The sequence below is a fragment of the Parabacteroides sp. D25 genome (assembly GCF_000307475.1).
Lineage (GTDB): Bacteria > Bacteroidota > Bacteroidia > Bacteroidales > Tannerellaceae > Parabacteroides > Parabacteroides distasonis.
Map to the genome: position 1 here is coordinate 1 of NZ_JH976508.1, position 57,671 is coordinate 57,671.

The 57,671-nt window shown below is 47.2% G+C and carries 48 protein-coding genes and 1 rRNA gene (1 of these 49 running past the window's edge); 27 read left to right on the plus strand and 22 right to left on the minus strand.

Annotation, left to right across the window (positions count from 1 at the left end):
* Positions 1 to 41 precede the first annotated feature (41 nt).
* A 5S ribosomal RNA gene (gene rrf / locus HMPREF0999_RS18710) occupies positions 42 to 152 on the plus strand.
* A 107-nt stretch (positions 153 to 259) separates the two neighbouring features.
* On the opposite strand, the gene HMPREF0999_RS18715 is transcribed toward rrf, so the two are convergent.
* A complete protein-coding gene (locus tag HMPREF0999_RS18715) occupies positions 260 to 799 on the minus strand; it encodes an RNA polymerase sigma-70 factor (protein ID WP_005860644.1) in 540 nt (179 codons plus the stop codon).
* Between the two features lie 257 nt (positions 800 to 1,056).
* Between HMPREF0999_RS18715 and HMPREF0999_RS18720 the strand changes: the two genes are divergently transcribed.
* Positions 1,057 to 3,312 (plus strand): inorganic phosphate transporter, encoded by a 2,256-nt coding sequence (locus HMPREF0999_RS18720; RefSeq protein WP_005860646.1) that lies wholly within the window; start codon positions 1,057 to 1,059, stop codon positions 3,310 to 3,312.
* Positions 3,313 to 3,368: 56 nt separating this feature from the next.
* On the opposite strand, the gene HMPREF0999_RS18725 is transcribed toward HMPREF0999_RS18720, so the two are convergent.
* On the minus strand, positions 3,369 to 4,241 hold the full coding sequence (locus tag HMPREF0999_RS18725) for a hypothetical protein (protein ID WP_009276618.1): 873 nt from the start codon (positions 4,239 to 4,241) through the stop codon (positions 3,369 to 3,371).
* A 196-nt stretch (positions 4,242 to 4,437) separates the two neighbouring features.
* Between HMPREF0999_RS18725 and HMPREF0999_RS18730 the strand changes: the two genes are divergently transcribed.
* The 3 genes from HMPREF0999_RS18730 to phnW are packed head-to-tail and all read left to right on the plus strand — an operon-like array spanning position 4,438 to position 7,721.
* Entirely contained in the window at positions 4,438 to 5,781 is a 1,344-nt protein-coding gene (locus HMPREF0999_RS18730) for a DUF5690 family protein (RefSeq protein WP_008774290.1), read from the plus strand.
* A 34-nt stretch (positions 5,782 to 5,815) separates the two neighbouring features.
* Positions 5,816 to 6,604, plus strand: coding sequence for a phosphonoacetaldehyde hydrolase (phnX, locus tag HMPREF0999_RS18735; RefSeq protein ID WP_009276619.1), 789 nt, complete (start codon positions 5,816 to 5,818; stop codon positions 6,602 to 6,604).
* Positions 6,605 to 6,635: 31 nt separating this feature from the next.
* Positions 6,636 to 7,721 carry a 2-aminoethylphosphonate--pyruvate transaminase gene (gene phnW, locus HMPREF0999_RS18740; RefSeq protein WP_009276620.1) on the plus strand — a complete coding sequence of 362 codons (1,086 nt, stop codon included), beginning with the start codon at positions 6,636 to 6,638 and terminating at the stop codon, positions 7,719 to 7,721.
* Here the strand turns inward: phnW and HMPREF0999_RS18745 are convergent.
* Genes HMPREF0999_RS18745 through dapB form a run of 4 tightly spaced genes read right to left on the minus strand, consistent with a single transcriptional unit; the run spans position 7,705 to position 11,347 of the window.
* On the minus strand, positions 7,705 to 8,334 hold the full coding sequence (locus HMPREF0999_RS18745) for a WbqC family protein (protein WP_009276621.1): 630 nt from the start codon (positions 8,332 to 8,334) through the stop codon (positions 7,705 to 7,707). The genes phnW and HMPREF0999_RS18745 overlap by 17 nt on opposite strands.
* 2 nt (positions 8,335 to 8,336) lie before the next feature.
* The gene (lepB, locus tag HMPREF0999_RS18750) at positions 8,337 to 9,197 is read right to left on the minus strand and encodes a signal peptidase I (RefSeq protein ID WP_009276622.1); all 861 of its coding nucleotides are present in this window, start codon (positions 9,195 to 9,197) and stop codon (positions 8,337 to 8,339) included.
* Between the two features lie 19 nt (positions 9,198 to 9,216).
* Positions 9,217 to 10,614 (minus strand): S26 family signal peptidase, encoded by a 1,398-nt coding sequence (locus HMPREF0999_RS18755; protein WP_009276623.1) that lies wholly within the window; start codon positions 10,612 to 10,614, stop codon positions 9,217 to 9,219.
* A gap of 16 nt (positions 10,615 to 10,630) precedes the next feature.
* On the minus strand, positions 10,631 to 11,347 hold the full coding sequence (gene dapB, locus HMPREF0999_RS18760) for a 4-hydroxy-tetrahydrodipicolinate reductase (RefSeq protein WP_005860661.1): 717 nt from the start codon (positions 11,345 to 11,347) through the stop codon (positions 10,631 to 10,633).
* Between the two features lie 76 nt (positions 11,348 to 11,423).
* On the opposite strand from dapB, the gene HMPREF0999_RS18765 reads away from it, so the two are divergent.
* On the plus strand, positions 11,424 to 12,704 hold the full coding sequence (locus HMPREF0999_RS18765) for a DUF2851 family protein (protein WP_009018749.1): 1,281 nt from the start codon (positions 11,424 to 11,426) through the stop codon (positions 12,702 to 12,704).
* Here the strand turns inward: HMPREF0999_RS18765 and HMPREF0999_RS18770 are convergent.
* Entirely contained in the window at positions 12,688 to 13,002 is a 315-nt protein-coding gene (locus tag HMPREF0999_RS18770) for a hypothetical protein (protein ID WP_226769934.1), read from the minus strand. The genes HMPREF0999_RS18765 and HMPREF0999_RS18770 overlap by 17 nt on opposite strands.
* Before the next feature lie 40 nt (positions 13,003 to 13,042).
* Complete coding sequence (locus tag HMPREF0999_RS18775) at positions 13,043 to 13,294, minus strand: hypothetical protein (protein ID WP_009018747.1); 252 nt, start codon at positions 13,292 to 13,294, stop codon at positions 13,043 to 13,045.
* 696 nt (positions 13,295 to 13,990) lie between these two features.
* Between HMPREF0999_RS18775 and HMPREF0999_RS18780 the strand changes: the two genes are divergently transcribed.
* From HMPREF0999_RS18780 to HMPREF0999_RS18800, 6 genes are all read left to right on the plus strand, one after another.
* Positions 13,991 to 14,647 carry a hypothetical protein gene (locus HMPREF0999_RS18780; protein WP_226766818.1) on the plus strand — a complete coding sequence of 219 codons (657 nt, stop codon included), beginning with the start codon at positions 13,991 to 13,993 and terminating at the stop codon, positions 14,645 to 14,647.
* Positions 14,648 to 14,727: 80 nt separating this feature from the next.
* On the plus strand, positions 14,728 to 15,195 hold the full coding sequence (locus HMPREF0999_RS18785; protein WP_009276626.1) for a hypothetical protein: 468 nt from the start codon (positions 14,728 to 14,730) through the stop codon (positions 15,193 to 15,195).
* Between the two features lie 255 nt (positions 15,196 to 15,450).
* Entirely contained in the window at positions 15,451 to 15,525 is a 75-nt protein-coding gene (locus HMPREF0999_RS23010; RefSeq protein WP_232306322.1) for a hypothetical protein, read from the plus strand.
* Positions 15,526 to 15,549: 24 nt separating this feature from the next.
* Positions 15,550 to 16,680: a hypothetical protein gene (locus HMPREF0999_RS18790; protein ID WP_009276627.1), complete on the plus strand. Its 1,131-nt coding sequence runs from the start codon at positions 15,550 to 15,552 to the stop codon at positions 16,678 to 16,680.
* Between the two features lie 146 nt (positions 16,681 to 16,826).
* Entirely contained in the window at positions 16,827 to 18,740 is a 1,914-nt protein-coding gene (locus HMPREF0999_RS18795) for an Ig-like domain-containing protein (protein WP_005860672.1), read from the plus strand.
* Positions 18,682 to 19,548: a DUF3108 domain-containing protein gene (locus HMPREF0999_RS18800; RefSeq protein ID WP_005860674.1), complete on the plus strand. Its 867-nt coding sequence runs from the start codon at positions 18,682 to 18,684 to the stop codon at positions 19,546 to 19,548. The genes HMPREF0999_RS18795 and HMPREF0999_RS18800 overlap by 59 nt, the downstream gene beginning before the upstream one ends.
* 80 nt (positions 19,549 to 19,628) lie before the next feature.
* Here HMPREF0999_RS18800 and HMPREF0999_RS18805 read toward each other — a convergent pair whose 3' ends face one another.
* From HMPREF0999_RS18805 to HMPREF0999_RS18815, 3 genes are all read right to left on the minus strand, one after another.
* Complete coding sequence (locus HMPREF0999_RS18805) at positions 19,629 to 20,036, minus strand: PaaI family thioesterase (RefSeq protein ID WP_005860676.1); 408 nt, start codon at positions 20,034 to 20,036, stop codon at positions 19,629 to 19,631.
* Positions 20,037 to 20,061: 25 nt separating this feature from the next.
* A complete protein-coding gene (gene cysS, locus HMPREF0999_RS18810; protein WP_009276628.1) occupies positions 20,062 to 21,537 on the minus strand; it encodes a cysteine--tRNA ligase in 1,476 nt (491 codons plus the stop codon).
* 90 nt (positions 21,538 to 21,627) lie between these two features.
* Positions 21,628 to 23,994, minus strand: a complete 2,367-nt coding sequence (locus tag HMPREF0999_RS18815) for an ABC transporter permease (RefSeq protein ID WP_009276629.1) — start codon at positions 23,992 to 23,994, stop codon at positions 21,628 to 21,630.
* A 196-nt stretch (positions 23,995 to 24,190) separates the two neighbouring features.
* Between HMPREF0999_RS18815 and HMPREF0999_RS18820 the strand changes: the two genes are divergently transcribed.
* The 4 genes from HMPREF0999_RS18820 to HMPREF0999_RS18835 all read left to right on the plus strand — a co-directional run bounded on the left by HMPREF0999_RS18820 (position 24,191) and on the right by HMPREF0999_RS18835 (position 29,688).
* On the plus strand, positions 24,191 to 25,558 hold the full coding sequence (locus HMPREF0999_RS18820) for a sigma-54-dependent transcriptional regulator (protein ID WP_029257266.1): 1,368 nt from the start codon (positions 24,191 to 24,193) through the stop codon (positions 25,556 to 25,558).
* Entirely contained in the window at positions 25,555 to 26,823 is a 1,269-nt protein-coding gene (locus HMPREF0999_RS18825) for a sensor histidine kinase (RefSeq protein WP_009276631.1), read from the plus strand. Before HMPREF0999_RS18820 ends, HMPREF0999_RS18825 begins: the two co-directional genes overlap by 4 nt.
* 251 nt (positions 26,824 to 27,074) lie before the next feature.
* The gene (locus HMPREF0999_RS18830; protein WP_009276632.1) at positions 27,075 to 28,913 is read left to right on the plus strand and encodes a right-handed parallel beta-helix repeat-containing protein; all 1,839 of its coding nucleotides are present in this window, start codon (positions 27,075 to 27,077) and stop codon (positions 28,911 to 28,913) included.
* Positions 28,903 to 29,688, plus strand: coding sequence for a phosphatase PAP2 family protein (locus tag HMPREF0999_RS18835; protein WP_005864018.1), 786 nt, complete (start codon positions 28,903 to 28,905; stop codon positions 29,686 to 29,688). The genes HMPREF0999_RS18830 and HMPREF0999_RS18835 overlap by 11 nt, the downstream gene beginning before the upstream one ends.
* A 29-nt stretch (positions 29,689 to 29,717) precedes the next feature.
* Here the strand turns inward: HMPREF0999_RS18835 and HMPREF0999_RS18840 are convergent, their stop codons facing one another.
* Positions 29,718 to 31,235 carry a GH3 auxin-responsive promoter family protein gene (locus tag HMPREF0999_RS18840; protein WP_009276633.1) on the minus strand — a complete coding sequence of 506 codons (1,518 nt, stop codon included), beginning with the start codon at positions 31,233 to 31,235 and terminating at the stop codon, positions 29,718 to 29,720.
* Between the two features lie 80 nt (positions 31,236 to 31,315).
* On the opposite strand from HMPREF0999_RS18840, the gene HMPREF0999_RS18845 reads away from it, so the two are divergent.
* Positions 31,316 to 32,329, plus strand: coding sequence for an ATP-dependent 6-phosphofructokinase (locus HMPREF0999_RS18845; protein ID WP_005864022.1), 1,014 nt, complete (start codon positions 31,316 to 31,318; stop codon positions 32,327 to 32,329).
* Between the two features lie 64 nt (positions 32,330 to 32,393).
* On the opposite strand, the gene HMPREF0999_RS18850 is transcribed toward HMPREF0999_RS18845, so the two are convergent.
* The 4 genes from HMPREF0999_RS18850 to HMPREF0999_RS18865 all read right to left on the minus strand — a co-directional run bounded on the left by HMPREF0999_RS18850 (position 32,394) and on the right by HMPREF0999_RS18865 (position 37,437).
* On the minus strand, positions 32,394 to 34,988 hold the full coding sequence (locus HMPREF0999_RS18850) for a T9SS type A sorting domain-containing protein (protein ID WP_036745567.1): 2,595 nt from the start codon (positions 34,986 to 34,988) through the stop codon (positions 32,394 to 32,396).
* A gap of 81 nt (positions 34,989 to 35,069) precedes the next feature.
* Positions 35,070 to 35,912, minus strand: coding sequence for a ribonuclease III (gene rnc / locus HMPREF0999_RS18855; RefSeq protein ID WP_008774315.1), 843 nt, complete (start codon positions 35,910 to 35,912; stop codon positions 35,070 to 35,072).
* Position 35,913: 1 nt separating this feature from the next.
* On the minus strand, positions 35,914 to 37,179 hold the full coding sequence (fabF, locus tag HMPREF0999_RS18860) for a beta-ketoacyl-ACP synthase II (RefSeq protein WP_008774316.1): 1,266 nt from the start codon (positions 37,177 to 37,179) through the stop codon (positions 35,914 to 35,916).
* A gap of 21 nt (positions 37,180 to 37,200) precedes the next feature.
* Positions 37,201 to 37,437: an acyl carrier protein gene (locus tag HMPREF0999_RS18865; RefSeq protein ID WP_005639879.1), complete on the minus strand. Its 237-nt coding sequence runs from the start codon at positions 37,435 to 37,437 to the stop codon at positions 37,201 to 37,203.
* A 154-nt stretch (positions 37,438 to 37,591) separates the two neighbouring features.
* Here HMPREF0999_RS18865 and HMPREF0999_RS18870 point away from each other — a divergent pair, with 154 nt between their 5' ends.
* Positions 37,592 to 38,152, plus strand: a complete 561-nt coding sequence (locus tag HMPREF0999_RS18870) for a phosphoribosylglycinamide formyltransferase (RefSeq protein WP_005860699.1) — start codon at positions 37,592 to 37,594, stop codon at positions 38,150 to 38,152.
* A gap of 13 nt (positions 38,153 to 38,165) precedes the next feature.
* Here HMPREF0999_RS18870 and pdxB read toward each other — a convergent pair whose 3' ends face one another.
* The gene (pdxB, locus tag HMPREF0999_RS18875) at positions 38,166 to 39,275 is read right to left on the minus strand and encodes a 4-phosphoerythronate dehydrogenase PdxB (protein WP_009276635.1); all 1,110 of its coding nucleotides are present in this window, start codon (positions 39,273 to 39,275) and stop codon (positions 38,166 to 38,168) included.
* Positions 39,276 to 39,740: 465 nt separating this feature from the next.
* On the opposite strand from pdxB, the gene HMPREF0999_RS18880 reads away from it, so the two are divergent.
* Both HMPREF0999_RS18880 and HMPREF0999_RS18885 read left to right on the plus strand, forming a co-directional pair.
* Complete coding sequence (locus HMPREF0999_RS18880) at positions 39,741 to 41,858, plus strand: thiol protease/hemagglutinin PrtT (RefSeq protein ID WP_009276636.1); 2,118 nt, start codon at positions 39,741 to 39,743, stop codon at positions 41,856 to 41,858.
* A gap of 62 nt (positions 41,859 to 41,920) precedes the next feature.
* Complete coding sequence (locus HMPREF0999_RS18885; RefSeq protein WP_010185641.1) at positions 41,921 to 42,472, plus strand: hypothetical protein; 552 nt, start codon at positions 41,921 to 41,923, stop codon at positions 42,470 to 42,472.
* Between the two features lie 8 nt (positions 42,473 to 42,480).
* On the opposite strand, the gene HMPREF0999_RS18890 is transcribed toward HMPREF0999_RS18885, so the two are convergent.
* On the minus strand, positions 42,481 to 43,680 hold the full coding sequence (locus HMPREF0999_RS18890) for an MFS transporter (RefSeq protein ID WP_005860702.1): 1,200 nt from the start codon (positions 43,678 to 43,680) through the stop codon (positions 42,481 to 42,483).
* A 109-nt stretch (positions 43,681 to 43,789) separates the two neighbouring features.
* Positions 43,790 to 45,511, minus strand: a complete 1,722-nt coding sequence (locus HMPREF0999_RS18895; RefSeq protein ID WP_009276638.1) for a helix-turn-helix domain-containing protein — start codon at positions 45,509 to 45,511, stop codon at positions 43,790 to 43,792.
* A gap of 290 nt (positions 45,512 to 45,801) precedes the next feature.
* Between HMPREF0999_RS18895 and HMPREF0999_RS18900 the strand changes: the two genes are divergently transcribed.
* Entirely contained in the window at positions 45,802 to 47,976 is a 2,175-nt protein-coding gene (locus HMPREF0999_RS18900; RefSeq protein ID WP_009276639.1) for a S8 family peptidase, read from the plus strand.
* Between the two features lie 20 nt (positions 47,977 to 47,996).
* Here the strand turns inward: HMPREF0999_RS18900 and HMPREF0999_RS18905 are convergent, their stop codons facing one another.
* Entirely contained in the window at positions 47,997 to 50,522 is a 2,526-nt protein-coding gene (locus HMPREF0999_RS18905; RefSeq protein ID WP_009276640.1) for a carboxypeptidase-like regulatory domain-containing protein, read from the minus strand.
* The gene (locus HMPREF0999_RS18910; RefSeq protein ID WP_009276641.1) at positions 50,519 to 51,397 is read right to left on the minus strand and encodes a GLPGLI family protein; all 879 of its coding nucleotides are present in this window, start codon (positions 51,395 to 51,397) and stop codon (positions 50,519 to 50,521) included. The genes HMPREF0999_RS18905 and HMPREF0999_RS18910 overlap by 4 nt, the downstream gene beginning before the upstream one ends.
* Positions 51,398 to 51,557: 160 nt before the next feature.
* Between HMPREF0999_RS18910 and HMPREF0999_RS18915 the strand changes: the two genes are divergently transcribed.
* From HMPREF0999_RS18915 to HMPREF0999_RS18940, 6 genes are all read left to right on the plus strand, one after another.
* Positions 51,558 to 52,973 (plus strand): sensor histidine kinase, encoded by a 1,416-nt coding sequence (locus HMPREF0999_RS18915; protein ID WP_009276642.1) that lies wholly within the window; start codon positions 51,558 to 51,560, stop codon positions 52,971 to 52,973.
* On the plus strand, positions 52,970 to 53,653 hold the full coding sequence (locus HMPREF0999_RS18920; RefSeq protein WP_009276643.1) for a response regulator transcription factor: 684 nt from the start codon (positions 52,970 to 52,972) through the stop codon (positions 53,651 to 53,653). Before HMPREF0999_RS18915 ends, HMPREF0999_RS18920 begins: the two co-directional genes overlap by 4 nt.
* A gap of 84 nt (positions 53,654 to 53,737) precedes the next feature.
* Positions 53,738 to 54,343, plus strand: a complete 606-nt coding sequence (locus HMPREF0999_RS18925) for a DUF4254 domain-containing protein (protein ID WP_005860709.1) — start codon at positions 53,738 to 53,740, stop codon at positions 54,341 to 54,343.
* A complete protein-coding gene (locus tag HMPREF0999_RS18930) occupies positions 54,343 to 55,398 on the plus strand; it encodes a glycosyltransferase family 9 protein (RefSeq protein WP_009276644.1) in 1,056 nt (351 codons plus the stop codon). Before HMPREF0999_RS18925 ends, HMPREF0999_RS18930 begins: the two co-directional genes overlap by 1 nt.
* Positions 55,382 to 56,116: a lipopolysaccharide kinase InaA family protein gene (locus tag HMPREF0999_RS18935; protein WP_008774328.1), complete on the plus strand. Its 735-nt coding sequence runs from the start codon at positions 55,382 to 55,384 to the stop codon at positions 56,114 to 56,116. Before HMPREF0999_RS18930 ends, HMPREF0999_RS18935 begins: the two co-directional genes overlap by 17 nt.
* A 6-nt stretch (positions 56,117 to 56,122) precedes the next feature.
* Positions 56,123 to 56,986 carry a hypothetical protein gene (locus tag HMPREF0999_RS18940; RefSeq protein WP_009276645.1) on the plus strand — a complete coding sequence of 288 codons (864 nt, stop codon included), beginning with the start codon at positions 56,123 to 56,125 and terminating at the stop codon, positions 56,984 to 56,986.
* Positions 56,987 to 56,999: 13 nt separating this feature from the next.
* Here HMPREF0999_RS18940 and HMPREF0999_RS18945 read toward each other — a convergent pair whose 3' ends face one another.
* A protein-coding gene (locus tag HMPREF0999_RS18945) for a glycosyltransferase (protein WP_009276646.1) crosses the window boundary here: on the minus strand, positions 57,000 to 57,671 show its 3' portion. 393 nt of this gene lie beyond the right edge of the window; 672 of the gene's 1,065 nt are visible here — the last part of the coding sequence; the start codon falls outside the window, past its right edge; its stop codon occupies positions 57,000 to 57,002.

Genomic DNA, 57,671 nt, shown 5'->3' on the forward strand with positions numbered 1-57,671 from the left:
CTCTTCGGATTGATGTCCGGTCAAAATCTTGATAATGATATTAAGGTGGCTATAGCACGAGGGATCCACCTCTTCCCATTCCGAACAGAGAAGTTAAGCCTCGTCACGCCGATGGTACTGCGTAACAGTGGAAGAGTAGGTAGCCGCCGTCTTAGGTGAAAGGAGTCAGTCGAAAGATTGGCTCCTTTTTTTGGTATATACACCAGCCGTTGTAGAGATGTGGCACGCTACGTCTTTACAAAGAGGGAACGTGGATAGATTAGTCGTTTATTTCTTTAGCTAGAGATTCCCGTAGTTTCCGTACTGCCGTGGCGATGTGGGCTTCTAATGTCTTTACTGATATTTCTAGGATATTTGCCGCATCCTTATATTTCATCTTATCTTCACGGATCAGTTTAAAAGCCATCTTGCATTTATCCGGGAGCGTATTGATCGCCTCATTTAAATGATCGATGCATTCTTTAGAAATAAGTTCTTCCTCGGGCGTAGTATCGGTATGTGCGAATAAATCGATCGTATTCTCATCGATCTGGACTTTCTCCATATGTTGTGTCCGGTATAGGCTGATGGCTTTGTGGCGGGCTATGCCATAGATATAAGAATCGAAGTTAGAGATCTCCGGTAATGACTTTCTATTATTCCAAAGACTTAGAAATGTATCAGAGACAATTTCCTCAGCTTCTACAGAGGAAGGCACATAAAGGGATGTAAACCGCATTAGCCTCTGAAAATAGGCTAAATAAAGCGATTTAAAAGCAGTTTGAGAATCGGATAGTGCGATTTCACAGACCCATTGCATTATTTCTTTGGAGTGTTTTTCCAAGTAACTAGAATCTTGTTAACTTATTTCCCTTCTAAATATATAGTCGCAAATGTATATAAAAACCCTTAGTGGATCTCTCTCTTAAAAGAGAAATACTTGATGTTAATTTCAACCTAATTTCATATCTGGTTGTTTTTGAATCTAATCCGCAGGTTGTAACATCATTGTAATATGTATGTAACGGATGCGAAATAATTGTTTCAGAACTTTGCGCAAGAATTATAACAATCAGTATGGAAACATTTTATTTGTTCTTGGTCATATTTTTGTTTGTATTGGCCATCGTAGATTTATCGGTCGGTGTTAGTAATGACGCCGTGAATTTCTTGAATTCAGCTATCGGCGCAAGAGCCGCATCCTTTAAAGTTATTATCGCTATCGCTGCCGTGGGAGTCTTTGTTGGTGCGGCGTTATCCAATGGTATGATGGATATTGCCCGGCATGGTATTTATCAACCCCAGCATTTTTATTTCTCGGAGATCATGTGTATCCTTGCGGCCGTTATGCTTACGGATGTGGTGTTACTGGATATTTTTAACTCGTTAGGTATGCCGACCTCGACAACGGTTTCCATGGTGTTTGAGTTGGTGGGTGGAACGGTAGCGATTGCCTTGGTAAAGATCGCTAGTTCTTCAGGCGCTTTGCAATTGGGGGATCTGCTGAATACAGAGAAGGCTTTTACCGTGATTCTGGGTATCTTTCTTTCTGTGGCGATCGCTTTTTTCTTTGGTGTGATCGTGCAGTATCTGTCCCGGATCTTGTTCTCATTTAATTATAAGAAAAGTTCTAAATATTTTATTGGTCTGTTCGGAGGTTTAGCGGCCACTTCCATCATTTACTTTATGCTGATAAAGGGACTGAAGACAAGTTCTTTTATGACGGGTGAGTTCAAGGATATGGTGTATGCCAATACGGGGATGATCGTTTTGGGATGTATGGTATTTTTTACGATCTTGATGCAGGTATTGCATTGGTTGAAGGTGAATGTATTCAAGGTGGTCATTTTGATGGGTACGTTTGCCTTGGCGTTGGCTTTTGCCGGGAATGACTTGGTGAACTTTATCGGAGTCCCCTTGGCTGGCTATTCCTCTTATATGGACTTGATGGCGCAGGGAGGGACCACTACCACGGATACATTTTTGATGACCTCCTTGTTGGGACCGGCCCAGACACCTTGGTATTTCTTGGTGGGGTCCGGGATCGTGATGGTAATCGCCTTGGCTACCTCCAAAAAGGCTCAGAACGTGGTGAAGACTTCCTTGGATCTGTCTCGTCAATCGGATGGAGAGGAGTCTTTCGGTACATCGCCTGTCGCACGGGTATTGGTACGGAATTGCAGTAATATATCCGCTACGATATTAAGTATCGTGCCCACTCCGGTTAAGAACTGGATTGATAGCCGTTTCGACCAAAGCGAGATGATCATGGATGACAAGGCTAGTTTCGACTTGGTACGTGCCTCGGTGAACGTGGTTTTGTCCGGATTGCTAATCGCTTTGGGAACCTCCTTGAAATTGCCTTTATCTACGACGTATGTGGCTTTCATGGTCGCTATGGGTACTTCGTTGGCAGACCGTGCTTGGGGGCGTGAGAGCGCCGTATATCGCATCACAGGCGTATTGTCCGTGATAGGTGGTTGGTTCATTACGGCAGGGGCTGCTTTTACGATCTGTTTCATCGTCGCTCTTTTGATTTATTGGGGAGGTATTCCAGCTTTGGTCGCTATGATTGGTTTGGCGATCTATTCGTTGGTTCGTAGCCACTTCGCTTATAAGGCTAAATTGCGGAAAGAGGCATTGAAGGAGGAGGTGAATTCTACGGTGTCTAAACTTCGTAAGGCTACGGATACCCGTGAGGCTTTGGCCCTGTTCCGCGAGCATAGCCGTGAGGAATTACAATCCGATCTGGATTTTACGGCGGAAGTATTCGGTAAGGCGGTAAATGGATTCATGAATGAGAACCTCCGTGAGTTGCGCAAGGTCTTGACTGCCGTGGAAGAGAAGAAGATTCACTTGAAGCAAGTGAAACGTGTCGGTACGCTTGGCGTTACCCAATTGGATCACGATATCGCTGTGGAGAAGGGGCTTTATTATTATCAAGGAAATGACTTCGCCAGCGAGATCATATTCAGTATCCGTCGCTTGGCAGAACCGATGAAAGATCATATCGATAATAATTTCAGCCCGTTGAGTCCGGTACAGAAAGATGATTTTGGTAAGGTATCTGAACAAATCATCTCCTTCTTGAGAAATTGCGCTACTATGATCCGTAAAAACGATTATATTGGTTTTGAGGAGCTGATCGCTGAGTCGATTACCTTGATGAACCAACTTACCGCCTTGAAGAAAGGGGAGTTGAAGCGTATCCAAGGGCAGTCCGGCAGCACGAAGGTGAGCATGGTTTATTTGAACATGGTACAAGAGGCCCAGAACGTGGTTTCTTTTACGGCGAACCTCTTGAAGGTGAGTAGGAAGTTCCAGAAGGAATAATCAGTCTCTATTATATTGGGATGGTGGGAGACGGGGCATGCCCCGTCTCTACTGGTTTATAGGGTTAGCATCTTCTTTTCTTTGACTAAATCACTCTCGTCCATCCGCAGGGATGGGACTGTACACATCTTGATAAAATCTCCTGTTTGGCAAGTATAATCATAGTAGGCCTGTTGTTCCGGGGTAAAATCTTCTTTATCGATCAGTCCGCTTTTCCGGCTCATGAATTCATCGATCTCCGTGCTTTCTGATTCCTTGATAAGAAGGATTCGGCGGGCGATCGGGTTACGATTATAATCCTGCCCGATGTATAATCCTCGTAATTGGCGGGGATTCTTGAAAAATGGTATTTGCAGGTATATCGTTACCATCGTGAATTGGGGCGCTTGGTTCTCGTTCAGCATGCAATGGAAATTCTGAGGATCGGGCATGATCCCGAATCCCCATTGAGCCTCTCCATAAGCGCTGATCCGCCCTACACGGACTTGATTATCCGAGGGGGAGAGTAGGAAGGGTTCCATCTTGAGGCAGTCCGAGGAGGAAGAAAGGCTGTAACTGGTATAGATTCCTTTGAAAGCCTCTATTTTAGAGGCGGAGAGCCGTGTCTCCTCCATCAATTGCTTGGCGAAAGGATTATCTTTTAGGCTATCCGGTTCGGCGAGCTCCATCTGGTCTAGGCGAAGGATCATCTCCTCTATATGGGAAAGCAAACGTTTTTTCGACACGTTATTCACTAGGGCGAGCGCCGAGTCCAGCGCTTCTTCCGGCGGGTAACTCTTGATGCCCTCGAAATAATTCGGCAATACGGTCGTATATAGGGAGGACAATATGCTGGGAGCCATATCGATCCAGTCGGCTATCTCTTTCATCTTAACCCCATTGCTTCGTAGATATTCGATCTTTCGGTAGAATTCTTGAAGATTGTTCATGTGTTTATATTCTTGATTTACCTTACAAAATAAGAGGACATATGTTGCGTTTCCGTTTCATGAATGTTACATAAATATTTCTTTATAATTTATTGATTCCTAGTTGGGTATTAATAATATACATTCATGGGTTCAGTAATATGTCTGTAACATGGCGGCTGTACTTTTGCCTTCGAAAATAAAACGACAGAAGATTATGGACACTGCGATACAGACAAATAAAACATCCCGGAGGCGGGTTTCCGATCTCTTCTTCATCCTATGGGCCGGAGGGGCCGCTTTGCTTTCTTATTCCTTGGTATATATGTTGCGTAAGCCTTATACGGCTGCCGCTTTCGAGGATCTGGAGGTATTCAATATGGACTATAAGGTGGCGGTTACGATCGTGCAGATCTTGGGGTACGTGGTGTCGAAGTTCATGGGAATTAAGTTGATATCGGAGTTGCGGCGGGAAGAGCGCTTGCGGTTCATCTTGATGTCCGTGGTGATGGCGGAACTTTCGTTGGTATTCTTCGGGTTGCTCTCGGCTCCTTATAATATAGCGGCGATGTTCTTGAACGGGCTTTCGCTGGGATGTATGTGGGGGATTATTTTCAGCTTTATAGAAGGACGTAGGATGACGGATGTCCTCGCTAGTCTGCTGGGCGTAAGTATGGTGATCAGTTCCGGTACGGCAAAGTCTGTCGGCTTGTACGTAATGGATACGTGGCAGGTCAGCGAGTTCTGGATGCCCGCCTTGATCGGGGCGGTGGCATTGCCTTTGCTAGCCTTGTTGGGATATGCGCTGAACCGGCTTCCACAGCCTACGGAGGAGGATATCGCCTTGAAGTCGGAGCGGGAGACCTTGAACGGGCGGCAGCGTTGGGAGCTTTTTAAGCATTTCATGCCTTTCTTGACGATGCTTTTCGTGGCGAATATAGCGATCGTGGTATTGCGGGATATCAAGGAGGACTTCTTGGTGAATATCATCGATATGTCCGGTTACTCGCCTTGGTTGTTCACGCAAATAGATAGCGTGGTGACCTTGACTATCTTGGCGATCTTTGGTTTGATGGTGCTCGTGAAAGATAATTTTAAGGCGCTTTCAGTCCTGTACGGTTTGATTATTACGGGCATGATGGTCATGGCGTTCGTGTCGTTCGGGCAGGAGCGGATGGGATTGAGCCCGGTGACATGGCTTTTCTTGCAGAGCCTTTGCCTGTATATGGCTTACTTAACCTTCCAGACGATTTTCTTCGATCGCTTCATCGCTTGTTTCAAGATACGGGGAAACGTCGGTTTCTTTATTGTCTTAACAGATTTTCTGGGGTACACGGGTACGATACTGGTATTGGTGCTAAAGGAATTCGTGGGTACGAGATTGGACTGGGCGGTATTTTATAACCAACTTGCCGGATATGTAGGGATCTTTTGCTGCGCCACTTTTGTCGCTTCCTTCGTATATTTGCGGCAACGCTATCGCAAGGAGACCGCTTTATGTGGCTGCGAGGAAATAGCAACTCTTGAGCCTACCGAAAACAATGTCCTTACGATCGCTTAAACAAGAAAATTATTAAATACGATACATACAGAATATGAAGAAGATTTCAGGTGTCATTATGGATTGGGCCGGTACGGCCGTGGATTATGGATGCTTCGCTCCGTTGAACGCTTTCCTCAAGGTATTCTCGGAAGAGAAAGGGATTGATATCACTTACCGGCAGGCCCGTGAGCCGATGGGTCTCTTGAAGATCGATCATATCAAGGCGATCTTGAGCATGCCGGAGGTGAACGAGAAGTTCCGTGCCTTGTATAAGAGGGACTGGAACAAGAGGGACGTGGATGAGATGTACACTAGTTTCGAGAAACATTTGTTCGCTTCCTTGAAGGATTTCACCACTCCGATACCGGGAGTCTTGGAGACGATGGCGATGCTTCGCGAGCAAGGTATAAAGATCGGCTCTACGACCGGGTACACGGCGAAGATGATGGAGATTGTCCGTCCCGGAGCCGAGGCCAAAGGATATAGGGTAGATAATCTGGTGACACCGAACGAGGTCCCGGCCGGTCGCCCCGCCCCGTATATGATCTATAAGAATATGATAGATTTAGCGATTCCTTCCGTAGATCAAGTGGTGAAGGTAGGAGATACGATCGCTGATATTAAGGAGGGCGTGAACGCCAAGGTATGGAGCGTCGGTATCGTGACCGGTAGCAACGAGATGGGCGTGAGCGAGGAGGAATATAACAGCCGTCCGGCGGAAGAATGGGAATCTCTGAAGAAAGAGGTGCGTGAGCGTATGTTGGCGGCGGGGGCTCATTTCGTCTTGGATACGATCGCCGAGCTGCCCGCTTGCATCGAGAAGATTAACAACAGGAATTAAGCTTGATAACCGAATAGAATAAAACAATCATATGAGAAACTATTTATTATTGACACCGGGCCCGTTGAGTACGTCGCAGACGGTGCGTGAGGCCATGCTTCAAGATTGGTGTACGTGGGATAAGGATTATAACGAGGGTATCGTTACCCCGATCCGTAAAGGCTTGCTGGCGATAGCGGGATTGGACGGGGATGAGTACACCAGTGTCCTGCTGCAAGGTAGCGGAACGTATTGTGTGGAGGCTACGATCGGGGCCGCCGTGCGTCCGGAGGATAAATTATTGATCCTCGCTAACGGTGCTTATGGCAAACGTATGGCGCAGATCGCCGATTATTATCATATCAATTACGTACTGGTCTCTTTGCATGAGACGGAACTGGTAACCGGCGAGGTAGCCCGACGTGCCTTGGAGGAACATCCCGGTATCACGCATCTCTCAATGGTACATAGCGAGACCACGACCGGTTTGTTGAATCCGATTGAGGAGGTAGCCGAGGTGATCAAGGGCCGGGGGATTACCTTTATCGTGGATGCGATGAGCAGCTTTGGCGGTGTCCCTATCGACGTGAAAGGTTTAGGTATCGACTTCTTGGTCAGTAGTGCGAACAAATGTATTCAAGGAGTTCCCGGCTTCGGCTTTATCCTCGCCCAAAAAGATAAATTGATGGCGACGAAGGGGAATGCCCGCTCGCTTTCCTTAGATATCTATGCCCAGTGGGAAGCGATGGAGAAAGGGGGAGGCAAATGGCGTTTCACGTCTCCGACGCACGTGGTTCACGCTTTCTACCAAGCCATGAAGGAATTGAACGAGGAAGGCGGTATCACGGCTCGTTATAAGAGATATCAAGAGAATCACCAGATATTGGTGGAAGGTATGCGTAGATTGGGTTTCAAGACCTTGCTGCCCGATGATGCCCAAGGGCCTATTATCACTTCGTTCTTATATCCTTCCGCGGATTTCGATTTCACCTCGTTCTACGCACGGCTGAAGGAGAAAGGCTTCGTGATCTATCCGGGTAAGATCTCGGATGCGGATACGTTCCGTATCGGTAATATCGGAGATATCTTCCCGAAAGATATGGAAGCCTTGATACAATCGATTAAAGAGATCCGGTAATTGATGCCCGTAACGTAACGAGTCCTTCGGGGCCCATATTGAACAGCAAATCCGCTATACTCAGATTGGGGAGGAATCCGAATTTCTCCCGGAATACTTGATAATAAGGTTCCGGGCGGAAGGCGGGATCTTCCCCTTCGTGTTTCGGGCGGATCGTTTCCCGGAAATCGTTGGCTACCTCCGATTCATAATGCTCGGTGTAGACGACTGCGGGTTGCATATCCAACAGGTCACAGACTAGACGGCGCAGTTCCTCGTTGAAGTCGAGGAGGAACTCGTATTTCTTTTCGTAGAAAGGAGCGAAGTCATCGGCATAATACTCGAAAAACGGACTCATATTGTAGGCCGATACCAAAGCGTTCCAGTGTAGGTGCCGCCAGTTTCCGTGGTCGGAGATACGGATGTCCTTGGTCTGGCATTTCAAGGTATCTGGCTTGACGATGGGGATGGATAGGGAGAGTGGGCCGTTCGCGGCGGCGATGGAACAACGGTTACGATAGGTTTGCTTCACGTAATTCTCGGCGGTCTCGATACGGACCTCCGGGTATTGGAGCATCTTACAATATTGTTGTATGGGGCCTAGATAGGCGGTCGCTATATATACAGGTCGCATGATTAATGAACGGGTTTAAAGATTCGTTGTTTGTCGGGGCTGTACCAGCAGAGCCAAGCGTTGCCGACGATATGGTCGGCCGGTATGAAACCGAGATGGCGGGAATCTACCGCCTCGTTGGTATTATCGGACAGTACCCAATAGTAGTCTTGTTGGAAAAAGAAGAAATTAGTCTCCCGCCCGTCCAGATATAACTTTCCGTCACGGAAGGAAGCTTTACCATCCGTCTCCCGCATGATGATCTCCTTGCAGGCGGTGAGCGAGGCGGCGTCCAGCGGGTAAGCCCGGTCTTTCCGTGGGACGATCAACATGTATTCTTGCATTTGTTCCCCGATAAAATGACGGTTTATGGCGTCGGGCAATTCCTCCCTCAATTGATATTCCTCGAAAGCCGTGAGGCTGAGCATACAGCCGAAACTTTCCTGCCTGAAATCCCTAAGTGGGATGTCCAACTTCTCTAACGTCTCCAAGAACGTCTCCTTGGCGCTCAGTGTTATGAAATAGGAACAGAGGGAGCGAGGAGAGCGGGGGATTTTATGCCCGTTTATCGTATATCCGTCCATGCTGACCCGGATCGTATCGCCCGGCATACCGATGCAGCGGCTGATGAATAAGGGAGCATCCGCGGAATCTCGAGAGAGCGGGCTGGTAAAAAGCACGACCTTGCCCCGGACGGGCTTATTCTTCCCCGGTATTTTATTGACTAGGATATAATCCCCTTTATGCAAAGCCTCTTCCATAGAGTCCGTGGAGATGCGATAGGACTCTATGCAGAAAAGGCGTATGAGCATGACGATCCCCGAGGCTAGCGCGAAAGCTGCCAGCCATTTCATGAGAACTATCAGGAATCGTTGGATTGTCATAATACGAAGTTTTCACCTCTTAATCCGGATGAACCCAGCGGAACAGGCGGTTCCAACGGATACCACCGTCGAACAGGCTGCGATCCTTGTCCAAGGATAGCCAAACCAAGATCGGCTTGCCGACAATGTGATCCTCGGGTACGAAACCCCATGAGCGGCTATCTGCGCTATTATGGCGGTTATCGCCCATCATCCAGTAATAATCGTATTTAAACGTATAGGAAGTCTCGGGCTTGCCGTTGATGTAGACCTTGCTGTCCTTCACTTCCAAGGTGTTGTTCTCGTAATTCTTGATACAACGGCTGTACAACGCCAGATTACGTTCGTCCAACGGGATGGTAGCCCCTTTCTTCGGGATCCAAAGCGGCCCGAAGTTATCACGGGTCCAGCCAGTATTGTATCCGACCGGATAGGTAGGGCCGCCCAACGTCTCCGGCTCGATGATAACCTTCTTCACGGTAGGTAACTTCTCCGCTATCGCCAAGGCCTTTTTCGTGAGTGGCAGGCGATATACCGGGTTGTACTGTCCCTTCGCGTTAGGCGTAAAGCCTAGGTATGACAATAGGTTTTGGTAATAACCGCCGCTGGAGGCCAGCATACGGTCATCCTTGCTTACGTCCATCAAACGGAATTGCTCCTCTGTGATCGGGGAACCGTCTGTTTCGATAAAGTAGTTGAATTGCATATCTTTCGGGTTCTCGGCGGGTTTACCGTCTATGTACACTTGGTTGTCTATGAGTTGGAGCGTATCACCCGGCATACCGATACAACGCTTCACGTAATTCTCCCGTTTGTCGACCGGGCGGTACATTACCTCGCCGAACGTGGCCTTATCCAATAAGATACGTTCCCGTCCGTACTCCTCGACCAAGGAGTAGTAATCCGGGTTTTGCACTTTCACGGCGATCGTGTCGCCTGCGGGGAAGTTGAACACTACGATATCATTACGTTTCACGTGGCCCAAACCTTTCACCCGTTTGTAGCCCCATTCCGGCCAATCCAGATACGATTTACAGTTTAAGATAGGCAACGTATTTTGTACCAACGGAAAGGAGATCGGCGTGTTCGGTACGCGAGGGCCGTAACTTAATTTGCTGACGAACAGGTAATCTCCTACCAGCAAGGATTTCTCTAGGGAAGAACTCGGTATCTGATAGTTCTGGAAGACGAACAAATTGATGAAATAAACGGCTACCAGCGCGAATACGATATCGTCCACCCATTCCAATACGTTGCGTACCGTCGGGTTCTTAGACCGTTTCCAAGCTCCCCAAGGGATGTAGTGCGTCAAGAATATATCGACTAGGACGATTAATCCCAGCAGTAACCATACGTTTTGCATCCAGATAGCGAACAACGTGTATAATACGGCCGCTATACTAAACTTGATCCATTGTTTTTTCGTGAACTTCTTCATCTTTTAGCTAATACGTTTAGAATTTGAATAAGTCATTCATGCCTAGGAAACCTTTCTTTCCGGCGGTAAACTCTGCCGCTATTACGGCGCCTAGCGCAAATCCGGCACGGCTCTTGGCATCATGCTTGATACTGATCGTATCTACGTCCGACTCATACGTGATCTCGTGGATACCCGGAACCTCACCCTCACGGATAGCGTGGATCGGCAGGTCGGTCGCGCTCTCGGCGTTCTCTAAGGTCCAGCGGTCTTTACGATCGATATTTTCCAAGATTCCTTCGGCCAACGTGATAGCCGTTCCACTGGGTGCGTCCAGCTTGTGGATATGGTGGACTTCTGTCATTTTAACGTCGTAGGAGGGGAAGTTGTTCATGATTTTCGCCAGATACTTATTCATGGCGAAGAAGATATTTACGCCGATGCTGAAGTTGGAGGCGTAGAAGAAGGTTTTGCCCTCTTTCTCGCATTTCTCCTTGATCTCGCCGATACGGTCCAGCCATCCGGTAGTACCCGATACGACCGGCACGCCTACCTCGAAACATTTCATATAGTTATTGAAAGCGGTAGCCGGGGTAGTAAACTCAATCGCCGCGTCGGCGCTCTTGAACGCTTCTGAATATATATCCTCAGCGTTATTGATATCTATGATGGAAACAATTTGATGTCCTCTTTGGATGGCGATCTGCTCGATCGTTTTGCCCATTTTCCCGTAACCTATAAGTGCAATTTTCATACTTTAATTCAATTAATGTCGCAAATATACAGAAAATGAATTACATTTGAATCCAAAATCTTAACTCTGAAAGAATATGGAACGTTTATTACACTATGTTTGGAAATACAAACTCTATGCGAGTACTCCATTGACTACCACCGAGGGGCTTCCTATCGCTGTTATCGATCCCGGAATACAAAACACCGACGCCGGTCCCGACTTCTTCAACGCCAAGGTAAAAATCGACGGCACGGTATGGGCGGGAAGCGTGGAGATCCACGAAAAAGCTTCCGATTGGTTGCTGCATCATCATGATTCAGATAAGGCATATGACTCCGTTATCTTGCATGTAACGGGTGTGAATGACGCATCTATCTGCCGGATGAACGGTGAGCCTATTCCTCAATTGATATTATCCGTTCCGGAACCTGTCCGGAAAAATATCGATTGGTTATTGGTAAGAGAGGTGCCCGTCCCCTGCCTCGAGCGGATTCAAGATGTGGACTCCGTACATCTGGCCTCATGGATGGATGCCTTGCTCGGTGAGCGGCTGGAACGAAAGACAGAGGATATATACCGTCTGTTGGATCAGTATCAAGAGGATTGGAACGAGGTGTTCTATATCCTATTAACCCGTAGTTTCGGCTTTGGCGTGAATAGCGACGCTTTCGAGTGGTTGGCGAAAAGCCTCCCCCTGCGATATATCCAAAAGCAAAGGGCTAGCGAGTCGCAAGTAGAGGCGATGCTTTTCGGACAAGCGGGTATGCTCTCGGAAGAGGGCTCCTGCCATTACTACCGTCTGCTGAGGCGGGAATATGAGTTTCTCCGCCATAAGTTCGGGCTCAAGCCTTTGGATGACTCCTTGTTCAAAAGCCTCCGTATCCGTCCGACCAACTTCCCGCATGTGAAGTTGGCGCAACTGGCCGCTATCTGGCATCGGTACGATACGTTATTCTCGATGATCCTGTCCGCTTCTTCTCCTAAAGAGATCAAGGATTATTTCCGTATCCAACCCTCGGATTATTGGAAGAATCATTATCATTTCCAATACGCCTCGGTGGAAAAAGATAAAATGATCGGGGAGAATGCCTTGAATATCCTGTTAATAAATACGGTAGTCCCTCTGCTATTCGCTTACGGCGGTCGAAATAAACTTCCTGAGTATTGCCTGCGTGCGACCCGCCTCTTGGAGAGTATCCCGCCGGAACGCAATCATATCGTAACCGCTTTCGCTCGATCCGGTATCGAAGTCCATAACGCTGGTGATACGCAATCACTCATCCAGTTAAAACGAGAATATTGCGAGAAGCGAAAGTGTTTGTATTGCCGGATTGGGTTCAGGTTGCTAAAACGAAGTGTTAATCCTCCTCGGTAAAAGGAGCTCTTATATACTTGCCGTCTTTATGATTATTGGTGATATAACGTAATATATCGATCACCTTTCCGGTTGAAAAAACATACCATGTGGTATGCTTGCTGCTTTTTCGTTTGAAAAAAGCGTATTGCAAATCTCTCCCGTATCGGTTGAACCTCATTTCAGCTGTATGGGAGAGATTATAATGTGGTGCATGAGGTAAAGTGTGGATGAAATCGAGGATATCATCGATAAGTATGTTTGCGTACTCAATGTATGAATAATAATCTTTCTCAAATAAGGTGTCGGCTAAATCCATCAGATAAGTGATTATTTCTTTAGGGATAATAACTTTTGTGTTATTTTCTTTGTGCGTTTTTTTCATAGAAATGTTTTCTTAGTTCTTGTTTTGCGTATTGTCTGAATTCCTCGATGCTCAATCCTTTGTTCCAATCTCGTTCAAATTCATCAAGGTTACTATCCGATAGGTTTACTCCCAATCGTTTCAATATAGGATTGATCATATCCCCATATTTCTTTAAGTCGATGCGAACGTAGCTGTTGTTCCCTGCCGCATCTTTCTCCAATTCGATACCTGATACTTCTGACATAGTTGCTCTATTTATTTGGTTATACTTCCATCTATTGCGAAGATACTGTTTTTAATTAGGTATCTGCCTTATTTCGGGTGTTTTATTTTACAATAAGTTCGATGTGAATTACTGTTTTGTAAGAGATTGATAACCGGACTCGAAAAAACACGTACATGTTTTTTGGAAAAGTCGTACGTGTTTTCCGAAAAACATGTACGTGTTTTCGGGAAAACAAGCTGATGTTTTTTCCCGGATGAGCCGCGATGATATTCTTTAGGAGAGAAAAATGACAATAAGGGCTTTTCTCTTCTGTGTTACAAAAATTAGTTGGTGCGGAATCTGTGATGTGGGAATATCCGGACAATGCTTTATTTATAACATGATATGATTAAGAAAATCTCTCTTTATCTACTCAAATATCTTGGAATAGTTAAATATAAGACCTATATTTGTTGATAGGATTTAACCTATTGTTAATAAAGAAAGGACGGTGGAAGTAAACAAAAATTTTATCATGTTATTGGCATATTTATGCCTTAGTCATATACTGACGAATATTCGGGGATACGGAGTACTATATATGCTTGATATCTCTGAGGTTGGATCGGGAAGTTATCAGTTAACTGGTAAGGGCTTTGGGAGGCTATCTTTATGGAGTTATTGAAAGATAGTTTTTATATCGAATATTTATGAACGTGCAATATGGGATGGAGTATGAGTAAGAAGTATATACTGAGGAGTAAATGGTTTTTGTCTATGGCTGTTCTTTTATTATTTGCGACATCCAATGCGCAGGAGATTACAAAGGAAAAGGAACCGGCTCGGTTTGGTATTGGTATCGCCTATGGTTTTAAAGATCGGGTGAAGGAGCTAATACATCCGATAGAGCTTACGGTACGGTATAATCTTTCAGAAAAGCATTCATTTTATGTGAATGTGCCGTTGGGATGGAAAAGTTGGAGAGACGATTATGCTTCTGTAGATCCCGTCATACGGGGTTACTATACTCATAAAATGCGATTGTATGGTTTGGGCATTGGATATGATTATTCCATTGTGTCGTATAAGAACTTAGATCTGTTTGCGGGTGGAGGGTTGGAATACCAGAGATTTTATAATCGATATCAGGAGGTTCAAGAAGGAGAGCCTTTCCCTTTTCAACGTGATAGATTCAATGATTATTCTTTATATCCCAAAGTGGGATTGAGATATACGTGGAAATTTGTAGGTGTTGAGTTTGATTATAGATGCTATTTCTCCGTGAGAGGGTTGGATAATTATTCCGAACAATTCTCAGAACTTCCTCGTGAAGTGGATTATGATACACATATCGATCATGCTTTTCGATGTGGAGTGTATTTTTTGTTTTAAACCTTTAAATTGATTTATTATGAAACGAATGAAATTGTTGTTATCCGTTTTGGTATGTTTTTTTCAGTATAGTTAGTGCGATGGCACAGCATCCAGTGTTAAAACCAGACAAAGACGTACCAGAGTTCGTTACTCCAAAAATGGGATATTATTATGTATTGGATGCAGGGAGTAATATTGCCCGAGTAAATTGGACTGTCTCGGGTGGGTCTTTTTCCCTTGGTTCATCCCAAACCTCAATCCCCGGTGGGAATTTCTATGGTATAACCGTATATTGGGATAATGTGAAGTCTACAAATGGTAGTACTCCTCAAGGGAAATTAACGGCTGAAGTTTATTATAGTTCGGGAGTTAGCGGAGTGCAGTCAGCCTCTTACACTCAAAAAATAAAAAGTTTGAATGGAGTAACTCCGCCTTCTCTTACTTCAAAAACTTCTACTAATTTAGACTATGGAGTTCAGAATATAACAGTTTTGCTTGGTCAAAAATTTTATTACCCGGGACAAACAACAACTGGAGATAAAAATCTGGTTACTAAATATGAGTAGACTTTACCTGAAGGATGGAAAAGTGGTACTCAAACAGGTGTATTTACTACTTCTTCTGAATCCATCAATATTACGACAAATAATGTCGGTACAGGAACAGTCAAGGTACGTGGTGTAAATCAAGGTGCTGAATTTGATAAAAGTGGGTATTCCTCTATATCTTTCACTCGTAAATTTGGCTTTACGGCTTATCCAACTTCTGTTCCTTTTGGAAAAACTCAGACTAATACATTTACCACTCAATTAGTGAAAGGAATGACTTATGAATGGAATACGCCCTCCGGATGGAAAATCAATAATGGAGGAAATACGAAGGAAGGGTTGGAATAGAATAGCGTAAGTATCACCTCAAGTGTGTGCCCTACAGATGGAATAGTTAAGGTCCGGTTGAAGAAAAATGGTGAAGTATCTCAATGGTATAATTGTCCTTATAAAGGAATTTCAGATCCAGCGATAACTTCTACAGCTGCTTACCAATTTGAATATAGTACGTTAGCGTTGGATGTCGCTTCTTCTTCGTTAAGCAAGGCTACATGGTCCGGAACGGGTATATATGTGGCATCAGGGCAAGGAACAGCTGCCCCTAAAGTGATATTTACGAAGTCCGGATCTGTTACGGTGCAAGCTGTTGTTAGCTTGTCGGGTTGTTCCGGTGTGCGAACTATCTCTAAGACATTTACCGTATCACCTTTCCGTTATCTGATTTCTGGAGAATCCATGATTTGCTATAATGGTAATTATACGATTAGTAATGTAACTGTTCCTTCTGAGGTACAATTGACTTGGAGCTATACTAATGGCAAGCTAGAGATACAGGGAGGACAGAGTACGAAAACAGTATCTGTAGGGATAGCTCCGGGTAAGTTTGGAGATGAGTGGATACGCTTGACCGCTAGTTTAGGAGGACAAAGTGCTGCGGTATCTAAAGCGATTTATGCAGGATATCCAACAGTAACTAAAGTTACCGGACCTTCGAGTGTACGCCTAAATCAAGGGGGGAGTTTTATAGCGAATCCTCTTTATGATAATAGTGTTTGTGAGTATAAATGGACCGTATCACCAAGTCAGGGAGCGAGCCAATCTCCTTCTCGTAATACAAATTATATAACATTCTCGATTCCGGGCAGTTATTATATAGCGTGTCGTGCTTATACTACTCAGTGTGGGGCGGCGGGCTCTGCGGCATCAACAACTGTATCCGTGCAAAGCTCTTATATGGTTTATTCTGATGGATCCAGTAAAATTGTGGATGTCATAGAAAATCAATTAGAGAATGACGAGTCATCTATTTTGTCTGATGTGGTTGTTTCAAATCAAGTCTCTTATCAGCTATATAATCAAGCGACAGGCCTATTAGTCGCTGAGGGGAAAATGGAACGAAGCGGGGGTACGCTTGATTTTAATCAAGTGAATTCCGGCATATATATTTTAAGGATACAAGTAAGCGATGCGATTTTTGAGGTTCATAGAGTAGCGTTCAAATAATTGAGATACTTGTAGAGCCCCTATCTCTTTTATTTAATAGGAGATAGGGGCTTTTTCATTTTAAGATAGATTAATTAGCGTATATATCCTTATCGTTCACGGGATTTTTCCCTATTTTTGTCCCTCAATTGAAATGAGAGTATTGAATGGAAGATAAATATGTGAGAAATAGTTTACGGTTCTTTATAGGGGTACTTCTGCTGGTCGTGCTGTATTCGTGCGCGAATATAGCCTCGCCGAACGGAGGGCCTTATGATGAGGCTCCGCCTAAGTTCGTAAGCAGTACGCCGTTGCCCGGCCAGATAAACTATAAGGGAAAGAAGGTGGAGATTATTTTTGATGAGTTGATCCAGATCGATAAGCCTACCGAGAACGTGATCATCACTCCACCCCAAATGGAGCAACCCGTTATCCGGGCGAACGGCCGGAAGGCGGTCATCGAGCTGATGGATACGTTGAAGGAGAATACGACCTATACGATAGACTTTACCAATTCGATCTCCGATAATAATGAGAAGAATGTATTGGAGAATTATTCCTTCGCGTTCTCTACCGGCGAATCCATTGATAGTATGGAGGTGTCCGGAGTCTTGCTGAACGCCGAGAATCTGGAGCCTATGCCGGGTATTACGATCGGCGTGCATACGAATCTGGAGGATTCCGCCTTTACGACGATCCCATTTGTCCGTACTTCCCGTACGAACGACAAGGGAGAGTTTACGATTCGTAATATGGCCCCCGGAACCTATCGGATCTATGCCTTGGAGGATGTGATGCGCTCCTACAAGTACAGCCAGCCCGGGCAGCAGATCGCTTTTTACGATTCCTTGATCGTCCCCGCGTTCGAGTTGACGACCCGTCAGGATACGATTTGGAAAGATAGCTTGACGATCGATACGGTGATGACAGTCGGTTATACCCATTTTATGCCGGACAATATCGAGTTGCGCCTGTTTAAGGAAAAAGTAGAGCGTCAATATATGTTGAAGCCGGAGCGTACGGATGAGAAAATACTAACCTTGCGTTTCAATACCTCCTTGGATACTATTCCGGTACCGGTTCCTTTGAATTTCACCCCGGCGGATAGCAATTGGTATTTCTTGCAGACAGCGGAGGAAGGAAAAGCCGTGCATTACTGGTTGACCGATTCTTTGATCTGGAAGCAAGATACGCTGCAAGTGGAGGTGAATTACCTGAAAAGCGATTCCATGAATATACTTCGTCCGCAGACCGATACGGTACAATTTACCATGCGTCGCCGTCCTGTGGAGAAGAAGAAAAAGAAAAAAGACGATGAGCCGGAACCCATCGAGTTTCTGGGAATGAACGTAAACGCTTCCGGTTCGATCAACCTGTATGATACGGTCGCTGTTACGTTTAGCGAACCGGTAGCGGGGTTAACGAAAGATCATTTCTATCTGGATCAGAAAGTGGATACGCTTTGGGAAGCCGTAGACTTCGATTTCTTTCCGGATACGACGAACTCTTTGAACTTCTTCATCAAGCGCCCGTGGAAGTATGGAGAGGAATACCGTTTGGAAGTAGACTCCGCCACGATATTCAGTGCCTATGGTAAATGGAACGATGTGTATAGCGGGGAATTCAAGATCAAGAAGGAAGATGAGTACGGGCATTTATATATCAATATTGAGGGAGCGGATACCACCGCTTTCGTGGAATTATTGAATAGCAGCGACCAGCCGATCCGTAAGGTGAAGGTAAAAGATGGCGGCGTGCTTTTCATGGACTTGAAACCGGATAAATATTATGCCCGTTTAGTATTAGACGTGAATGATAACGGTGTCTGGGATACCGGTAATTACGCCGATAAACGGCAGCCGGAACTTGTCTTCTATTGCCCGAAGATATTCAATATCATGCAGAATTGGCAAGTGGAGGAGACTTGGAATATCAAGGCTACACCGATGAAACGGCAGAAACCGATCGATATCACGAAGAATAAACCGAAAGAGCTAACGAAAAAGAAAAGAGATTACAAAAATGAGGGAACACAGTCTTCGTCCAATAGGAACAGCGGTGTGGGCGGCTTGCGCTTCTAAACTGTATATATGCGTTTTCTTTTTGTGTGTAGCGAGTCTTACGTCTTTGCGGGCACAAACGTTGCCGTTATCCCATGGGGAACGGGTGGATTACGATCTTTATTTTAAATGGGGCCTGATCATGTCGAAGGCCGGATTGGCTACCCTTTCCGTGAAAGAATCGGAATACCAAGGAGCGCCGTCATGGCATTATAACCTGTTGTTCCGCTCTGCCGGCGTGATCGAGAAAGTCTTCAGGATGCGTGATACGATGGATTGCCATTACTCAAAGGAGCCTCGGCTCTTGTTCAGCTCGAAGCGCACGAACGAGGGAGACTACTATCTGGTGGATAATCTCCAGTTTGAGTATCAAGGAAGCGGTAGGATCGATATCCACTCGCATCGCCATACATTAAAGGAGACGAAGATCGACACGATGCTAATGGCGAAAGGGCGTGTATTCGATATGCTGGGAGCTACGATGTATCTCCGTTCGCTGGATTGGCGGACGATGAGTTATGGTGCGGAGTTCCCTTTCATGATCGCTATCGGCCGGGAGCTCGTGAACGCTCGTTTCCGCTATACGGGACAACAGATCGTCGAGCATAAGGAGGCGAAATTCCGTACCCGTCATTTCTATATCGATATCTACGATGAGGCATTTTCCCAAGCCAAGGAAGCGGCGGAGGTTTGGATCGGTGATGACGAGAACCATATCCCGGTAAAGATCCGGGCGAAACTGAAGATCGGGGCGGCCGAGGTCTATTATAAAGACTCCTATAACCTGCGTGCCCCGCTTACTTGCCGTATCGTGGTGCAGAAGAAATGAAAGCTTTTTAGATAGGCTTGTGTTTCTCGCACCCAGCTCATCACGGAGCTGGGGCGAGAGCTTTTTATAGAATTTCTTTTTTAAACCAACGGAGTGAAGGGTAATTCCGTGTCTTTGCGGTAACCTGTACCATTAAAAGTCGCGATTAATTCTTCGGCTTCATTGGTGATACGGACTTCGCAATTCGCCAGTCTCTTATGGCTGAACGCTTCTTTCGCTTCCGCATATAAGTATCCCTTACTCTCCGCCTTAAAGAAATTGATGTTTGAGGTAATGGATAATGTCAGGCGTGCGTGGCTATTAGTCGCCGCGGCGAAAGCCAGATCCGCCAACGTGAAGATCGCCCCACCTTGACATACGCCTCCACCATTTAAATGTTCGGGCTTGATGAGCATACGCGCCTTGGCGTAACCGTTGCCCGTTTCTAATAATTCAACGCCCGCAAGCAAGGCGAATTTATCGCCTTGAAGAAATTCATGGATTGTCATAACCTCTTACTATTCGCTTGGTGGATTATTTGCTTAGTTTCCATTCCGCTCCATCCTTGGTATCCTTGATCTCGAATCCCATAGCGGTTAATTCGTTACGGATTTTATCGGAAGTTGCCCAGTCTTTGTTTGCCTTGGCTTGCTGGCGGATGGACAGCAATAAATCCACGGCTTTGCCAAACGCCTCGTAATGGTTGCCGCTGGCGGAAGCCTCGTCTTTCATGCCAAGGATATCGAACAAGAATAAATGGAATACCTCTTGTAACTCTTTCAAGTCTTCCTCGGACAGAGTAGCCTTACCGTCTTTTACGGAATTGATCGCACGGGTAGCGTCGAATAGATGAGAAATCACGATTGGTGAGTTCAAATCGTCATTCATGGCCTCGAAACATTTCTCACGAAGACCTTTCGTGTCTACGGTAGAGGTAGCGGACGGCTGCAACTTCATCAAATGTCCGTATGCCTCCATCAAGCGTGACAAGCCCTTCTCGGCAGCTTGCAAAGCCTCATTGCTGAAATCAACCGTGCTGCGGTAATGCGCTTGCAGGATGAAGAAACGGATGGTCATGGCGGAATACGCTTGTTGCAAGGAGGGATGATCACCCGTGAAGAATTGCTCCAGTGTGATGAAATTACCTAATGATTTACCCATCTTCTGCCCGTTGATGGTGATCATATTGTTGTGCATCCAATAATGAACCATATCATCTCCTTGGGAAGCCACGGCTTGTGCGATCTCGCATTCATGGTGCGGGAAGATCAAGTCCATGCCACCCCCGTGGATGTCGAAATGCTCCCCGAGGTATTTCTTGCCCATAGCGGTACATTCGCAGTGCCAACCGGGGAAGCCGTCGCTCCACGGAGACGGCCAACGCATGATATGCTCCGGCTGGGCGCATTTCCAAAGGGCGAAGTCGATGGCGTTATGCTTCTCGTCCTGCCCGTCCAACGCACGGGTCGTATTCAACATATCCTCGATATTGCGACCCGAGAGGATGCCGTATCTATGATCTTTATTATATTTCTCTACGTCGAAATAGACGGAGCCTTGGCTTTCGTAAGCGTAGCCGTTATCCAGAATCTTCTTGACTAACTCGATTTGTTCGATAATATGTCCGGAAGCGTGCGGCTCGATGCTGGGAGGAAGTACGTTCAGCGCATCCATCGCTTGATGATAACGATTGAGGTAATATTGAACCACTTCCATCGGCTCCAACTGTTCTAGCCGTGCCTTCTTGGCGATCTTATCCTCCCCATCATCGGCGTCGTGCTCCAGATGCCCTACATCCGTTATATTACGTACATAACGCACTTTATATCCTAGGTGGGTAAGGTAACGGAATAGCAAGTCGAACGTGATCGCCGGACGTGCGTGTCCCAAGTGGGCGTCACCATAAACCGTGGGGCCACATACGTACATACCTACATGCGGCTCGTGCAGGGGTATGAATTGCTCCTTCTTTCTCGTAAGCGTGTTGTAAATATTCAATGGATGTTCCATATTCTATTATATATTTAGGAATCGCGAACTTACATAAAATCCTTGGTATTATCAAGCTGATCGTGAATAGTCTGTAGTTTTCATAGGCATTCATTGACTCTTGATGACTTCCGACGGATTCTCGTTGGCTGCCTTACATACCTGTTCACGTATCGTACCTAGAACCATGCTGGTAATGGTGATGAATATTCCCACCAACCACCAGATCTGGATTTGGATGCGATAGGCGTAGCCTTGCAACCAGTAGTTCATGACGAGATAGCTGATCGGGAAAGCGATGATTCCGGCGATGACAATTAATCGCATGTATTCCTTGAAGAACAAGAAAATGATCTCGGAGGCTTTCGAGCCTACCACTTTCCGGATAGCGATCTCTTTACGCCTCCGTTTCGTGGAGGCTGTAGCGACGGCGTAGATGCCGAACAAGGAGATTAGCAAACAAGCGAAAGCGAGGAATGAAAAGATCTTCAACCCGACTATCTCGGATTGGTTCAGTTGATCGTAAAGCGTTCCGATCGGGGTGATCCGGGTATCCGCTAATGTCGGGTCTATCTTGGGCAGTAGCTCCGTGATATGGTGGGCGATGTTTCCTTCCTCACCCGCTACGACCCGGATATACAAATTATTCACCAGTCCGCCCGAAGGAATGAATAGCATCGGATGAATGCTCTCCCGGAAGGATAGCGCATGGAAATCGTTGACGACACCGACGATTTCGTATTCTTTGATCACACTGAAATCAGACCACCACGGCATACGGATGATACTGCCGACCGGGTCTTGTAAGCCCATGGCTCGAACCGCCGACTCATTGAGCACGACACTAAGTTCGTTGCCTTCTGTCCACCACCGGCCCATTAACATCTTTAGGTCGAAGGTCTCACCGAACCGGTGATCGGTTCCATAGAGGTGGAAGTCCACCTTTGTGTCCAGCGGTTTTCCCTCCCATTCCACATTCGTGAAGATCGCCATGGGATCGACATGATGTTGAGGCTTAAAGTTCGTGTCGGTGAAACTTTTGACCTGCGGCAGGGCACTTAACTCTTGCATCAACGTGGATTCTATTTTCCCGGATACGTCTACGAAGCCGGATAGTTGGATAAGGCCTTTTGGATCGAAACCTAAATCTTTTTGATTTACGAATCGCATTTGCTCCATGACAACCAGCGATGCTACGATGAACAGGATACTGATCATCAATTGTAAGGTTACGGCCATGCGGCGTAACAAAAGGGGTTTGACTGTCTCTTTGGGAACGAGCGAGGTGGTTGCCGTATGGCTGAACTGCCCGAAGAATACTAATCCTGCACATTGGAGGATGAGAAATGTACCTATACCTACCCCTGCGAAAAGAAACAGGAACCGGCCCATCTCCAAATCAATCTCCAGCCATCGGGCGAAAAGCGGCTTGACTTGGACTATGAAGATCAAGGCTACCAACAAGGATGCAAGTACGGAACAGCCTAGCTCGACAGACATTTGTTCGATCAATTGCTTTCTCGTTGCGCCGTTGACCGTCCGTAAACGCCATTCCCGCACACGTTGCCGAAAGAGATCCATGTAGGAATTCAAGAAATTGAAGAGGGCGGCAAACAATAATAGGGCACCAGATACGACAAACAAGCCGATGAAATTTAAGGTGAAGGGTGTATCTTCATTCAGATGATGCCGGATCTCACGGATGGGGAGTGTTCGCAACTCGATCTCCTTGTTCACCCCGATACGTTCAGGTAGCTCTTTTAGTTGATTGGCGAAGGCTTTTGGGTCTGAGCTTGGATGGAGTTTCACGTATAAGTCCATCACGAAGAAGCTCCATTGTGCCTCCGGAGGTAACTGGGAGAAATGCTGTATCATGTTATGGTTGATGATCGCGTCGAACGGTAGATTGGTATGGGGTGATGGGTCTTTCACCACAGCCGTGACGATGTAGGGAGGTAAGGAGGCTCTCATCAAGGTGTGTATCGGTTGCCCGATCGCCTTTTCCGCGTCGCCAAATAGACGGACCGCCGTACGTTCGCTCAAGATCATGTTGTTTACGATTTGTAGCGGATGATTCATTTCTCCACAAACGAAAGATTGCGGGAATACCTCTAGGAACGTACTGTCTGTATAAAGCATATTCATTTGGATATAAGGAGTCGCTTGGGTACGGCAGTTTTCGGTTGAAAGCATAAGCGTGGTGGAGGCTTCGATAGCTGGGACTTGCTCTCGTAAGCTATTCTCGATACCTTTCGAGGCTCCTTTGTTCACTTTCCCGGATTGTTTCTCTACGCTATAGACACGGTAGATGGATTCGGAATCCTTGTAGAAAGAATCGTAAGTGGTCTCATGATCCATCCAATAGAGTATGGGCACGAAACAGACGAGGGCGAAAGCCAGCCCTAGGATACTGATGGAGGCGCTGACTTTATACTTCCAGATGTTTTTGAAGGCAATGACACAGTAATGTATTAACATGGCAATTCCGTTTTTTTGATGATATCGCTGATGACTCAATTTCGCTGAATCCGATTCAAATATCATGCCATAAATGTAACGTATTAGAAAATAGAATCATAGAAAAATCTGTATTTCTTCATGTAGTGCGATAGCGTACATTTTTTGTGCGATAATGCACATACAAGCTGTCTTTATTCCCTTTATCTTTGTCCGTATGGAAGAAAAGGGGAAAATATTGATCATCGACGATAATAAGGATGTGTTGTTCGCATTGAACTTACTGTTGGAGCCGTACATGCAAAAGGTGAAGGTAACGACACAACCGGCACGCATCGAGTATTTCATGCGGACGTTCCAACCGGACGTGGTCTTGCTGGATATGAATTTCCATCGGGATGCCGTGAGCGGGCAGGAGGGTTTTGAGTATTTGGGACAAATCTTGGAGATCGATCCGCAAGCGGTCGTGATCTTCATGACAGCCTATTCGGATATAGAGAAAGCGGTCAAGGCCATTAAGGTTGGCGCTACCGATTTCATCTCCAAGCCGTGGGAAACGGAGAAGTTGCTGGCTACCCTCTCGTCGGGCATTCGATTGAGCCATTCCCGTAAGGAGGTCGGACGTTTGCGGGAGCAGATGAAAGCCATGAAGGAGGACGACACATTGCCGGAATTGATCGGTGAGTCGCCGGCTATGCTGAAGGTAAAAGACACGATCTACAAACTTGTGGAGACCGACGCGAATATATTGATTACCGGTGAGAGCGGTACCGGAAAAGATCTGGTTGCCCGTTTGTTGAGGCATTACTCGCCCCGGCGTGACGATGCTTTCGTGACGATCGACTTGGGAAGTATCCCGGAACAATTATTTGAGAGTGAGTTGTTCGGCTATGAGAAAGGTGCCTTCACGGATGCCCGAAGATCCAAGCCGGGACGTATGGAGATGGCTTCCGGCGGTACGCTCTTTCTGGACGAGATCGGTAACCTGTCCTTGCCGATGCAGTCTAAATTGTTGACGGCTATAGAGAAACGTCATATCACCCGTTTGGGAGCGGTGGAACCGATCTCGATCGATGTCCGTTTGATCTGCGCCACCAACGCCAATCTGCGTCAGCTGGTGGGCGAGGGGAGTTTCCGGCAAGACTTGCTCTATCGGATCAATACCATAGAGATAGCCATACCACCGCTGCGTGAGCGGGGAGAGGATATCTTGATGCTGGCCGATCATTTCCAGAGGCTGTATAGCCGGAAATACAAGAAAACGATCAAAGGGTTGAGCCGGGAGGCGGGGAGTAAGTTGATGAAATACCCTTGGCCCGGTAATGTCCGGGAGTTGCAGCATGTTTTGGAGCGAGCCGTGATCTTGAACGAGGGCACGGTGCTGAGACCGGATGATTTCCCTCTCTATACAGCCTCTTACGAGCGGAAGAAGGAGCTGGACCCTGATTTGAATCTAGAGCAAGCCGAGCGGAAAATCATCGGGCGAGCCTTGCGGCAAAGCAATGGTAATATGAGCTATGCCGCCGAGCTATTGGGTATCACCCGTTTTTCCTTGTATCGTAAAATAGAGAAGTTCGGCTTATGAGATCGTATGCGTTCACGGTCATCTCGCACATCGTAGGCATCGTCTTGTCTACGGGACTCCTGTTCTATTGCGTGCATGAGGAGATTATCTTTTGTCCTACTTTTTGCGGGATCGCGATCTTGTATTTCTCGATTCATCTTTATTTCATACAGATGCGGCAGGTGAAGTATTGGCGTTATGTGGTGGATTGCTTGCGGCAGCAAGACTTGATCCAGATCGTTCGTTCACCTTACGAGGATAAGGTGATGCGGGAGTTGGCGGACGATTTGTCCGCAGCCCTGCGATCCTTGCGTGGCCGATTGATGGACGAGGAGGTGAGGCGGCAGTATTTTGAGAGTCTGTTGAATAAGGTGGACACTGCCGTACTCGTTACTGACAGGGAAGGGGCTATTGAATGGAAGAACTGGGCCGCCGACGCGTTGCTGGATACGAGGTGTCGGTTACCCAATGAGTTCTTGGAGGCTATCAAGGCGGGGAAGACGGTGGTGCGTTACGGAAAACCATCCGTTCCGCAAGATTGGGCGATCGATGCCACTCGTATCGACTTGCGAGGTTGCGAGCGTTGGATCGTCAGCTTGAAGAACATCCATTCTACCTTGGAGCGGAATGAGATGGAGGCTTGGCAGAAATTGATCCGTGTCTTGACGCACGAGATCATGAACTCCATCACACCCGTTATCTCGTTGTCCGAGACCTTGAGCAAACGTTGCAAAGCAGATCCGGATGATGTCCGGAATCGTTCGTATATCCAGCATGGGGTAAATGTCATCCATCGCCGGAGTAAAGGGTTGCTGGATTTCGTTGAGAATTACCGGAGATTGACCCGGATCGCCTCTCCGGTAAAGACCCGTATCTTAGTGAAAGATTTCTTTTCGGATTTAAGGCGTTTGTGCCCTGAGCCTTCTATCCGTTTCCGCTTGCCGGACGAGCCTCTGGAATGGTTCGCGGATCGGGCGCAGATGGAGCAGGTCTTCTTGAACTTACTGAAGAATGCTTGTGAGGCTTGTGCGGAAAAGCCAAACCCCGAGATTATCGTGGCGGCTCAGCGGGAGGGAAACGAACTCGTCTTTACCGTGCGAGACAACGGTATCGGTGTCTTACCCGAGGTTATCGACCGGGTTTTTGTACCTTTCTTCACCACCAAGCCCTCCGGCTCGGGTATCGGTTTAAGCATCTGTAAGCAAATAATCACCTTGCATGGCGGCCATATCTCGGTAGAATCCGAGAATGGAAAGGGTAGCTGTTTCTTTTTGTACTTTAATTGATTATCAGCCTATTGCAGTTTTTCTAAATTTCTTATACGGAAAACTTTAGTTTCTTCAAGGAAAAACTTTCGTTTCTATATAGGGAAACAAAAGTTTCTTACTGAGGAAACTTTTGTTTTATTAGGAGAAAACTCAGGCTGCTATTATAGGAGATTCGTGATAGGATTCATGAGACGGAAAGTTATTGTCTGTTTTTAGTGCGCTTACCCTGTAAAATACATACCTTCGCGGATATATTTAATTGATTTTCTATGAAATGGTATCTATGGGGGGCAGTTGTCCTGCTTTATTCCCTGTTTGGAAGCGCTTGTTCTACGGAACGGAGGTATGATTTGTCGGCTTATGGTTTATCCCCGGTCGAGAATGTGGATAATGCGCCCGCTATGGCGAGGGCATTGGAGCAGATACGGGAGAAATGCGAGGAAAACCAGACCATTGTGGTGACCTTGCCTAAGGGCCGCTATGAGTTTTATCCCGATAGCGCGGCGGAGCGTGTCTATTTCATCTCGAATCATGATCAAATGAATCCGAAGAAAGTAGGTTTGCCTTTCGAGGGGATGAAGAATATGGTGTTCGACGGGCAAGGCTCGGAGTTAATCTTCCACGGCAGGATGTTGCCGGTCTCTTTGCTGGATTCGAGGAATTGTGTCTTGAAGAATTTCAGTATAGACTTCAAGCATCCTCAGATTTCACAGGTAAAAGTGGTGGAGAACGATACGCTGAAAGGCGGGATCACCTTCGAGGTGGCTCCATGGGTACGCTATGAGATACGGGATAGCGTGTTTGTAGCGAAGGGAGAAGGCTGGGAGTTGACTCCCGGTTCCGGTATCGCCTTCGAGGGAGATACACGTCATTTGGTGTATAATACAAGCGATATCCCGGTAGGCGTGCGGGGCTTGATCGAGGTTTCTCCAAGGCTGATAAAGTCTCCCCGTTGGAAAGACAGCCGTTTGGTGCCCGGTACGGTGATCGCCATGCGTTCTTGGGAACGTCCGGCTCCCGGTGTCTTCCTGTATCATGACGTGAATACGACTCTGGAGAATATCAAGGTTCATTATGCCGAGGGAATGGGCCTCTTGGCGCAAGTGAGCGAGAATATCACGCTGGATGGTTTCTCCGTTTGCTTGAAAGGGGCGGACGATCCGCGGTATTTCACGACACAGGCGGACGCTACCCATTTCTCGGCCTGTAAGGGAGCGATCATCTCCAAGAATGGCTTGTACGAAGGGATGATGGACGATGCTATCAATGTGCATGGAACTTACCTGAAAGTGGTGAGACGAGTGAATGACTCGACCTTGGTAGGCCGGTATATGCACCCGCAATCGTATGGTTTCGAATGGGGAAGGGTAGGGGATTCCGTGCAGTTCATCCATTCGAGCACCATGGAATTGATAGGGGCGAGAAACCGGATTACCGCTATCAAGGCGGTAGATCAACCGGATTACCGAGGGGCGAAGGAGTTCGAGATCCGGTTTGAGAATACGGTGAATCCTTCGATCCATGAGGGAAGCGGTTTCGGCATAGAGAATCTGGAGTGGACGCCGACGGTCCTATTCTCGGATAACTTAATCCGTAATAACCGTGCCCGCGGTTCCTTGTTCAGCACGCCTCGGCAAACGGTCGTAGAGAATAATGTTTTCGATCATACCTCGGGGACGGCGATCCTGCTGTGCGGTGATTGCAACGGCTGGTTCGAGACCGGCGCTTGCCGGAACGTGTTGATCCGTAAGAATAAGTTCATCAACTCCTTGACGAATATGTTCCAATTTACGAACGCTATTATCTCTATTTATCCCGAAATCCCGGATTTAGCGTCGCAAAGGAAATATTTCCATAGTGATATCGTGATCGACGCGAACGAGTTTATTACGTTCGATAGGCCATTGGTATACGCCAAGTCCGTGGACGGGTTGGTCTTCACGAATAATATTGTCAAACAAAATAAGGAATACCCAGCCTTCCATTGGAATAACCATCGTTTCTATTTCCAGCGGGTGATCCATTCGAAAATAGAGAACAACTATTTTGATGAAGGGTTTATCCGGGAGAGGGATGTCTTAGAGGAAAATAACGGATATGATATATAGGAAATTAATCGTCTTGGTAAGCCTTTTGATAGGCTTCGTAAACATTGCGTTCGCCGGCGTTGGTGATCTCGATACGTTAAACGTACGTTCTCAAGCCCCTGTCAAGGAGAGAATGCCTGTCGTCGCCTATAAGTTTAACCCGAAAAGCTTGATTCTTCCGGCCTCATTGATAACGGTGGGAGCCGTAGGCACGGCGATTGACGGGATGAATGACTTTCACCTGTTTTCCCGGAAAGATTCCGTGAAGCAAATCCATATCGACAATTACTTGGAGTGGGGAATGCTCGGTTGGGTATTTGTCTGCGACCTTATGGGAAAAGAGAAGCATAACTGGGTGGACCAACTTTGCTTGGTCGCTTTAGCGGAGGGGATGAACGGATTGATGGTGCATGGACTGAAGAACTGGGTAAATGAGCCTCGCCCGGATGGGGCGCCTTATTCGTTTCCTTCCGGACATACCTCGAATGCTTTCTTAGGGGCGCATATGGCTTATAAGGAATTTAAGGATAGCTCACCTATACTCGCTTACTCGGGTTATGCGATAGCGGCGTTCGTGGCGGGTTCCCGCTTATACAATAACAGGCATTGGGTGGCGGATGTAGTGGCTGGTGCCGGCTTCGGTATCTTGTCGGTTGAGTTATCGTATCTGATCTATTTCCCGATTCGTAACGCTATCGCCCGGCGGATCAATCGAAATGTGAAGAACTGCCCGATCGTGGCCGCTCCGGTATTCAGTTCGAATATGGCGGGATTCTATCTGACTTATCAATTTTAATGCGTCTTATGGATCAAGCGCATGTCGGCTTATAGAGACTGGTTGATGCGCAAAAGCTCCTCTATATGCGTGCGGTCGTTGCTGAGGCGTGGGATCTTGTGTTGGCCGCCTAATTTGCCTTTCTGCTTGAGCCATTCATAGAAAGCGCCGTCGTGGGCGATAACGATTTCCAGCGGTTGGAGGGAGATCTCTTTATACCGCTTCGCCTCATAGTCCGAGTTCAGCTTTTGTAAGTTCTGATCTAATAAAGTGGCGAATTCATCGAGAGATTCCGGTTTCTTGTCAAACTCGATAAACCATTGGTGCCGTCCTTTCGCCTTATCCAGCATAAAGAGTGGGGCGGCGGTATATTCTTTTACTTTCGCCCCGGTTCGTAGGCAAGTCATGGCGATCGCTTTATCGGCGTTATCCACCATTAGCTCCTCGCCAAAGGCGTTGATAAAGTGCTTGGTGCGTCCGGAGATGACAAATTTATGAGGGAATAACGAGGTGAAACGTACCGTATCCCCGATCTGATAACGCCATAATCCTCCCGAGGTCGTGATTACCATCGCATAGTTTTTCCCGGTCTCTACCGATTCCAGCGGCAACACGGTCGGATGGGCGTTACCCACCTCGTTCATCGGGATGAACTCATAGAAAATACCGTAATCCGGCATCATAAGCAAACTGGAGTCCGTAGGATCGTCTTGCAGCCCGAAGAAGCCCTCGGATGCGTTATAGGTCTCCATATAATGCATCTTATTCGATGGAATCAAGGTTTTATATTGCTCCCGGTAAGGCTCGAAACTGATTCCCCCATGGAAGAAGACCTCCAGATTAGGCCATACGTCCGTAAGATATTCCCTACCCGTTTTTTTCAATACGGCCTTGATCAATACCAACATCCAAGAAGGAACACCGGATAGGCTGTTTACATCCTTATTCCAAGTGTTCTCCACGATCGCCTTGATCTTGCTTTCCCATTCATCCATTAGGATAATGGGTTTCTTGGGGACGCGTATTAAATTGACGAGCGGATTGAGATTTTGAAGTAATACGGCGGATAAGTCGCCTTGATGAGCCTCGGAGTTTAGCGGGGAAGGGCTATGGCTACCGCCCAATATCAAGCCTTTCTTGGAGAAGAAACGGCTTTCCGGGTTGTTCCGCAGATAGATGGCTACGCAATCAAAGCCGCCTTTATAGTGGCAACCCTTTAATATCTCGGGGGTGACGGGCAGGAATTTACTTTTGTCGTTCGTGGTCCCGCTACTCTTAGCGTACCACCGCACCACCGAAGGCCAGAGAATATTCCTTTCTCCGTTTATCATTCGGGTGACATACGGCTTTATCTCGTCATAAGTCTGTAAGGGAAGACGTTGGCAGAAGTCAGAATAAGAGCGAATGCTTTTATAATCATATTTGAGTCCCCATTCCGTCTTGCGTGCCGTCGAAAGCAGAGCATGCAGCTGTTTGCGCTGGATATGGTCTATATCCTGCCCAAATCGTCCGATCTCCGTTTGTCGATGGCGGAAAAGGAGCGAAATCGTCTGTGTTAAAATATCCATGCCCTTTTTATTTGTTCGAGTGCAAATGTAGGCATTCTCTTTTTATTTATATCTTTGCTAAGTACTAAATTAACGTTACGATGAAAATAGGGATTCTCTCATCGGGTGGCGATTGCCCCGGTATCAACGCTACGATCCGTGGTGTTGGCAAGACCGCTATCATGCATTACGGCATGGAAGTGATAGGTATTCATAGCGGTTTTATAGGTCTTTTGAATAAAGACGTCCAAGTTTTCGATGAACGGAGCTTATCCGGCATATTAAATTTAGGGGGAACCATTTTAGGAACGTCCAGAGAGAAGCCTTTCCGTAAGCTTTTGGCCTCGGGAGATTCGGAAAAGCCGGAGATCATTAAGAAAAATTATGAGGAGCTGGGGCTGGACTGCTTGGTTTGTATCGGAGGTAACGGTACGCAGAAGACGGCCAATCTGTTATCTCAGATCGGATTGAACGTGATAGGCGTTCCCAAGACAATCGATAATGACATATGGGGTACGGATATTACGTTCGGTTTTAATACCGCCGTGAATATCGCCACGGAATCTATAGACCGTCTTCATTCTACGGCTAGTTCACATAAGCGGGTGATGGTCGTGGAGGTGATGGGCCATCATGCCGGATGGATCGCCTTGTATGCCGGGATGGCTGGAGGTGCCGACGTGATCTTACTTCCGGAATTGGGATACGATATCGATAAGGTGAACGAGGCGATCTTGGATCGGGCTCGCAGGGGCAAACCTTATTCCATCGTTGTAGTAGCCGAGGGTATCGAGACTCCGGATAAAAAGCGTCCTTCTGATTATATTACCCGGGCTATCGAGGCGGGAACGGGTATCGAGACCCGGGATACCGTATTGGGATACACCCAACGGGGTGGAAACCCCTCTCCGTTCGACCGTAACCTTGCGACTCGCTTGGGAGGCCATGCCACGGAACTGATCGCTAATGGTGAATTCGGACGTATGGTTTGTATGAAAGGAGATAGGGTAGAATCCATTCCCTTGTTAGAAGTAGCGGGAAAACTAAAATTAGTGACACCGGATCATGATTTGATCGTACAAGGAAAGCGGATGGGGGTAACATTCGGGAAATAAAATAAAAAAGGTTGTGCGTTCTCTGACACACAACCTTTTTTACTTTATACTAGTAGGCGGCCGTTTATTTCTTAATACCTTGAACGGTTTGGCTTCCCTTTTCAGTAGTCAAGCGAAAGATATACATTCCAGTGGCAAAATCACCCGTGCTGAGACTGCTTCCCGGTTGCGGGATGCTACGTATCAACTTTCCATCGGCCCTGTAGATCTCAAGCGATTTCAGTTGTTGATAATTCTGGATCTGTACTTCATTCGAGAAGATACGTGGTTGAATGTCTACTTCTTCGCCTGTTGGCTTCAGTTCGTTACCTACGCTCGTTTCCGGAATTACCGTAGTCGGAGCGCTCTCGTCGGTACCATAAAGTGCCGTTACTTGGAGCAGAGGGGTACTTGTTGCCAGATTTTTCACCGTATAATTCCGTTGAGAAACAGGTAATGTCGTCAGTTCCCGAGTATCTTGATATACCTTATAACCGGTCAGCTCCGGAAAAGCCGTAATCAACTCTGCTTCTTGCGCATCGGAGGCGATAGCCAGTTTCCGGAATGATAATCGGCCCGTTCTCATGGGTTGCGGTTTCTCCGAGAAAGTGCTCGTGGAGAATACGGAACTTGAGGGGAACTCACCTTCTTCCGCGCTTATTACGATCGATAACACAACATTGGCATCTAGCTCATCATCTGAGAATGTTTCCCATTTTTTTCCGTCCAAAGAATATAAATTCCCTTTTCCATCGACTGCGGGGCCTTCATCGGAACATGCCGGGTATGTGTTATTGGCATAGCTTATCACATGAATGGCTACCAGTAAATCCTGCTTCGCGTCGATTACGAATGGTGTTTTAAGTGTGACCGAATTTATTTTACCTGATTTCAGTTGAGTGAAACTCTCTTCATACTCCCGGTTTCCCTGTTTGATATAGACTCCATAGGTGACTCCTTCCTGCGGATAGAAATTAACCTTCCGGATCGTTTTTTTATGCACCGGTTGTAGATCTTTCGTATCCCATTTCTGAGCGAAATAGAATGGATCTCCTCCGAGACCGAACTGTTGATAACGATCTTGTGATCCCCAACCAGCTATTTTTTCGAGGACTGGGGCATTCCATGTCAGTTGAATCTCACCCGTGGAGATCTGTTTGTATTTCAAATCAGTCGGACTTTCATACTCGTTTCCGATCGTTTTCCCATCCTGCGTCATTCCCTGCAACGAGGTGACGCCCGTTCCGAGTGGATCTAGCCAGACATCCATCCGGGCTGTATCATTATCACTGTATTTATTCCAGTGATAATACAATTTACCGTATAAATTCAATCCTTCGGGCAGTTCGCAACTGGAGCTTCCACCGCTCAGCGTACCTATAATCAAACCTTTGCTATTAAATAAAGGCGAGCCGGAAGAACCTCCCTCGGTCACCCCGTGTCCGTTTAGCGTGGCATCGAAAGTCGCGTTCCAATGAGCGTTCGTGGCCCCGGTTTTCCCAACATCACTATTACGCCATGTAATCGATTCTGTCGGATAATTTCCATAGGTGGAGATTTTCATATAATCGCCGGAAGGATGATGGATGCCTACGCCCGAGAGTGAAAGCATATTTGAACGATCCCATCCGTTAAAGAATACATTATAATCGTCGGGGATCTCGTCGTTAAGCAACAGCAACAGTCCGTCGGAACCGTTTTCGACAGGGGTAGAGGCTTTCCGTGTACATCCTACCATGGTTTTTATCGGATAAATGGGTGACTCATTATCGCAGCCCACATGTTCTTGGTGGAAATAAAACAACCAGACTGCTAATTCCTCGGGAGTAACCGTCTGTTCGCCCAGCATATCTTGCGAACAATGGAAGGCGGATAATACATAAGGCTTTTTGTCACGGGCCGTATTATTTACCAGAGAAGCCGTACAAATATAGCTTCCTCCTTCTCCCTCTTTATTACGGATGTATTGAATCATTTGTATCACCCCCTTCTTTTGCTCCTGCCAATCGGCTCCCTCCTCGCAATTGATATTCACTTCGCAAGCTTCTGAAAAGCCGGCTCCCGGCGCTTCCTGTACTTCTGGCATGATCGCTTCAAGATGATTATACCCGTAACCGACCTCCCGGATGCGTAGTCGAGGTGTCTCGCCGGATGGTGCCGGTACATATTCGAGGATCACCTCATCGCCTGCTACGGCTTGGGTTGCGAACGGTCCGTTTTCAGGATGCGTACGATGCGTATAGGCACCCAATACTTGGGTTTTCGCTGCGTTATACAGGTATAACCGGGCACCTTTGGGGATATAAAAATCGGAGTAATACAGGATCAAGGCGATCGCTCCTTTCGCTTGAAGGTGAAGTTGCCATACTTGGCTGCCGTCGGGCAGTGAAATCCAATCGCCACTATCGGCGATGTCGAAGCTGGTTGGGATCGACTTGGCTACACGCAACGGAGCGCCTTGGCTGACCCTCCACGCATCGACCGTCTTGAGGTCTTCCACACTGAAATTCACTGGAACTTGTTCTGCTAGCTTTTCACTTCGAAGTGAACCTGCGAATTGAAAGCTGGGGGGGAGTCCTCCTTCGCTGATCTGCGCCAACGAACTTGAAATCGAGAAATAACCGATACATAACATGCCGGTTATTAATATTCGGAGAAATTTACTGTACTGTTTTTTCATACATACAACTTTATATGAGCTTATTCTTATATAGCTAAGAACTTGGGTATATCAAACGATGTACCCAAGTTCTGCTGTTTATCATACAGTTTCTTCCTCTGGGAGGTCAGAAAACTCTTTTTCATCGGTTAGTTCACCAGTCTTCTTTTTCTTTGTGGCAGAGATACGTTGCTGGAGTTCTTTGTCTGTCCGCAATCTTTTGACCGCCATTTTAGAAGCCGCTTGCTGGGATTCTTTTTTGGAGTAACCGATACCTATGCCAATTTGCTCGCCCAGCAATTTAATCGCACTTTGGAATACAGGATTCCCATCATGATCCGTAAAAGACTCTATTAGATCGAACGAGATCGATATTTTGTTCTTTTGGCTCCATTCAATCAAGTTTGACTTGAAATTTATCTCTTTCCGGACGAGCATATCTACATCGATATACTTTTCTATCATCACGTCACGGATAAACTTATAACAAACGTCATAACCTTGATCCAGATAAATAGCGCCGATCAAAGCCTCGAGCGCATTACCATACATATGATTGTTATGAGAGTTTATCTTGGTTGAATAGACTACCATTTGATCGAGGCCGAGTTGTACGGCGACCTTATTCATCGTTTCCCGTTGTACGATCTTGGAGCGTGTGTTTGTCAAAAAGCCTTCCCGCTTATTTGGGTAGCGCTTATAGACAATATCGGCGACCGCCGCATCCAAAATTCCATCTCCTAAAAATTCAAGACGCTCATTGTTAAGCCATTTACCATCACCCGTCTCTACCGATGATGATTTATGCAACAAGGCCTGCTCGTAAATCTGGAGATTATCCGGATAAAAACCTAGAATCTTTGATAAAGACAAATAAGGCTCCCTACCTTTATTATGCAGGAGCCTTATTCTTTTATGTAGCTGTTTGTATAGCTTTCTAAACACGTTATTTCACGAATTTTTTAACAATGGCGCAAGCGTTGTGTCCACCGAAACCAAACGTATTCGATAAAGCGGCTTTCACTTCTCTCTTTTGAGCCTTATTGAATGTGAAATTCAGTTTATAATCTATTTCAGGATCATCGTCGCCTTCCGCATGGTTAATGGTCGGCGGGATAATACCATCGTTTATAGCCATAATACACAGGATCGCCTCTACCGCTCCGGCAGCACCAAGCAAGTGACCGGTCATTGACTTTGTGGAACTGATATTCAGTTGATAAGCATGTTCTCCGAACACATCTTTGATCGCCTTAACCTCTGAGATATCGCCTACGGGAGTCGATGTTCCATGAACATTGATGTAATCAATATCTTCCGGAGCCATTCCAGCGTCTTCCAATGCGTTGCGCATAACCAGCTTCGCTCCTAAACCATCCGGATGAGAAGCGGTCAAGTGATAGGCATCGGCAGACATTCCGGTTCCTGCGATCTCGCAATATATTTTAGCGCCACGAGCCAATGCGTGCTCCATTTCTTCCAATACCAAGCAAGCTCCACCTTCACCCATCACGAATCCGTCACGGCTAGCGCTGAACGGGCGAGATGCGGTCTCGGGAGAATCATTACGTGTCGATAACGCGTTCATGGAGTTGAATCCACCTACACCCGATTCAGAAACAGCAGCTTCCGCTCCACCGGTGATGATGACGTTAGCCTTGCCTAAACGGATATAATTGAATGCGTCGCTGATAGCGTTTGTAGAAGATGCACAAGCTGAGACGGTCGCAAAGTTCGGGCCGTGGAATCCATAAAGCATGGAAATATGTCCAGCCGCGATATCCGAGATCATTTTCGGGATGAAGAACGGGTTAAACTTCGGACCGATCGTATCCTTGATCTTCGCATAACTCAATACTTCCTCGTCAAATGTCTTGATACCACCGATACCTGAAGCGAAAATAACGCCGATACGGTTCTTATCTTCTTTATCCAAGTCCATTGCCGCGTCCTCGATCGCTTGTTTCGCCGCATCGATCGCGAATAAGCTATAACGATCACACTTGCGGGCTTCCTTACGATCCATAACTTTCAACGGATCGAAGCCTTTAACTTCGCATGCAAATTGTGTCTTGAATTTGGATGCATCAAACTGAGTAATAGGTCCAGCGCCACTTTTTCCGTTGATAATACCTTCCCATGTTTCGGGGAGGGTATTACCAAGAGGAGTAATAGCTCCAAGACCTGTTACTACAACTCTTTTTAATTCCATACCTTTAGTTAAAAGGATTGATTACTTCGCGTTAGCCTCGATGTAAGCGATAGCGTCACCTACAGTTGTAATCTTTTCTGCTTGATCGTCAGGAATTGAGATACCGAATTCTTTTTCGAATTCCATAATCAATTCTACAGTGTCAAGAGAGTCTGCTCCTAAATCGTTAGTAAAGCTTGCTTCGTTTGTAACTTCTGTTTCTTCAACACTTAACTTGTCAACGATGATAGCTTTTACTCTTTCAGCAACTTCAGACATAACTTTTTCAATTTAGATTAATAAATACGAATATACTTTTTAAATTTGCAGTGCAAAGAAAAGAATTTTTTATGTTACAAAGCAAATTTAATAAGCTAAAAATGCGGAAAACTGCACATTTTTTCTTTTCTTGTGCATTTAAACATCTGAAAATATGAAAAACATAGCGATTTTTGCTTCCGGATCTGGTACGAATGCCGAGAACATCGCCCGATATTTTGCTAACAGTGAAAACGTTAATGTTGCGGTTGTTTTATCAAATAATCGTAATGTTGGCGTGCATGGGCGGGTAAATAAGTTGGGCGTACCTTCTTTCGTGTTTTCACGGGAGGAATTTATTGCCGGTGTGCCGATCTTGGAAAAGTTGGCGGAATATGATGTCTGCCTTATCGTGTTGGCCGGTTTTATGAATAAGATCTCAGACGTGATTCTTCAGGCTTTTCCCGGTAAGATCGTGAACATCCATCCCGCGTTACTCCCTAAATATGGCGGCAAGGGGATGTATGGCATGCATGTGCATGAGGCGGTCGTGAAGGCTGGTGAGCGGGAGTCGGGTATTACTATACATTATATTAATGAGCATTATGATGAGGGCGCTATCATCTTCCAGGCTTCTTGTCCGGTATTACCTTCGGATACGCCGGAGGAGGTAGCCTCGAAAGTGCATGCCCTGGAGTATGCGCATTATCCTCATGTGATCGAAAGTTTACTGTAAGGCTTTTTTGTCATTAGCCTACTTGAAAACCTAGTTTCTGGAGTACGGCGAATTCTTCCGGGTCAGCTTTGATCGCTTGGTAAGCATGGAACTCACGGGGATGGTCATACGCTGCCCTAAATCGCTCGAAATGATGAGGATTCGCTCTTAGTGCTTGGTCGATTACTTCTGGGTTGAAACTTCTCAAGATGGCTTCTTCCACCCGGTGCTCCTTGAATTGTCCCAAGTCGATGAATGGGTTGGTTGGGGTAGGCGGAATGACTTCCTTGATCTTTTCGATACGGATACCGAAAAAGCATCCTATATTCTCTAGGCACATTCGTGTCCCGTTCGCCTTCCCGTCGGCGGAGAAACCGGCTATATGAGGAGTAGCGATCGTGGCTTCCGACAGTAATTTCCGGTCGATATCCGGCTCGTTCTCCCAGCAATCGATGATCAGTTCGCTGACCTTGCCGGTTCGTTTGGCCTGCAATAAGGCCTGCGTATCATGTACGGCGCCCCGGCAACTGTTGATAAACCATGGTTTTCGTTCCAATTTGTCGAAAAAAGCAGGATCGGCGAGATGGCGGGTGGCGAAACGTCCCTCTTTGGTCAACGGCACATGCAAGGTTATGATATCCGCCTCTCTCGCGATCGTGTCCAAGGATACGAATCCACCGTCGCCTTCCTGCTCGGCACGGGGCGGGTCATTGCGAAGCACACGCATCCCCATGGCCTCGCATAGCCTCTCTACGATACTCCCTACATGGCCTACGCCAACGATACCGATAGTCTTCCCTGCTAGTCTCTCTCCTTTGCGGAGGGCGACGGCTACCAAAGAGGATAATACATATTGCCCCACGGAAGCGGCGTTGCAACCCGGGGCGTTCTTCCACGTGATCCCTGCCTTCTCGCAATAATGGATATCGATATGGTCGTACCCGATCGTGGCTGTCGTGATGAGGCGAACCCGGCTACCTTCCAATAGCTCGCATGTACATTTATCTATGCTACGTACGATCAAGGCATCCGCGTCTTTTATGTTCGTGGGCGTAAACTCTTTGGAGTCAAGGTAGGATACGTCCGCTATCGGCTCCAAGATCCCTTTTAGGTAAGGAACCGTGTTATCTGCTATTATTTTCATCTTATCAGCTTGATTATCGTTACGCGATATTAAGTAAAAAACAGGGGATATACAAGTGATGGGAGTTTCGCTTCTTGTGAATTTTATCATGCGCTTTTGTTTTCGGAGGAAGGATCCCGGGAAAACACGTACGACTTTTCCGGAAAACATGTACGACTTTTCGCGAAAACATGTACGTGTTTTCCGGAAAAGATCATTCTGTTTTTGGGGTATTGATTATCAATGTGTTATATACGGTCTCCTTTTTACGAGCTTATTGTACGGAATTTTATTGGGGATCCCTGTATTCCAGCTTGGCAAAGACGGATGGTTAAATGAAAGAGCCGTATGGAAACGGTCATACCCCGTTGGTTATTTTGTATCAAATGACATAAACTAAGGACTGAATGTCACAACTCAAGGTTGTGAGGAAGGATTCGTCATTAAATAAAGGCGTACATTGCGAGTGTCAAAAACAAATAATAGATGGAAAAAAGATTACTGTTATGTTTATTGTGTGTCGTGAGCGTGGCCTTCTCGTTGGAGGCCCGTCAGCGTACTGAGGCGGAGGCGTTGAGGATAGCCCGCTCTTTTTATGAGGGACAGGGTATGTTACGCTCGGCCCCGGGATCCGATTTTCGGTTGGTGTATACGGGAGAGGGGAGCGGCCTGCGTTCCGTGTCGTCCGATCCGTATTACTATATCTATAATGTAGGGGAAGGGGATGGTTTCGTGATGGTGTCGGGCGACGACCGTGTCGCCCCGGTGCTGGGTTACTCCCTGTCGGGCTCTTTCGATCCGGGAGATATGCCGTCGAACATGAGGGGTTGGTTTGAGGAATACGAGCGCCAGATTGATCATGCCCATACGCAGCTTGAACAGGTGTTTCCGGAGAATGTTTCGTCTCCGCGTTCAGACGATGGGTTTCCGGAGCGAGTGGAGCCGTTGATACAGACGAAATGGGATCAAGGCGCTCCTTACAATAGTCTTTGCCCGTTGGATGGGGATAAGCGTTCAGCGACGGGTTGTGTGGCTACGGCTGCCGTCCAGATCATGAATTACCACCAATGGCCGGAGAAAGCGGTAGGTAAAGGGCAATATCGAATGGGAGAGGAAAATGTGAACGAGACTGTTTTCTCCGTGGATTTAAGTGGCTATACGTTTGACTGGAAGAATATGCTGGATGTGTACGACTCTACTTCCACCGCCGTTCAAGATAAGGCTGTCGCCGAGTTGATGTATGCTGTGGGCGTGGCTGGTAATATGCTCTATTCTGCTGCTGGCAGCGGAACTATGGACGAATATATGGCCAAGGGATTGATCGAGAATCTTAATTATGATAAAAATCTGCTATGTCTGCATCGTGACTATTATATGACCGCAGGCTGGAAAAGGTTGTTGAAAGTCGAGCTCGCGGCCAAACGTCCGGTCTTGTACGGGGGGACGTCTACGAGTGGTGGGCATGCCTTTGTTTGCGATGGCTATGATAAGGACGGCCTGTTCCATATCAATTGGGGTTGGGGAGGAGCCGCTAACGGTTTCTTCGAGCTGGATGTGCTGAATCCATATATTAAAACGTATAGCGGATTCTCTTATGGTCAAGATATGATTATCGGTTTCCAGAAACCCACGGAGGCGAGCGAGCCTTATCTGTCGTTGAATGTTAATTCGGTGAATGTAGATCGTCCGTCGATCTCGCAAGGTGATTCTTTGGGCATTGAATATGCCCTACAGCTAGATGCCTCCTCCGAGAAGGAGCTAGAACTTGCTCTAGGAGTCTTTACCGGAGATAGTCTATCCAAGATCGTTTATGAGGAAAAGGGCGTTATAAGTCCAGTTGTGGTTTCACCTTCTTTTTTGTGGAAGACTGATCCACTATGCTTGGATCCGGGTCTATACGGGTTGAGGGCGTTGTATCGTGTATCTGGCGAAAAGGAGTGGCGGGAGCTAACCCCTTCAAGGGTGAGGAATAACGAAATCCATTTGTTGGCGACGGATTCCTTGATAGAGGTGATATCCTACGCTGATGAATATACAGGGACACATTCTGTCTATTCGGAAGAGAGCTTGGTAGTGGATGGCTCGAACGTGTTGTGCACGGTGATTCGCAACGAGAGCGCCTATGAGCGTAATCCGATGATAGTCTTCATGGCGCATTCGTTGTCTACGGGGGAATATACGGACTTGTCTATTGAAGGCGCTTACTTTCAGTCAGGGGAAGAGAAAGAGGTACGTACTCAAATAAAAGTAAACCTATCCCCGGGTCGCTACGTGCTGGCTGCGTATAGTGTGGTATCTGATGGTCTCTATTTTATAAAAGGAACAGAGGTATTTGTAACCGTGGAAGGCGTTCCCACAGGCATCCATCCATTGGCGGTTGATGATAAGCTTCGGGTCCTGGCGGGAGAAGGCCGTCTGTCCGTATCCTTCACGTCTCCGCTCCATGAGGCTTACTTATACGATGTATCGGGCAGGCTTTGCTCTACGGGCGTGATGAACGGGACGGCGGGGTCCGTCCTTTCTACCGCTGGTTTATCCGGGGGGATCTATGTGTTGAAAGTCCGTATCGAACAGGGTTGGGCGGAGAAGAAAATAGTATTGTGACAGGTACCGGAAAGTTTTAACTTCACGGGAGATCTTTATGCGATAACAGAGAAAATGCAAAAATGAAAAAAGGGATTATGGCTTTATGCTTCATCGCTTCCTGCTGGGGGATCAGTTGTTCCTCCAGTCGGAAGCAGGCTGCCGGGTTAGAAACGACCGACAGCCGGTTTTCCGGAATGGTGCCGACACCAGCTTCTTCCGGACGGATTTCTTCCTCCGTGCAAGCGGCTCCTCCTGTGGTGATCTATAAGACGGCGAAAGATTATAGCCGTCATGTCCCGGTTGGATTGAGTGAGGATGGCCAGACGATTGTCTCGTATCCGGCGGTAAGCGATGTGAAAGTGGGGGATAAGTATCCCTACCCGACTCCTTTGGCCGATGGCTATCTGTTGGATAACCGGGGTATCGGGCGCAACGTGGCTTTCTTGTCTTACACGTACGAGGAATACGCGGCCTTGCCATCTACGCCGTCTCGCTCCGAATTACTGGAGAAGGTAATCGATAAACACCCGCTAACAGAGATTCATACCTGCGGTAACCGGTATCAATATAAGGATTTGGTGAAAGAACTGAATGAGCGGATACGCTCGGGGGAATTTAAGGTTTCTTTATAACGTGATGCTTATCTTAGCTTGTGCCGGTTGAAATGCGGCCCTGCCTTGAACAAAAAGAAAAACGTAGACAATACCGTAAGGCAAGCGCCGGACAGGTAGGCGTAGTTGAAGCCACCCAGCTCTTGTGCGATACTGCCCCCGGCCATCAACCCGATACCGATACCTACATCCCAACTAGTTAGATATGTAGACGTGGCCGTACCCCGCTGGTTATTGGGTGCCAGATTCACGAAAAGCGTGTTGAAAGCAGGGAACATGGTTCCGAACGCCACGCCTTGCGAGAGGGCTATACCTATGTAGAGATAAGAGGAAAATACCGGATTCCAATGCATCAACTCCTTGAGCGCCGCAAGAAGAAAGAATGTGGCCGCCGCCAAATACATCCCGAGGGAGATAACAAGCGTGATCCGTCCTTTATCCACTTGCCGTCCGGAGAACAGGCGGGAGACAGCGAGTCCCACGGCCATAAAGGTGAAATAAAGTCCGGAGTTTACGCTGATCCCGATCTCAGCGGCGTACATCGCTACATAAGTGGTAGTCATACCATAAGGAATGGAGAGCAATAATAGGGAGATACCCGCCCAAGTTCCCTTCACCAAGAAAAAGCGGTCTAGGGAGATCGGTTCTCGTTTGACCGGTTGCTTATAAGGAGTCTTGACCATATAGGCCATGATAAAACCAAGGCTTCCGGATAGCAACGAGCAGGAAAAGATCACGTCGTATGTGAAGTTCCCTTGCATGAACAGACCGATCATCGGCCCGAAACTCATGGCGATGTTATTGGCTAGGCCGTAATAGCCAATACCTTCCCCACGGCGGGAGGAGGGCAAGATGTCGATCAGTATCGTATTTCCGGCCACCGTCACCATGCCGAAGGCGAAACCGTGTACGACGCGTAAGGCGATAAAGAGGGTAAGCGCCGTGGCTACCATGTATCCGCCAAATATGGCGGTGAAAATGAAATAAGCCACCAGATATAAGGGACGGCGGGCGAAAGTATCCAGCAAATATCCGGCGAACGGACGGATACAGAGCGCCGCTAGCGTATAGCACGACAAGATAAACCCGATCATAGACTTCCCGATCATGAATTCTTCCTTCAGATAAAAAGGTAAGATCGGCAGGATTAGATAGAAAGCGAAAAAAAGCAGGAAATTCGCCGCTAGTATATAGCAAAAGCTGGGTGTGACGATCTTATCATTATTCATAGAGACGTGTCGTTTATAAATGACGCGAAATTAGATGAATTTATTGAATAAAAGGGCTTAAAGTAAGTTTTTTGTACGGGATTGGGACCGATTGCTGCAAATAGTTAATTTAATTCACATGTAAGGCTTTTTTATACTCGGTAGGCGTCATCCCGATCTTATTCTTGAAGAGGCGGTGTAAGGCACGTACGTTTCCCAATCCGGAATCGAGGGCGATGGCTTCTAGGTTGTAATAAGGATATTGTTTCATTAGCTGTATGGAGTGTTCCATGCGGAGGTTGCCGATATAGTTTGTGTAATTGTCTTCCGTGTTGCTCTGTATCATCCGGGCAAAACGGTTTTTGTCCATGTGGAGCCGTTTTAGTACGTCCTCACGGGTAAGATCTGATTTTAGATAGAGTTTCTCTTTATGCATTATTTCTTCCAACAGGATGAAAGAATCTTGGTCGATTGGTTGATCTGGGTCAGTTTGTGTCTTGCTATCTGATTTGGGAAGTTCTTCTTGGTGCGATAGTTCTGCCTCTTTGTCACGTTCCTTGATCGCCAATAGCTCATTCTTGTAGGCTAGGAGTTGGTTTACTTGGTTCACTGTGATCTTGTTCTTTCGCTTGATGACCTTGCTGTTCCGGTACGAGATCCAAAGCAAGAGAATAAGGAGGATTATGATGCCTAGAGAGGCTCCGAGAAATGTGTTGCGCTGCTTCAGCTCCATTTCCTGCTTGATGATCTTGGTTTCCTTTTCGTTCGTCTCATAGGCGATGGCAAGTTCCATGGCCGCGTTTTCCTTGTCGCGGGCATACAGTTCCTTTCGTATGTTGGAGAGACGATCACTGTATTGGAGAGCTGTTTTATAGTCCCCCATTAAGGAATAGGTATTCTTTAGCTTCGCTAGCATCACCGTATAATCTTTATTGATGGAATCTTGCGCCGGAGTCAGTCTCTCCCGTTCCAAGGTGTTATGGATCACTTGCTTATAATCATTTATTAATAGCAGGTAAGGGTCCGCTCTCGTTCTTCCCTGCGGCTTTTGGGCGAATTTGGTGGTGAGGAACTTTTGGTAGTAACTGGCCGCTGCTTGTTCCTCTCCGATCAGTTGATACGCTTCGCAAAGGAAGCTATATAAATAACCTAGGTGCATATCCACCCTTGTCTCTTGCATGTCGCCTGTTTGTTCCATCTTTTCCAGAAGTGCCTCTACTTCCTTTCCGGTATTTATTGCTTCTTCATTTTTCTCCTGGATCATGATGTTTCGTAGCTTCTCCATATAAAGTGAGATCAACGTACACTTTTCTTCCGGATCGGTGGTGCCTTGTAGCAGTTCAATCGCTTGGTCAAGTGTCTCGATAGCCTTGTCTTTTTGTGCCAGCTCGTTTTGTGCCCGTGAGATGGAGATCATAGAGGTAGCCTCGACGCTCTTATTGCCTTGGGAGCGTGCGATCTGTATCGCTTTCGTTGCGTATTCTATGGCTTCGTTCTGGCGGGATAGCTCGATATAGCAATTACTTAGTATCTGGCAAACATTCATGTAGGCCGTGGAGTCGTTTTGTACGGAATCGGTGTGGAATGCGGCTAGAGCGTATTCCAGCGCTTTCTTCTCGTTTTTCAACCGGGCGTATGCCCGTGACCGGATGATATGTGCTTTGTATTCCGGTATGATCCGTAGGTTCTCGGCGCTATCGGCTAGGTTTATCGCTTTTTCGGGGGTTGCGATGATCTGATTGAATATGGATTGGTAAGATAATTTTTCTTGGGGGCGGTTATCTGCGGAAGGGTTTGCCGCTCTCAAGAGTACGATAGAAAAAAAGAATAAAGTTATATATGTTAGTTTCATTCATTTACTTTTTAGCGAACAAAAATATAAATTTTTCTTTGATTTATAAGTGTTTTTTGTGACGATTAGATATGAAAAGGGCCTAGTTTACCTCGAATCCGGATTATATGTCACACTGTTTTTGGACTAAATGTCGTAAGGTAGCGGGGTTTCTTAATGAAAGTCCGCATTTAAAAGCCTTACTTTGTATCACAATAAGACAGATAAAATGGCGCATTTAAAATGTCGTGGCTGGCGTGATGAGACGAGCTTTACGTCTTAATTGAAATATAATGGAAAAGATGGTTAATATGAAGAGAAAATCTATTTTGTTATCGCTGCTTCTAGCGATTTTTGTGGTAGGAGGGATGTTTGCCCAAGAACCTACGTATTCCAAGATGTCTCCCTATACACGTATTCTTTTAGACAAATTAGCGAAGAAAGATACGGCGAACTCGTTGTTGAGGAGTTCTATCTCGGGAGATTATCTCTCGGCTTTCGTGAAGGTGGCGACGGATGAGGGATGGGCTTCCTTGGATTCGGCCGGGTGCCGTATCCGGACAAGGACGGGAGATATCGCTACGGTGTTGATCCCCCTGTCTGCCGTGGAGTCGGTGTCTGAGCTGGGTTGTATCCAATATGTATCCGCTTCACAACCTATGAGGGCCAGTATGGACTCGGCCCGTTACTACTCGGACGTGGCGGATGCCTATGCGGGGACTAAGCTTCCCCAGCCTTATACGGGCAAGGGGGTCATCGTGGGTGTGGTCGATCAGGGATTAGATTTTACTCACCCAAATTTCTATGACAAAGAGGGTAAAGCGTATCGTATCAAACAAGTTTGGGACCAAACGAGTCCTTATAGTAAAGCGGAATACAGGACGGAAGAGGAACTGCTGGATGCGGCTTGCTCGTTTGATTCGGATGTAAATACGCATGGTACCCATGTCGCGGGCATAGCTGCCGGAGGAGGGTTTGATACGCCCTACCAAGGTGTGGCCAACGAGAGTGATATGATCTTGGTGGCTACTACCATGCAGAATTCTGATATCGTAGACGGAGTGGACTATATATTCAAGGAGAGCGAGAGACTGGGTAGACCTTGCGTGGTGAATCTTAGTTTAGGGGATGGTATTGGAGGACACGATGGTACTAATTTTATGGATATAATGTTGGACCGAATGGTCGGACCGGGAAAAATCATCACGGTTGCCATGGGAAATTCTAGGGACATGCCAGTATATACCGAACAGATGTCGCCTTCGGATACCTTGCATACTTTTGTAGGCAGGTCTAATACGGGTCTTTCTTATGGACTGGTGGATATTTGGGCGGACGAGCCCGGGGAACCTTTTTCTGTTTGCCTGGATCTGTATGATCGCGAAAGCGATGAGATATTAAATACTACCGGGTTTTTCGCCTTGGATACAATGCCTAAGTCTTCTGTTTTTACTAGTGAGAGCGTGGATGGCACGTTGGTGTATGAGGCGCAAATGGAATCTGAATTATATGTGTTTAATGGGAGATACCGTCTTTTTATTCAGTTCAATTATCCGGAAGGCACCAAAAATGAAAAGATATTCTTACTTCATGTGGCGACAAATAACACGCCGGTCCGGGCTTGGGGCAACAATGGCGAGAGCTTATTTACGGACTTGGGAAAAGGGTATCCTTATACGGTCGGTACGGGAGATTTCACTGTCGGCTCTCCGGCATCGGCCAAAAACGTGATAGCTGTCGGGGCTTATGCCACTCGTATATGCCCGGTAAATGTAGATGGGGGTACCTCTTATTTGGCAGGTAATAGTTTGGGTGAGTTAACATCATTTTCAAGCGTAGGCCCTACGCTTGATAATCGCATGAAACCAGATATAACAGCACCCGGACTTTGGGTGGCATCCTCCTATAACTCATTCTATCTGGAGGGTGAGACCGGTGAAGGAGCCAAGGCATCACAGGCTCGCTATTCCACTTTCAATGGACATCGATATCCATGGGGGTATATGAGTGGAACCTCGATGGCTTGTCCTTTCGTGACTGGCAGTATCGCTCTCTGGTTACAGGCGAATCCTGCTTTATCCCCGGATGATATCAAGGATGTCTTCTCCCGTACGGCTGTTCAGGATAAACCGCTCTCTTATCCGAACAAGCAATGGGGATGGGGAAAGATAGACGTGTATAAAGGTCTGCTGGATATATTGGGAATCCCTACCTCTACGGAGAACGTATTCGAGGAGGCTCCGCAAGAGGCCGTGTCCGTATATGCTAGCGGTACGAAAGGAAGTTTCCATGTCCGTTGGGCGGAGGTCCCCGGTTCGTTCAGCATCCATGTACATGACGCTTCGGGCCGTCATCTGTATGGTGAGAAGGTAGATTCTCCAGCCTCGGTGGATTACGCTGTTTCCTTGGGAAATGTCCAGCCCGGCGTTTATTTCATACGGATAGATACGGCAGAGGGTACGGTGGAGCGGAAGATACGCATATAACCCGGACTCGTCTGGATCGTTTATAGCTGGTAGCGGATCGCTACCAGAAACTCCCGGGGACGGATACGTACCCATGAGGTATAGCTTTCCAACGATGCGTATCGCGTGTATCCGTAGGTACGTTTGTCGAACAGGTTTGTCGCCGTGGCGGTGATTTGCAAACGCCGGGATTTCCATAAGACCGAGAAGTCCGCGAAAACGGCGTTGACGGATTGGTCTTCATTCACGTCATTGTGATAATGATCTACGGAAAGGCTTGCCTCTATGGGTGAGAAAATGTAGGAGAGTTGTACTTGTTGGGTGACGTTCCATAAGGGCGCCAAACGGGTACGTTCTCCTATTTTATTTCCTCCGTACCGGATATCGGTTTGGTAACTGGTTTCCCAATGGCGGTTGGGAGTCCAGATCACTTTGGGCTCTAGGCGCATGAGGCGATATTGATAAGGAAGCCTTTGTCCCCCGCTGATTTGCTCGGCCTTGCTGATATTGAGGAGCGCCATGAGCGAGGTCTTTAGCCCTAGATCGTAAAAGCCTTTGGATAGCGTGCTTTTGACGGTATAGCCGGAACCGTGGTTGGACAGCGGTAAGGAGACTCGTTGTACCTGCCCGTTCTCTATACGTTGCTCGTATATACGATTGTACCACTCCCGGTTGTGTGTCAGGTTTACCGTGGCGAAGAATTCCCGTGCTGTACTCTTGTATTCCCCATAAACGGAATAAAGCTGTTGTCTGTAAACCGGGAGGATTCCGCAATTCCAGACGCTATTCCGGTAATCCGTTTGATAAGGCCGGTCGTATAAGTCGGTCATCTCTCCATATCTTTCCTTATAGGAGGCGTGTGCCGTGAAACGCCATGCGTAATTCAGTTTGTAGATAATAGACAGGGACGGATTAACCGAGATGCGGGAGAAACCGACCCCTGTATATCCGGTCCATCTGAGTGGGGAGCTGAGGGATAGGGTCCATTTATAGGTATTCCATTGGTAATCGGGTGAGAGATAAGTTTGCAGGCTTTTCTTGATATTGCTGATCTCCCCGCTTATGCCCACCGTATATCGCTGGGTGAGGGAACCGCTCTTTTTCAGGAATGAAAAGGAATTATCGGTATAAAAGTCGCGTAAGCTCATTGGATAAGGATGGTTATCCAAGCGAAGATCGGCCGCGTTGCTGTGGTAACGGAGCAAAGACTGGACTTCCAACGTGTATTTGTCCAAGCTCCACAGGCTCCGTAAATTATTACGTAAGTTGAGGTTCGGGGTTTTGATGCGTTGGTCCAATGTTGTACGGCCGGTGGAAATTGTGTTTCCGGTTATATGGGAAAGGCTGGATTGCCAATCTCCGGTGGCTGAGAACTGGTTCTTGAGATACCTTTCCTGCGAGTTGTTTTCCACTCCGATATTGAGGTTGGCTTGATCCGAGCGAATGCGGCTATCGCTTTGCTCCGTTAGATGAATCGTGTCCTCGGATTGGTAATAAGTCGTCTCACTCCCCCTTTCCTGTGTTCGCAGGTCGTGGATATAACCGGCGTTTATACGGAGTTGGGTGTTCTCGTTCAGTTTATATAGGCGATTTGCGGATAGGCTGTGTATATGGTTGAACAGCCAGCGCTCTTTCTTTAGCGGGGCGGAGAATGAGGGTTGTAGCAGAAATTGGGGAACCTTGGGCTCGGATAAACGGGATTCGGGTGATTCGGTAAGCGTATTTTGCTCGCCCGATACATCTTGCCCGGTATTATTCCCTTTATATAGATAAGCGGATTGGCTGCTGCGGCTGATCTGCAAGGCGTCAGCGGCTCCTTTCCATAAGAACGGGGATGCGCCGAGACCGCCTTCGGCATTGATCAGCCAGCGATCCCGGAATTCCGGTCTCAGTTTGAGGTTCAACGCTACGTCTTCGGTCTTGATCTTTCTCTGTAACACACGGATCGGTTGGTGGTTCTCCATCACTTGTATGTTCTGTACGGCGTCGGCTCGCAGGTTCTCGCTGATTTGCTTGTATTTCCCGTTGGTGAGATCCAGTCCCTCCACATAGAAATTACGGATCTCTTTCCCGTTGTAAGAGATCTTCCCCAGATCATCGATATCGATACCCGGAAGTTTCCGTAATACGTCCTTGATGGATTGATCCTTTGGGGATAGAAAGCGGGTGACATCATAATTGATCGTATCTTGCTGCCCCCAGACACGTCCCGGACGGATTTCCACCTCCTTTAGGCTGAATACCTGCGGCTCCATCTCAAAACGAAGCGTTTGTCCGGCATGTACGGCTTGTTGCTGGGTTTGGTACCCTAAGAGCGAGACGGAGACGAGAAGTGAGTCCGTCCGCTTCGGTTGGGTGAGGGTAAAGGTCCCTTCATTATTACTTAACGTATAGTTGATCGGAAGGGAGACGTTGCCTCTAGTTAATTGCACGGTGGCCGCTTCTACCGGCAGTTGGCTTTCCCTGTCGATCACGATCCCTCGGATGACGGATTGGGCGGCCAATCCTGCCGGGCAGAGCAGCGTAAGTAAACAAAAAGTGTGTATATGCAGTATGATCCGTTTCATCTTTCTTCCCTTTCTATAGGGTTATACGGCATGTTCTTGGGTTGGTAAGGTTTCCCGTTATCGTCGGTGACGGTCACTTTCACCTGTGGCGAGGTCAAGGCGATGTATCCGATAGGATCGGCGGCATATCGTTCGTAAACCTTTTGCAGGTTCTTGCGGCTGATCGGCTCGAAATCGTTTCCCCCGAAAAGGATCGGGTTCTTATCCCGGCTCAGTTCGATACCCGTGCAGATGAAAGTGTAATGTCCTTGGCTGTCTTGGGCTTTTAGGATCAGGCCCGGTAATCCGCATAATTTCCAAGGACCCTCGCTTTTCGGTATCTCCGGCGTGTACCAAGCCTCATAATGCCTGCCCTTGAAATGACAGGTCGCTTTCCGGCAAGGATAGGACAGGATGGTCATCGTATCGGGCAGTAAGGTCCATTCCGGGCGCTCCTCCTTTTCCTCGCAGCGAAAGCGACTGGCGGCAAGGGCATCCAAGGTCGTGGTCTTTCCCGCCGGATAATTCTTGTAGACCTGCGCGTTGGTCTTGGATGAATATTGTTGCAGGTGTTCATTGATGACTTCTTGTGAGGCTCCGGCGGCTTTGTCGGCCTCTAGTACGGAATCGGTGAGGAATTTGGCGTAACTATAGTAAACGGAGCATTTATCCCCGACCTTCAGCATGAGGGTCTCTTCCTCTTTCTTGTCGGGTTGGAGCGTGTCCGGCATGGACGTGGTCTGGTATTGTACCGTGAAACGTGTCTCGTCGATGGGCTTGGCTCTTAGTACGTCGTTTAGGTTGAAGATGTTGATTGTCACTTGGGCGTTCGTCTCGTGTCCCGCCCCTGACAGACCTACGCAAAGCAGGCCGATTGTCGCTATGATTCGTTTCATGATCTGTTGGTTTTAGAAGTTATTTGTCGCGAATGTAAGAGAGGAACGTTTACCGTAAGGAAGATTTTTATTACTGAAATATTACTCCGCTTATAAAAATGGCTACATGTACGTTGTAATCATGGAGTAGCTATCTATCTTTGCCGGAAAGGAATAAGATATGGGAAAGAGGATTCGATGGATATGGGTAATCTCGTTGGCGGCGGCTTTGGCGGCGATCGGGGTACAAGGCTATTGGTTGTTCAATCAGTTCCGGTATGAGATGTGTACTTATGCGGATGAGATCGCCGGTGAGGTATTTCATGCCGGGCAGGAGGAATTTCGTATGCGGAAGGAAGAGGCGGAGATGACGAAAGGTACTTATATTATAGAACGCCAGTCGAAATACCAGTCTGGTGATAGCGTGTTAAACGGGTTGAAAAACTCGTTCGGTTTCCAGCTTTATCCCAAGGATACGACAAAGATCCATAGTTTTCGGCTTCATCTGGACCCGAATATGCCGGAAGATAGCTTATTAGTTGGGGTAGATCGTTCGGTCGTGGAGTTCTTCGTGCCTTTCTCCGCGGAGCGTTTGGACTCCATCTTGTCTGCCGGTCTGCCCGGTCTGGATTATCGGGTACGTCCGTTCGTAGCGGGCGATACCTTGTCCGGGCAGTCGTCGGCCTTATGGTTGCCGTTATCGAAAAAACTGCTTTCAACCTCTATCTCGATATGCTATTTGTTCGCCCCGATCGAGAGAAAGGCGGTGTGGGTGGATGTGGATCTTCCCATGAATCCGTTATTGGGCCGGATGGGATGGCAGCTTTTCCTAAGTATTTTCCTTATCTTGTTATTGCTGGCTTGTTTGGGTTTCCAGATCCGTACGATCTGGGAGCAAATGCGCTTGAACGAGTTGCGTGAGGGGTTCGTGCATACGATGATCCATGAGCTGAGGCGACCGGTACAAACCTTGAAGGTATTCGTCTCTTTCTTGAATGACCGGGAGATGCGGATGGATGAGGCCACGACGGAACGGGTCCTTCAAGACTCCATGTTCGAGTTGGATAATCTTTCCGCCTATCTGGGAAAATTGAAAGATATGGTCTGTGCGGACGAGCGGGAGACGCTTCTGAGACCTTCCGCTTTTAATCTCCGTGAGTTGGTGGAGAAGGTGGTACGCCTAACCAATATCCCCACCGGGAAAAAAGTCTCTTTCTCGACGGCCTTTCCCCCGGATATGCCGGATCTGACAGCCGATCCGGTACATGTGGCGAATGTCTTGTCTAACTTGATAGAGAACGCTATCAAATATTCGGGAGAGGAAGTGAATATCGATATCGTAGTGCTTTGGAATCAGCAAGGGGTGGGATTGACCGTTTCGGATAATGGCTTCGGTATCGCTCCGGATGAGCGGCGAAAGGTATTCGAGAAGTTTTACCGTTCGTCTCATCTGCCGGATAAGCAAATTCCGGGTATTGGGTTGGGATTGAGCTACGTTCGCCAAATAGTAGAGGCGCATCATGGTTCAGTATCCCTGCGAAGTGAATTAGGTGAAGGCACTCGAATTACTATAAATCTACCTACTGCAGCTTTATGAAATCGACATTGAAAATACTTTTCGCTGACGATGACTTTAAGTATTCCCTCGTCTTGAAGCGATTCTTGGAACGGGAGGGGTATGAGGTGACTTATACCGGCAATGGTACCATGGCTTTGAAGCAATTCCCGGTCGTGAAACCGGATCTGGTCTTGCTGGATATCAACATGCCCGGCCTAAACGGTTTCGAGGTAGCGGAAAAGATCCGTGAGCAAGACCGCCATGTCTTGATCTTTTTCCTTTCCGACCGTTCCGATAAGAACGACCGTTTGAAAGGTTTTAGCTTGCGCGGAAACGATTACTTGGCGAAACCCTTCTATCCGGAAGAGCTGATCGCCCGTATCAAGGACCGTTTTGAGATCGGTGTCCATGAAAGCGTGCAGGAGGAGAGCTTCCATTTCGGAAACACGACCTTCAACTACACCACGAACGAGATCCGTACGGGTAATAACAAGGTATTGATCACTTCCCGCCAAGCGGATATTCTGCGAATCCTGGCGACAAACCTGAATCTGGCGGTGGATCGTGACCTTCTGTTGGAAACCGTCTGGGGAACTAGCTCATACGCCAACTCCCTGGCCTTGAATGTGCAGGTCACCTATCTCCGTAAAGCGCTTCATAACGATCCGTCTACCGGCATTGTATCCTTGCCGAAGAAAGGATATATGCTAAGAGGATAGAATTTATCCGGTAGAATTGGGTTTCTGATCCGTAAGCATTATCTTTGTCCCACAAAGTATTCACAGAAAGAAAATGAATCATATATGAACTTCAGCGAACAATGTTTCCGCATTTTTGAGCAAGCTACGGAGGCTTATCATGTAACTGACAATGTAGATGCTACAGTGCATAATCCCTATGCGGTAAAAAGCATCGAGTTTTATCTTTATCTTAAGAACTGGATCGATGCCGTACAATGGCATTTGGAGGACATTATCCGGAATCCGGAGATCGACCCGGTGGAAGCGCTGGCTATCAAACGCCGCATCGACAAGTCGAATCAAGATCGTACGGATTTGGTAGAGTTGATCGATAGTTTCTTTCTGGATAAATACAAGAACGTGAAAGTCTTGCCGGACGCTACGATCAATACGGAAAGCCCGGCTTGGGCGATCGATCGTCTCTCTATCCTTACGCTAAAGATCTATCATATGCGTGAGGAGGCAAACCGTCCGGATGCTACTGCCGAGCATAAGGCTCGTTGTGAGCAGAAACTGGCGGTGCTGATGGAGCAGAAGAAGGATTTGTCGATGGCTTTGGATCAATTGCTATCCGATATCCGTGACGGTAAGAAATACATGAAGGTCTACAAGCAAATGAAGATGTACAACGACCCGGCCTTGAATCCTGTGTTGTACGGTAAGAAATAATGGCAAATATATTAGTAATACGACTTTCGGCTATCGGGGATGTGGCGATGACCGTTCCCGTTATCTATTCCGCAGCCAAGGCGAATCCTACGGACTCGTTTACCGTGTTGACGCAAGCGTTCTTGATCCCGGTTTTTATCAACCGCCCGAAGAACGTGAACGTGATCGGTATCAATACGAAGAGCACGGAGAAAACGTTGGCGGGATTGCTTCGTTTTGCCTCTGCCTTGGTGAAATACGATTTCGATATGGTGCTGGATTTGCACGATGTGTTGCGAACCATGATTATCCGTACGCTGTTCCGCTTGAACGGCAGACGGGTGTTTGTCGTGGATAAGGCCCGGAAAGATCGTGCCCGGTTGACCGACGCGAAGCATAAACGATTTAAACAACTTCGCCCGGTGATCGAACGTTATGCGGATGTGTTCCGTAACGCTGGACTTCATTATACGGAATCGTTCACCTCGCTTTATGAGACCTCGACCCCTGATTTATCCGCCTTGGAACCCCTTGCGGGAACGAAGACGGGCAAATGGATCGGTATCGCCCCCTTCGCCAAGCACCGGGGAAAGATTTATCCGACCGGGGAGATGGAGCTGGTCATGGCCGAGCTTTCCGATCGAGAGGATTTTACCATCTTCCTGTTCGGTGGTCGTGGCTACGAGGAGGCGCTCTTGGATCAATGGGCTTTTGAGTATCCCCGGGTAAAAAGCGTGGCGGGCAAGTATTCCTTGGATCAGGAACTGGCCTTGATCAGCCGGTTGGATCTGTTGATTTGCATGGATTCCGCCAATATGCATTTCGCTTCCTTGGTCGGTACACGGGTGCTTTCCGTTTGGGGCGCTACCCATCCCTATGCCGGATTTTACGGATATCATCAGGATCCGGAAGATTGTATCCAGTTGGACTTACCTTGCCGTCCTTGTTCCGTATTCGGCCAAAAGCCCTGCCTGCGGAAGGATTGGGCGTGTATGAGACAGCTCAATCCGGATCTAATCATAAACAAGGTATTAACCTCTTTAAATGAAATGGTTTCGGATGAAGGAGGTCATTAACCCGGCGTACGGGCGATTCGAGGATTTTGTAAGGCGTGTACCTCGTATATTTTCGGAAGAGGGAAAAACGATTTATAAGGCGAGGAATGAGATCAAGGTTTTTGAGGTAGATGGTGTGGAACTGAATGTCAAGCGGTATAGAATCCCCCTCTTGATAAACCGTGTTATTTATCGTTTTTTCCGTCAGCCTAAGGCTGTGCGAGCCTATGAGTACGCTCTGCGATTGGTTGCCAAGGGGTTTGAGACTCCTGCCCCGATCGCTTATGTCCTTTTTCGGGAGAAAGGCCTTTTGGGATATAGTTATTTTATCAGTTTGCAATCCAGCTATAAGACATTGTATAAAGTCGGACAGCGTCCGGTAGAGGAGAACGAGGATATTTTCCGTGCGTTAGGTACTTATATGGCAAAGTTGCATGAGGCGGAGGTTTATCATGCCGATTTCTCTCCCGGAAATGTATTGTACGATCGTACGGAGGAAGGGGTTAAGTTCTCCTTGATCGATATAAACCGGATGCACTTCGGGCCTGTCTCGCTGAAACGAGGATGCGCGAATTTCTCCCGTTTGTGGGGACGGGAAGCCGCTTTTCGTTTAATGGCAGAGACCTATGCCGAGAGCCGGCATTTTGATAAAGCGGAATGCCTTCGTTGGATATTATACTATCGAAATCGTTTCTGGAAGAAATATGCGTTGAAGCATGAGATTGAATTTGAATTATAGACTTTTATGAAAATACAAATACTCCGGTTCTGTTTAGTTGTTAGTTGTCTTTTGGCCTATGTATCTCCGGTTAAGGCGTTAGAATGGTGGGAAAAGGTAGAGTATCTGACTTACTCGCCCCGTTATTTCGGGCCAAATGCCTTTCCGATTCCCGAGTTGGTAGGAGGAAGCCTGTCCAGCCGTTGGGAAGTGGAGCTTCGGGGGGAATATCATAAGACGCGAGGCGATCAGACGAAAGATATCTTTACCCGTTTGTACATTCCTGTCGTAAAGGGACGTGTAGGAGTGAATGTCAGTTGGGTATTCCAAGAATGGTATGAGATGTCGCCGGAAGTGCGGGATGAGCGTTATGCGGTAGAACTGAAATCCCCGATTGTTTGCCGGGGCGACGTGATCTTTAATTTTTATTTCCAAGCCCTCCGGAGCGAGAAATGGATGGATATCGTGGTAAGCGCCAACCTGAAAACCGCCAGTGGCGGACGCTTGTGCGACGCTCGTTATACGGATGCGGCCTCTTATTGGTTCGACGCCAATCTGGGACGTACGTTGTGGAAGCGGAAAGATGTAAACGCTTCGATCCGTGTGCAAGCTTTAGCGGGTTTTTATTGTTGGATGACTAACGATGTCGTTAATCGTCAGAACGACGCTTTCTGTTATGGGGCAGGTGTGTCAGGGACCTATCGGGGGGTCTCGTTGGATTGTAATTATGCCGGTTTCCGGGGATATCGGGATAATGGGGATAAGCCGATGATTCTACGGACAAAGCTAAATTATGAGCTTAAGAAAAATATCCTGTCCTTCCAATATAAACATGGAATGAAGGACCATCTTTATGATAGCTATTCATTAGCTTATATCCGTTGTTTCTGAATCTGTAAATAATCTATGCTTTCTTGATCGACCTGAATAACGTGGCGAAGCCGTCTGTATAAGCCTTTACGCTGAAATCTTGGATGATATGCTCACGTGAGGCCTTGGCGAACGCTTCCAATCGCTCCGGGTTATCGATAAGCGAGCGGATAGACGCCGCCATTTGTTGAGGAGAAGAAGGCGGCACTAACAATCCGGTGACTCCGTCTATGATTAAGTCTCTTGCTCCCGGTATGTCTGTTACGATACAAGGTACTGAACAAGCCATAGCCTCTCGCACGACTCTTGGGGAGGCATCCCGGTGCGAGGGAAGTATAAACAACTGGGACGTGACCAGAAAAGAGATGGCGTCGGAACGCTGTCCCAGAAAATGAATTTGTGCGCTTACCTTCGACTGTTGGGCTAATTGGAAATCATTTTCCCCATATTCTCCCACGATTGTAAGATGTACCCGTGGATCATCCAATAAGATAAACGCATCAATCAAATCGGTTAAGCCTTTGAACGGCCTGTTCTTCGTCGCTCCGATATAGATGCAACGAAAGGCGTCGTCCGGAATATCGTCTGCTTGTTTGGGCGTACGGACTGCCTCCTTGATCCAATCGATATCAAATGGCTTTGTGCTGGTCGTTAGTCTTTTTCGTGCGATGAATCGGGAGAGATATTCCTCGATATCTTTGGTCTC

Coding starts and splice junctions, on each gene's coding strand:
- HMPREF0999_RS18910 (WP_009276641.1), bottom strand. CDS start 51,397: ATGAAACGAATCATAGCGACAATCGGCCTGCTTTGCGTAGGTCTGTCA.
- HMPREF0999_RS18715 (WP_005860644.1), bottom strand. CDS start 799: ATGCAATGGGTCTGTGAAATCGCACTATCCGATTCTCAAACTGCTTTT.
- HMPREF0999_RS18885 (WP_010185641.1), top strand. CDS start 41,921: ATGAAAAAAGGGATTATGGCTTTATGCTTCATCGCTTCCTGCTGGGGG.
- HMPREF0999_RS18915 (WP_009276642.1), top strand. CDS start 51,558: ATGGGAAAGAGGATTCGATGGATATGGGTAATCTCGTTGGCGGCGGCT.
- HMPREF0999_RS18920 (WP_009276643.1), top strand. CDS start 52,970: ATGAAATCGACATTGAAAATACTTTTCGCTGACGATGACTTTAAGTAT.
- HMPREF0999_RS18745 (WP_009276621.1), bottom strand. CDS start 8,334: ATGCGACCTGTATATATAGCGACCGCCTATCTAGGCCCCATACAACAA.
- phnW (WP_009276620.1), top strand. CDS start 6,636: ATGAGAAACTATTTATTATTGACACCGGGCCCGTTGAGTACGTCGCAG.
- HMPREF0999_RS18870 (WP_005860699.1), top strand. CDS start 37,592: ATGAAAAACATAGCGATTTTTGCTTCCGGATCTGGTACGAATGCCGAG.
- HMPREF0999_RS18765 (WP_009018749.1), top strand. CDS start 11,424: ATGGAACGTTTATTACACTATGTTTGGAAATACAAACTCTATGCGAGT.
- HMPREF0999_RS18805 (WP_005860676.1), bottom strand. CDS start 20,036: ATGACAATCCATGAATTTCTTCAAGGCGATAAATTCGCCTTGCTTGCG.
- HMPREF0999_RS18890 (WP_005860702.1), bottom strand. CDS start 43,680: ATGAATAATGATAAGATCGTCACACCCAGCTTTTGCTATATACTAGCG.
- HMPREF0999_RS18845 (WP_005864022.1), top strand. CDS start 31,316: ATGAAAATAGGGATTCTCTCATCGGGTGGCGATTGCCCCGGTATCAAC.
- HMPREF0999_RS18880 (WP_009276636.1), top strand. CDS start 39,741: ATGGAAAAAAGATTACTGTTATGTTTATTGTGTGTCGTGAGCGTGGCC.
- dapB (WP_005860661.1), bottom strand. CDS start 11,347: ATGAAAATTGCACTTATAGGTTACGGGAAAATGGGCAAAACGATCGAG.
- HMPREF0999_RS18800 (WP_005860674.1), top strand. CDS start 18,682: ATGAGGGAACACAGTCTTCGTCCAATAGGAACAGCGGTGTGGGCGGCT.
- HMPREF0999_RS18795 (WP_005860672.1), top strand. CDS start 16,827: ATGGAAGATAAATATGTGAGAAATAGTTTACGGTTCTTTATAGGGGTA.
- HMPREF0999_RS18850 (WP_036745567.1), bottom strand. CDS start 34,988: ATGAAAAAACAGTACAGTAAATTTCTCCGAATATTAATAACCGGCATG.
- HMPREF0999_RS18770 (WP_226769934.1), bottom strand. CDS start 13,002: ATGGATTTAGCCGACACCTTATTTGAGAAAGATTATTATTCATACATT.
- HMPREF0999_RS18755 (WP_009276623.1), bottom strand. CDS start 10,614: ATGAAGAAGTTCACGAAAAAACAATGGATCAAGTTTAGTATAGCGGCC.
- fabF (WP_008774316.1), bottom strand. CDS start 37,179: ATGGAATTAAAAAGAGTTGTAGTAACAGGTCTTGGAGCTATTACTCCT.
- HMPREF0999_RS18865 (WP_005639879.1), bottom strand. CDS start 37,437: ATGTCTGAAGTTGCTGAAAGAGTAAAAGCTATCATCGTTGACAAGTTA.
- phnX (WP_009276619.1), top strand. CDS start 5,816: ATGAAGAAGATTTCAGGTGTCATTATGGATTGGGCCGGTACGGCCGTG.
- HMPREF0999_RS18930 (WP_009276644.1), top strand. CDS start 54,343: ATGGCAAATATATTAGTAATACGACTTTCGGCTATCGGGGATGTGGCG.
- pdxB (WP_009276635.1), bottom strand. CDS start 39,275: ATGAAAATAATAGCAGATAACACGGTTCCTTACCTAAAAGGGATCTTG.
- lepB (WP_009276622.1), bottom strand. CDS start 9,197: ATGACAATCCAACGATTCCTGATAGTTCTCATGAAATGGCTGGCAGCT.
- HMPREF0999_RS18830 (WP_009276632.1), top strand. CDS start 27,075: ATGAAATGGTATCTATGGGGGGCAGTTGTCCTGCTTTATTCCCTGTTT.
- HMPREF0999_RS18900 (WP_009276639.1), top strand. CDS start 45,802: ATGAAGAGAAAATCTATTTTGTTATCGCTGCTTCTAGCGATTTTTGTG.
- HMPREF0999_RS18775 (WP_009018747.1), bottom strand. CDS start 13,294: ATGTCAGAAGTATCAGGTATCGAATTGGAGAAAGATGCGGCAGGGAAC.
- HMPREF0999_RS18720 (WP_005860646.1), top strand. CDS start 1,057: ATGGAAACATTTTATTTGTTCTTGGTCATATTTTTGTTTGTATTGGCC.
- HMPREF0999_RS18940 (WP_009276645.1), top strand. CDS start 56,123: ATGAAAATACAAATACTCCGGTTCTGTTTAGTTGTTAGTTGTCTTTTG.
- HMPREF0999_RS18935 (WP_008774328.1), top strand. CDS start 55,382: ATGAAGGAGGTCATTAACCCGGCGTACGGGCGATTCGAGGATTTTGTA.
- HMPREF0999_RS18905 (WP_009276640.1), bottom strand. CDS start 50,522: ATGAAACGGATCATACTGCATATACACACTTTTTGTTTACTTACGCTG.
- cysS (WP_009276628.1), bottom strand. CDS start 21,537: ATGGAACATCCATTGAATATTTACAACACGCTTACGAGAAAGAAGGAG.
- HMPREF0999_RS18815 (WP_009276629.1), bottom strand. CDS start 23,994: ATGTTAATACATTACTGTGTCATTGCCTTCAAAAACATCTGGAAGTAT.
- HMPREF0999_RS18730 (WP_008774290.1), top strand. CDS start 4,438: ATGGACACTGCGATACAGACAAATAAAACATCCCGGAGGCGGGTTTCC.
- HMPREF0999_RS18840 (WP_009276633.1), bottom strand. CDS start 31,235: ATGGATATTTTAACACAGACGATTTCGCTCCTTTTCCGCCATCGACAA.
- HMPREF0999_RS18895 (WP_009276638.1), bottom strand. CDS start 45,511: ATGAAACTAACATATATAACTTTATTCTTTTTTTCTATCGTACTCTTG.
- HMPREF0999_RS18780 (WP_226766818.1), top strand. CDS start 13,991: ATGAGTAAGAAGTATATACTGAGGAGTAAATGGTTTTTGTCTATGGCT.
- HMPREF0999_RS18825 (WP_009276631.1), top strand. CDS start 25,555: ATGAGATCGTATGCGTTCACGGTCATCTCGCACATCGTAGGCATCGTC.
- HMPREF0999_RS18820 (WP_029257266.1), top strand. CDS start 24,191: ATGGAAGAAAAGGGGAAAATATTGATCATCGACGATAATAAGGATGTG.
- HMPREF0999_RS18785 (WP_009276626.1), top strand. CDS start 14,728: ATGGCACAGCATCCAGTGTTAAAACCAGACAAAGACGTACCAGAGTTC.
- HMPREF0999_RS18725 (WP_009276618.1), bottom strand. CDS start 4,241: ATGAACAATCTTCAAGAATTCTACCGAAAGATCGAATATCTACGAAGC.
- HMPREF0999_RS18925 (WP_005860709.1), top strand. CDS start 53,738: ATGAACTTCAGCGAACAATGTTTCCGCATTTTTGAGCAAGCTACGGAG.
- HMPREF0999_RS18835 (WP_005864018.1), top strand. CDS start 28,903: ATGATATATAGGAAATTAATCGTCTTGGTAAGCCTTTTGATAGGCTTC.